Genomic DNA, 57671 nt, shown 5'->3' on the forward strand with positions numbered 1-57671 from the left:
TAGCTTGAATCATGGTTTTCATCGTTAGCTGACTTTTCCGACTAAAATCTTTTTCAGGATGAAGCACAAACTGGTTTGCGGTGGAAACGATGTCGTTAATACTATCAAGTAAATGAGCTTTAATCTGATCTAGCATGACTTTTCCCCTTTTATTTTTAGTGTAACATAAAAACTAACCCACCACAAAATGTGATAGGTTAGTTAACTTAATGACATTGCGCTCTTGCGGGGTTTTATGATATAATGAATATCTAGGAAAGGAGCCGATATGGCACAATCACAAAATACAAGCGTTGAACTCCAAACCACAGGGGTTTCCTACATGGGCTTTGGTGGCAAGGTTGGTAAATTTCTAATTGGTGACAAGGCACTTGAGTTCTACCCAGATAGCAACGTTGAACGCTATATCCAGATTCCTTGGTCAGAAATGACTAGCATTGGCGCAAACGTTTCTGGAAAAACAATCAGTCGTCATTTTGAAATTTATACAGAAAAAAGTCGATTCTTGTTTGCATCTAAAGATTCTGGTAAGATTCTTAAAATTGCCCGTGAGCATATCGGCAATGAAAAAGTTGTGAAATTACCGACTCTTCTGCAAACAATTGGCAGAAAAATTTCGAATCTATTTGCCAAAAAATAAAAAATCAAGTATAATAGTAGAAACGGATAAGTAGCTTCTAGCTCCTTTCAGAAAGTCTGCGGTCGCTGTGAGCAGATAGGAAAAAGTTGTGAAATTCTACCGTTATGAAATTATCAAAATACAATCAAGTGCACAGAATGTGAAGCTGGATGGAACCGCGGTAAATATCGCTCCAGCATCTCTCATTCTGTGTTTTTTTATTCTAAAGGAGACATCTATGCTAGATATCAAACGTATTCGTACAGATTTTGACGGAGTAGCTGCCAAATTAGCTACTCGTGGTGTGGCTGCCGAAACCTTGGCAGACATCAAGGAATTGGATGCAAAACGCCGTGAAATTTTGGTTACTGTAGAAGAATTAAAAGCAGAGCGCAACACTGTTTCTGCAGAGATTGCCCAAGCAAAACGCAACAAGGAAAATGCGGATGACAAAATTGCTGCCATGCAAAAATTGTCTACCGATGTAAAAAACTTGGATGCTGAACTCTTGGAAATTGATGAAAAACTAAATGCCATCCTTGCAGTTCTTCCAAATACACCGCACGATTCTGTCCCTGTTGGTGCAGATGAAGAAGAAAACGTGGAAGTTCGTCGTTGGGGAACACCACGTGAATTCACTTTCGAGCCAAAACCTCACTGGGATTTAGGTGAAGACCTTGATATTCTGGACTGGGAACGTGGTGCAAAAGTAACTGGTACCCGCTTCCTCTTCTACAAGAACTTGGGTGCTCGCTTAGAACGTGCCCTCTACAACTTCATGTTGGACGAGCATATCGCAGAAGGCTACCAAGAAATCATCACACCTTACATGGTCAACCACGACTCTATGTTTGGTACTGGTCAGTATCCAAAGTTCAAGGAAGATACCTTTGAGTTGGCAGACACTAACTTTGTCCTCATCCCAACTGCAGAAGTGCCGTTGACCAACTACTACCGCAACGAAATTTTGGAAGAAAAAGACCTGCCAATCTACTTCACAGCCATGAGCCCGTCTTTCCGTTCTGAAGCTGGTTCTGCTGGTCGTGACACCCGCGGTCTTATCCGCCTCCACCAATTCCACAAGGTTGAAATGGTCAAATTTGCCACACCTGAACAGTCTTATGATGAATTGGAAAAAATGACGGCAAACGCAGAGAATATTCTCCAAAAACTAGGCTTGCCTTACCGCGTTTTGGCCCTCTGTACAGGCGATATGGGCTTCTCAGCTGCTAAGACCTATGACTTGGAAGTCTGGATTCCTGCCCAAAACGCCTACCGTGAAATCTCAAGCTGTTCAAATACCGAGGATTTCCAAGCCCGTCGTGCCCAAATCCGCTACCGTGATGCTGCTGACGGCAAGGTTAAATTGCTCCACACCCTCAACGGATCTGGTCTAGCAGTTGGCCGTACCGTAGCTGCCATCCTTGAAAACTACCAAAACGAAGACGGATCTGTCACCATTCCTGAAGTGCTCCGTCCATACATGGGTGGGGCGGAAGTTATCAAACCTTAAAATAGACATAGCAAAAGACGACTCCGAACGGAATCGTCTTTTCGTTTTGCTTATTGAAAATAGTAGAAAGCTACTACCGACCAGGCATTATTGATAAAAAGTATTGCCCTAGAATCAATCAAAATTAAATTAGAACAAAAGATGTTGCCGTTGTCCATTTGACTAACAGGAATGTCTTTTTATTTCCCTGAAATCCACTTCTCCATATAGACCATATCCATGCCTTCCTGCTCAGGCTCGGTTTTGATAGCCTTATAGCCTAGACTTTCGTAGAAAGCGACCAATCTAGGCTCCTGTAAAACCGTACAGAGTACCCAGCGTCTAACCGTTGGATAAAGTTGTTCTAAGTCTAGCATAGCCTTATGACCATAGCCTTTTCCTCTGTGGTCTGGATCAATGCCAATCAGACCTAGCCAGCCCTGGTCTGCATCTTCAGCGACCGTTGTTCGTACCAGTCCGACTGTCTGACCCTCTTCGACAATCTTATAATAGCTGCAATTTGGTCGTGCAAAGCGTGATTGGAAGTAGTCCATAGTTTCAATGGCAGGGTTGTATTGGTCCTGATAGGTTTCATACAAGGCTGCAAATGCTCGGTGTTGAATGGGCAATAATTCTTCTGCGTTTGATAGATCTGCTTTTACTAACATGGAAAACCTCCTGAAAATTATTTTATCCATTGTATCAAATCTAGCAAAAAAAACTAGGTTTTCCTAGTATTTTCTAAAGCGTTGATAGCGATTTTCGAGTAGTTGATCAAGTGGCAAGGCTTGGAGTTGAGCCAACTGACTGACCAGGTTTTCCTTGATGTCAGACAAGACTTCCTTGGTCGCTCTGCCATTTTCCAAAACAACTCGATCGACCACTTGGAGTTTCTCCAACTCATAAGAAGTGATCTTCATGAGTTCTGCCGCTTCCATGGCCCGACTGCCGTCTTTCCAGAGGATAGAGGCGAAACCTTCAGGGCTGAGGACGGCGTACATGGAGTTTTCTAGCATCCAGACCTGGTCTGCGACTGCTAGGGCAAGTGCTCCACCAGAGCCTCCCTCACCGATGATAATGGCGATAATAGGCACCTTGAGGTCGCTCATCTCCATGAGGTTGCAGGCAATGGCCTCGCCCTGTCCACGCTCCTCGGCACCGACGCCTGGATAGGCTCCAGCGGTATTGATAAAGGTGACAACAGGACGCCCAAACTTTTCCGCCTGCTTCATGAGGCGAAGGGCCTTGCGGTAGCCTTCAGGGTGGGGCTGACCGAAGTTGCGTTTGAGGTTGTCCTGGAGGTTCTTCCCTTTTTGGATACCGATGACTGTCACCGGTTGACCTGCTAGAAAGCCGATGCCACCCACAACTGCTCCGTCATCGCGGAAATTCCGATCGCCGTGCAGTTCGATAAAGTCATCAAAGAGTTGTGTGGCATAGTCCAAAGTCGTCAGGCGAGCTTGGTCACGTGCCAAACGGATCATACGTGCTACATCACTGGTCATCTGACACCTCCATGCATTCTCAACAAGCGACTAATGGTCGCTGGCAAGTCCTGACGCTTCACAATGGCATCGACAAAGCCGTGTTCTTGTAAAAATTCAGCCTTCTGGAAATCGTCTGGCAGATTTTCCCGAACAGTTGACTCAATAACCCTACGGCCTGCAAATCCAACCAGAGTCTGTGGCTCAGCCAGGATAATATCGCCTTCCATAGCAAAACTAGCCGTCACACCTCCTGTTGTCGGGTCTGTCAAGACCGTCAGGTAAAAGAGGCCAGCATTGGAATGGCGTTTCACAGCTGCCGAAATCTTAGCCATTTGCATCAGGCTCATAATGCCTTCCTGCATCCGAGCACCGCCAGATGCGGTAAAGAGGACAACTGGCAGTTGCTCCTCAATAGCCAGTTCAAAGAGGCGGGTGATTTTCTCACCGACCACCGTTCCCATTGAAGCCATGATAAAGTGAGAATCCATGATTCCAAGGGCAACTGGTTGTCCGCCGATTGTCGCCTTTCCTGTCAAAACAGCTTCGTCCAAACCTGTCTTTTGACGGGTGGCTGCCAGTTTTTCCAAATAATTAGGGAAGTCCAAGGGATTTTTGGTTTTAATCCCTGTAAACAATTCCTCAAACGAGCCTTCATCCACTGTCAAAGCCAAGCGTTCCTGTGCTGTAATCCGGAAATTATAGGAACAGTGTTGACAGGTTTTCTCTGGTCCCAGGTCTTTCTTATAAAGGATTTCCTTACAAGCTGGACATTTGGAAAAGAGTTCATCTGGCACCTCTGGCTTTGCTTGAGGTGCTGACTCTATCCGCGAACGATTGGGGTTGATACGGATATATTTGTCCTTTTTGCGAAACAAAGCCATAGCATTCTCCTAGTTTACTTTTTTATCGTCATTTAGTTTTTCTTTTATTACTTCGTTAACTCGCTTTGCCGTACCCCAGTACAGCCTGCAGCTCGTTGCCTAGTACTAAAAGCAAACTAAAAGACTATAATTCTGCTTGATAGCGGGGTAAAAATTCTTCCATAAGGTAGGCGGTGTCGTAATCACCAGCCACCACTCGTTTGTCGGAAATCAAGTCCAGCTGGAAGTCAGTATTGGTCACCACTCCGTCAATTTCCAATTCGTAGAGGGCCCGCTGCATCTTCATCAGGGCTTCAAAACGATTTTCCCCATGCACGATGACCTTAGCAATCATGGAATCATAGTAAGGCGGAATAGTGTAGCCCGGGTAAACTGCAGAATCCACACGCAAGCCAACGCCACCGCTTGGCAGGTAGAGATTGGAAATCTTACCTGGACTTGGGGCGAAGTTGAAGGCTGGATTTTCAGCATTGATACGGCATTCAATGGCATGGCCTGTAATCTGCACATCTTCTTGGCGGACGCTGAGTTCCTGACCAGCCGCAATCTTGATTTGCTCCTTGACAATATCCACACCGGTCACAAATTCGGTAACTGGATGTTCTACCTGCACCCGTGTGTTCATTTCCATGAAGTAAAATTCGCCCTTGGCTTCGTCCAAAAGGAACTCAATCGTTCCTGCATTTTCATAACCAACTGACTGGGCAGCCCGCACCGCTGCTTGACCGATGCGATCCCGCATGGTTTGACCAATGGCGATAGACGGAGCTTCTTCCAAGACCTTCTGGTTGTTGCGTTGAAGGGAACAGTCCCGTTCTCCCAGATGAATGACATGACCATGCTGGTCCGCCAAAATCTGTACTTCGATGTGGCGGGCTGGATAGACGACACGCTCCATATACATGGCACCGTTGCCAAAGGCTGCCTTGGCTTCGCTGGAAGCTGATTCAAAGGCAGGCACTAGGTCTTCGGCTTTTTCCACCTTACGAATCCCCTTACCGCCACCACCTGCCGATGCCTTGAGCATGACAGGGTAGCCAATCTTTTCAGCGATTTCAAGGGCTTCTTGGCTGGTCAAGACCTCACCGTCTGAGCCTGGAATGACAGGCACTTGAGCCTTAATCATCTCTGCCCGAGCATTGATTTTATCCCCCATGGTATCCATGACCGTCCCAGAAGGGCCGATAAACTTGATGCCGACCTCTTCACAGAGGGTGGCGAATTTGGAGTTTTCACTCAAAAATCCAAAGCCGGGATGAATGGCCTGGGCACCTGTCACAACAGCCGCCGAGATGACCGCCTGCATATTGAGATAGGAATCTGTCGAACGAGCTGGTCCGATACAGATAGCCTCATCTGCCAACATGGTGTGGAGGGCTTCCTTGTCAGCCTCTGAATAGACAGCCACCGTCGCAATCCCCAACTCCCTGACCGCACGAATAATCCGCACTGCAATCTCACCACGATTGGCAATCAAAATCTTCTCAAACATGATGAATCCTATCTCCTTTTTAACATAGAATAATTGTTATATCAATCACAGTCCTTAACTAGTTTGAAAAATAAAGGACTGTTTCATACTCAATGAAAATCAAAATCAGGCTAGCTCCAAAGGTTTGGGAAACCTTTGGAGGTTGGAGATAGAGCGAACGAAGTTCGTTTCTCCAAGAGCAGATAGCCCCCTGCTACTTTCTTATTTTATGGTAGCAGGCTGTCAAGCTCCACTGGAGCTTGACACTCATCAAATCAAGTCAACAACGGCTGAGTTTGATTTTCGAAGAGTATTAGTTTCCGATAGCAAAAGTCAACACCCCCGACGCAGCCAGTTTTCCGTCCACTTCTGCCTTTGCCTCAACGACCGCAATGGTTCCACGGCGTTTGACAAATTTAGCGGTCATAATCAACTGGTCACCAGGTACAACTTGCTTCTTAAATTTAACCTTATCCATGCCGGCATAAAAGACCAGCTTGCCCTTGTTTTCTTCCTTGGACAACTCCAAGATACCTGCGGTTTGTGCCAAAGCCTCCATGATGAGAACACCTGGCATAACAGGATAATCTGGGAAATGCCCGTTGAAGAAGGGCTCGTTAATGGTCACATTTTTGAGGGCGACAATCTCATCTTCCGATACTTCAAGGACACGATCGACCAAGAGCATAGGGTAGCGATGAGGAAGAGCCTCTTTAATTTTCAAAATATCAATCATTTGATGCGTACCAATCCTTGTCCAAATTCTACAACGTCCTGGTTGCCCACCAAAATCTCCGTAACCACACCGTCACGGTCAGCAGGCACTTCGTTCATGACCTTCATGGCTTCGATAATCATGAGAGTCTGCCCTTTTTTGACCGTATCGCCAACTGCTACAAAGGCTGGCTTGTCAGGGGCTGGCGATAAATAAGCCACTCCGACCAAGGGACTTTCCACTACCGTACCTTCTGCCACAGGGCTTGCGTTGGCTTCTGCTGGAGCTGGCTCACTGGTTGCAACTGCTGGCATAGGGGCTGGGCTTGTAGGAGCTACTGGAGCAAGCGGAGCTTCTACTGTTGGACTCGGAGCCGCTGTCGCCTGCTGATTTTTACTGAAATGCAAGGTTTCCCCAGCATTGCTATATGAAAATTCTCGCAAACTTGACTGGTCAAACTGACTCATCAAGTCCTTTATTTCTGTAATATTCACTTAAGCCTCCCAACGTTTGAAAGCAATCACCGAGTTGTGACCTCCAAAGCCAAATGTATTTGAAATGGCATGGCGGATTTCCATATCACGCCCTTGTCCATAAATGACATCTGCTTCAATATCTTCAGATAATTCTGTCGTACCAGCTGTCTTTGGCGCGTAAGAATGACGCATAGCCTCAATGACTGCTGCCGCCTCAACTGCACCCGCAGCCCCCAACAAGTGACCTGTGAAGGACTTGGTGGAAGAAACTGGCGTGTTCTTGCCGAAGACGGATACGATAGCTTGACTTTCCCCTTTTTCATTAGCTGGTGTCGAAGTTCCATGGGCATTGATGTAGTCAATGTCAGCTGGCTCTAAACCTGCTTCTGAAATGGCCAACTTCATTGCCTTAATAGCACCCAGACCTTCTGGATGTGGAGAAGTCATGTGGTAAGCATCGCAAGTATTTCCATAACCAACGATTTCAGCCAAAATCGTCGCCCCACGCGCCTCTGCATGTTCCAAACTTTCCAATACTAAAACCGCGGAACCCTCTCCCATGACAAAACCATTGCGGTCCTTGTCAAAGGGAATAGACGCACGTTCTGGATCCTCAGTAGTCGACATAGCTGTCAAAGCTTGGAAACCACCGATTGCAAATGGAGTAATGGCTGCTTCTGCTCCACCTGCCAACATCACATCTTGGAAACCAAACTTGATCTCACGAAAGGCTTCTCCTAAGGCATCATTTGATGAAGCACAGGCTGTGATGATACACTTGCAGACGCCATTTGCACCGACCTGCATAGCAATATTTCCAGCCGCCATGTTTGGCAAGGCTTTTGGAAGAGCCATGGGACGAATGCGTTTTGGACCTTTTTCGTTCATCCGAGCAACTTGCTCTTCAATTTCCAAAATACCACCGATACCTGTTGATAAGATAACGCCAAAACGGTCACTATCCACTGTCTCTGTATCCAGCTGTGCATTAGCAATCGCTTCTTTAGCTGCATAGAGTGCGTAGAGCGAGTAATTATCGTAGCGATTTGTATCTTTTTTAACGAAATATTTGTCAAAAGGAAAATCTTTTAACTCCGCTGCATTCAGTACGCTGTACTCGCTGGTATCAAACTTGGTAATCTTTCCGATCCCAATTTTCCCAGCCTTCAAACTATCCCAGAATTCCTCTGGCGTATTTCCGATTGGAGATGTCAGACCGTAGCCTGTTACTACTACACGATTTAATTTTGTCATTTTCAGTCCTTTCTCATTAGGAAACTTACTGCATGGTCAAGCCGCCGTCAACGGCAATCACCTGTCCTGTTAGATATTCTTGCTTGGCGAGGAATACAGCAACATCAGCTACTTCTTCTGTCGCACCAAAGCGTTTCATAGGAATTTGTGCAGTCATAGCTTCTTTAATCTTGTCAGATAAAACATCTGTCATATCAGACTGGATAAAGCCCGGCGCAATCGCATTGACACGAACATTTCGCCCTGCAACCTCACGGGCAATGGCTTTAGTAAATCCAATCACACCTGCCTTAGAAGCAGAATAGTTGGCCTGTCCAGCATTTCCAATCAAGCCAGATACACTTGATAGATTGATAATAGCACCCTCACGAGCCTTTGTCATTGGTTTCAAAACAGCCTGCGTCATATTAAAAGTTCCAGTAAGATTTACCTTCAGAACCGTATCAAAATCCTCTTCTGTCATACGAAGAGCCATACCGTCTTTGGTGATCCCTGCATTGTTGACCAAAATATCGACGCTACCGAGGGTTTCGATGGCTTCTGCTACCATTCGTTTGGCATCTTCCGCGCTTGAAATATCTCCTGAAATAGCTAGGACTTTCACACCGTAATCTGCAAAGCTATCCAGAATATCTTGCCCTAATTGACCACGACCGTTCAGTACCACATTGGCACCAAGACTGGCAAACTTATGGGCAATGGCCAAGCCGATTCCTCGACTTGAACCTGTTACAAAAACATTTTTATTTGTTAATTCCATGATTCCTCCTCATGATTTATTCAATACTATTTGTAGCCCCTCTATATCTTCAATTGCTACAACATGCGCTGTCTTATCGATTTTCTTGACAAATCCTGATAAGACTTTACCTGGACCGATTTCAATAAAGTTAGTCACGCCAGCTTCCTGCATGGTTGTGATTGACTCGTAGAAACGGACTGGTTCCATCACTTGACGGGTCAAGAGGGACTTGATGTCCTCTTTTTTCATGACCTTGGCTTCCGTATTGCCAACCAACTCTACTTGGAAGTCCGCAAATTCCACCTGCTCCAAGGCCTGAGCCAATTGCTCCGAAGCTGGTCGCAGGAGAGCCGTGTGAAAGGGGCCAGATACATTGAGCGGAATCATCCGTTTGACACCTGCTTCCTTCAGCAATTCAACCGCCTCATCCACAGCAGCCACCTCGCCTCCGATGACGATTTGGGCTGGTGTGTTGTAGTTGGCTGGGGAAACAATCCCAGAGGTAACTGACGAACAGACTTCTTCTATCAAGTTGACATCTGTGTTGAGAACAGCAACCATCTTACCAGTTCCTGCTGGCGCAGCCGTTTCCATATATTCACCACGCTTAGCAATCAGGGCAATCGCATCTTCAAAGGCCAAAGCTCCCGATGCCACCAGAGCTGAATATTCTCCCAAGGATAGACCAGCTACCATGTCGGGTTTAATTCCCTTTTCTGCCAACAAACGATAGATAGCTAGGGAAGTTGTCAAAATAGCAGGCTGGGTATAGCGAGTCTGATGTAATTTATCCTCTTGATTGTCAATTAGGTCGCGAATGTCATACCCCAGAATCTGACTAGCCTGGTCAAACGTTTCTCTAACTATCAGGGAATATTCGTAAAGGTCGCGAGCCATCCCCACTGTCTGAGCCCCTTGACCTGCAAAAAGAAAAGCTGTCTTTGTCATCCTATTCTCCAACCGAAGCCCAACGGCTTGCCTCTTCTCTAATCACTTTGGCTGCTCCATAATAGATGTCTTTCAAAATATCTTCACAAGATTCTTCTTTAGAAACCAGACCAGCAATTTGACCAGCCATCACGGAGCCATTTGTTACATCACCATCAACAACTGCATTGCGGAGTGCTCCCGCACCAAGTTCTTCAATAGCATCTGCCGAAATTTTACCTGCCAAGAAATCTTTCTCTGCAGCTGCATAAGCAGATGACAACTTATTCTTGATAGCTCTCACAGGATGTCCAACAATAGAAGCAGATACAGTTGTATCAATATCCTTAGCTTTTAAAACTTTTTCCTTATAAGCCTGATGGGCATTGGACTCTGTAGCTACTACAAAACGAGTTCCAACTTGCACCGCTTCTGCACCCAACATGAATGCTGCTGCTGCACCTGCACCATCTGCAATACCTCCAGCAGCAATAACAGGAATAGATACGGCTTCAACAACCTGACGAACCAAGGTCATGGTGGTCAATTTACCAATATGACCTCCGGCTTCCATACCTTCAGCAATAACAGCATCTACCCCTAATTTTTCCATGCGTTTCGCAAGGGCTACACTCGGCACAACAGGAATAACTGTAATCCCTGCAGCATGGAGACGCTCCATATACTTCCCTGGATTTCCTGCTCCTGTGGTGACAACTTTCACACCTTCTTCGATGACCAAGTCAACAATGTCATCCGCAAAAGGAGACAAAAGCATGATATTGACACCGAAAGGCTTGTCCGTGATAGATTTAACCTTGTCAATATTTGCCTTGACCACCTCTTTGGGAGCATTTCCTCCACCGATGATTCCTAGACCACCTGCATTAGATACGGCACCAGCCAAATCTCCATCAGCTACCCAAGCCATACCACCTTGAAAAATTGGATACTTAATATCGAGCAATTCTGTTATTTTCGTCTTCATAATTCCCTCATCTTTTTTTCTTGCTTACCTAATCATTTGAATATCAAATCATTAGGTAAACAAGTGAAGGGTTGCTCCCCTCACTCAAAAAATAGTTTGATATTTCAATGTTTTGATTATCAAAGTATTCGACTTAAGAAAAATGCTAAATAGCACTTTTCTTAGCTATCCTCTTCCTTATATTATCTTTGAAATAAGGAGAGGAATACTATAGTCTTTCAGTTTGCTTTTAGTACTAGCTTTACCAGTCTAGGAATAGACTGGTAAAGGTCGGAAATAAAACAAACGAAGTTTGTGTCAATTGCTGTAGATAGCTTCAATAGTCCAGTGGACTATTGAAGGTCGGAAATCGTACTTACGATAGCAAGTAACATTCGTAGAGTACGGCATTGCGAGTTCAAATAAACAAAAGTTTATTTGAAGTTGGAAATAAGGAAACGAAGTTTCCTCATTCGTTGACGTAATAAAAGATAAACTGAATGACTATAATTATTTTGTTTTTTCTTCAACGTAAGCAACCAAATCGCCTACAGTTGTCAAACCTTCTTCAGTATCGATTTGAATATCGAAGGCATCTTCGATTTCAGAGATAACTTGGAAAAGATCCAATGAATCTGCATCCAAATCTTCAAATGTTGTTGTAAGGGTTACTTCTTCAGCATCCTTACCCAATTCTTCAACGATGATTTCCTGTACTTTTTCAAATACTGCCATGATATGTGTCTCCTTTTGGAAAATAAAATATTTTAATCTTGCCTAGGGCAAGGAATTAACTAAAGTTGTAAGAGTAGAGTTCCCCATGTGAGGCCTCCACCGAAACCAGCCATGAGAACAGTCTGGCTTCCATCCAATCGCAACATTCCGCTCTCGACACATTCTGATAAGAGAATAGGAAGACTTGCTGCGCTGGTATTGCCATATTTATCCATATTTGCTGGAAATTTTTCACGCGCCACCCCCAATTTACGAGCCATCTTATCTAGGATCCGTATATTGGCTTGATGGAGCAAGAAATAATCAACGCAATCCACAGTCATATCAGCTTGTTCTAGCAGCTCTGCCATGGTTGCCGTAACATCCCTCGTAGCAAATTCAAATATAGCTCTGCCCTCCATTTGGATAAAGGGTTCCTGACGGCTTTGTGTCGAGAATGGCGTCTCTTTCTGGTCTATCCCTGCTGTCAGACTAGCACCTCGACCGCCATCCGTTCGCAAGATTTCTGCTAAAAAGCTCGGTTGTTCACACGCTTCCAGCAAAACTCCTCCAGCACCATCTCCAAATAAAACAGCCGTTGATCGATCCGACCAGTCGACAGACCTAGATAGGGTCTCAGCTCCAATGACAAGTCCTCTCTTATAGACTCCTGAAGCAAGCAATTTTTCCGCTGTTGATAGCGCAAAAACAAATCCTGAACAAGCTGCAACGAGATCATAGGCAAAAGCCTTTTTCGCACCAATTGCTGCTTGGACCATAGCTGCCGTAGATGGCATTGAAGCATCTGGAGTAATCGTTGCTACGATGATGAAGTCAATTTCACTAGCATCTAGCTGAGACTTTTCCAGTAATTTTCTAGCCACTTGACTAGCTAAATCACTCGTTGTCTCTCCAGTAACAATGTGCCGTTGACCGATACCTGTACGGCTACGAATCCACTCATCACTGGTCTCCATTCGTTGAGCCAAATCATCATTGGTCACAATCTTCTTCGGAAGATAGTGGGCCACCTGACTGATTTTAGCATGGTTTCTCATTTCAAATCCTCCAAGAAGTGATAGAGTTTCATGAGTCCTTTCTTCATTACCTGATACTCTGCATCATCCATACCATCTGTAATCTGCTTAACCATTTCATTGTGAAATCGTTGATGCAAACGATAGACCAGTCGACCTTTTTTGGTCAGGTAGAGATGAACAACTCGCCGATCTTTGGTCGAACGAATACGTTCCACGTATCCTTTTCTTTCCAAATTGTTCAAGCTAGTTGTAACAGTACCTAAGGTTACCATCAAAGTCCGAGCAACATCACTCGGAGTAGCTCCATCAATACTTCCTATCACATCAATCGTGTGCATTTCCTTAATCGAAATATCATTGAATCGGCTACCACGCAGACTTGTTTCTTCAATCACCAACACATTGTTAAAAATGGCCGTTAGATATTCATTTACTTTTGGATCTTCCAAAACAGGCCTCCTTTACTTTGATAGTCAAAGTATAAACCATAAAACTTTGATTGTCAAACATTTTTTACTAATTTAAAAATTAATCTCCCGTAAACACTGGTCTACGTCGTTCTGCATGCGCTCGAACTCCCTCTTTAAAATCCTCTTTATAGGCCAATGTTTCTTGCAAATCCAGCTCTAATCGGCGATAAGACTCCCAGTCTTTAAATTGACTTTCCCATGTCAGTTGTTTGATTGCTGCATAAGAGTTTACTGAGCCTCGCAAGAGTTTTTTTATGACCTGTGCAACCGTCTTTTCTAGTTTTTCTGGCTCTGCCAATTTATAAACAATCCCATATTCTAAAGCCTTATCCGCTGATAAGCCCTCTCCAGTCATCGCCAAGTGACTAGCACGATTAGCCCCAATAGCACGACTCAGTAGAAAGAGCCCCCCCGCATCCGGCGCAAGTCCAACGCCTACAAAGGCTTGGATGAATTTTGTCTTGCTGGAGGCAATAACAAAATCAGCTGCCACTGCCATATTAGCCGCGGCTCCAGCCACTGCCCCATCCGTCACCATAATGACCACTTTAGACAATTTCTTCATCGCAAACGAAATATCATTCACCAGCTCTGCTATTTTTACCAAAGAAGCAATATCATCATCATCAACTGCACGCTTCATCTCAACTAAATCTCCACCCACGGAGAAAATGGAACCCTGTGCTTGAATTTGTAAAATTTTGACGGAGGCATCCCCTTCTGCAAGGCGGATTGCTTCTAAGATTTCTTCACACATAGGAATATTAAAACCATTTGCCACTTCCGGTCTGTTTAAAGTTAGAATCGCTACGGAATCAATTACTTCATAACGAATTGTTTGGTAGGTCATTCCCTTGCTCCTTTCAAAATAGTTTGATTATTAAAAGATTTGAACATCAAACTTCAAATTCTTGTTTTCCATTGTAACACAGTTTTTACAATTGTCACTTTTTTTCTAGCAAGGAAAGTGTGACGTCCGAAAAAGAGGGGGGCTATCCTCGAAATATAAAATCTAGATATGCTAGAAAATAACGTGTCTAAGAACCTATATTCACACGCAAAGCCCTTGGCTTTTTCGCTCATCAAGGCAATTTTTGAGGGAAATACTGACTGTATTTTGAAAAAAACAACCTCAATATGCAAGTCTGAACTGTAAATATAGGCTCTAAGTTTAATTTACAACTTTCATTTTTTCACGTTAATACTTTTGGAAGATTGAACTGGATTCTGAGCTAGAAACACCATTTTTCACCGAGAACTAATACTTGGACTACAATATAATATTTCTTAAAATCGCAGTAAGTCAAAGGCCTCTTCAAGATTGTCTACCAATTTGTCTGCTTTCGACTGATCAATTCCATAATGCTGGTCTCGAATAGCCCAAACTGTCAAACCTGCTTTTTTAGCCGCTTCAATTCCCTTCGCACTATCTTCAAATACTAAAATGTCCGATTTAGCTACTCCTGTTGCACTAGCTGCTTTCACATAAACCGCGGGGTCTGGTTTTGGGGCCTCACAATCCATCGCTGAGAAAACACGACTAAAGTGAGAGCGTATACCAGCATCTAGTAGAGCACGTTCGATTTCTGAACGGTCGGTATTTGAAGCCAAAACTACAGGAATACCTTGGATAGTTAGTCTCTCCAATACCGCTTTAACTTCAGGAAAAATCCTCTCTGCATAAGGGGTTGGTCGCTTTTCTTTATACACACGATATTCTTCTTCCAAGGCAGGGACATCCCAGTTATCATAATCATCCCCTAAAATCCGTTGCCAAATTTGACTAGCCCTTCCACCGACAAATATAGATGGATCCAAATGATCAACCGATAAACCTTTTGTCGCTAAAAAATTCACTCGACGTTGAAAATAGAATGTTTCAGTATCAAAAAGTACACCATCCATGTCGAAAATAATTGCTTTTACCATACTCGCCTCCTATTACTTTAATTGTAACACAGTTGAAAGAAAAAAATGTTTTTCTGAAATTTTCATACTTGTCTCTTGTTCGTTTTTCGATAAAATTCTTGGCAAGATTTGTCTGAACATACTGACAATTTCATATCATTCTGCTATAATAGAAAAAAATATCCAAGGAGATGAGAATGAAAGTTATTAAATTTGGGGGAAGCTCACTTGCTTCAGCTGGACAGTTAGAAAAAGTTTTCAATATTGTTCAATCTGATTCAGAACGTCGCTTTGTTGTTGTGTCTGCACCTGGAAAACGCAATGCCGAGGATACTAAAGTTACTGATGCGTTGATTAAATATTATAAAGAATATGTTAACGGAAAAGATGTGACTGCCAGTCAAGAATGGATCATCAACCGTTATCAGGCAATGGTTGACGAACTTGGTTTCACAGCTAACAGCATGAAGAAAATCGCAGACAGCATCATCTCTTTGGCCAGCCTACCAATTGATGATAACGAATTCCTTTACGACGCATTCTTAGCAGCTGGTGAAGATAATAATGCCAAATTGATTGCCGAATATTTTACCCACAGAGGATTACCTGCACGCTATGTACATCCTAAAAAAGCTGGTATTATTGTCAGCTCCGAACCAGGAAATGCTCGCATTTTGCCTTCAAGTTATGACAAAATCGAAGAGCTTCGTGATACAGATGAAGTACTCATTATTCCAGGATTCTTCGGTGTAACTGTTGATAACCAGATTTGTACCTTCTCACGAGGTGGATCGGACATTACAGGTTCCATCATTGCTGCCGGGGTCAAGGCTGACCTCTATGAAAACTTGACAGATGTCGATGGTATTTTTGCTGCCCATCCTGGCATCATAAAAAATCCACATTCAATCAAAGAATTGACCTATCGTGAAATGCGAGAATTAGCTTATGCAGGTTTCTCCGTCCTCCACGATGAAGCCCTCCTTCCTGCCTATCGCGGGCGGATTCCATTGGTTATCAAAAACACCAATAACCCAACTCACCCTGGTACCCGAATTGTACACAAACATACCGAGCAAACAGTCCCTGTTGTCGGTATTGCTGCAGACGATGGTTTTGTCAGCATTAACTTGTCCAAATACTTGATGAACCGTGAAGTTGGTTTTGGTCGTAAGGTGTTGCAAATTCTCGAAGATCTCAATATTCGCTGGGAGCACATGCCGACCGGGATTGACGATTTATCCATCGTAGTCCGTGAGCGTGAATTGACTCCTATTAAGGAAGAAGAGATCCTTCGTCAACTCAATACGAAAATGGAAGTTGACAAGGCCGAAATCGAACATGGTTTATCTATTATCATGATTGTTGGTGAAAATATGAAGAGCCATGTCGGTGTAACAGCTACCGCTACCACCGCCCTCTCTAAACAAAACGTCAACTTGGCAATGATTTCACAGGGAGCCAGTGAAGTTTCTGTTATGTTCGTTGTCAAAACCGAAGAAAAGAAACGCGCCCTGCACGCACTCTATGAAGCTTTTTTTAACGAGCAATAATCACAACGAGGTCGGTCAGTTCCCTCTTCATACTCTTCGAAAATCAAAATCAGACATTGTTGACTTGATTTGATAAGTGTCAAGCTCCACTAGAGCTTGACAGCCTGCTACCATAAAATAAGAAAGTAGCTGGGTTATATCTGCTCTTGGAGAAACGAACTTCGTTCACTCTATCCCCAAGCTTCAAAGGTTTCCCAAACCTTTGAAGCTAGTCTGATTTTAATTTTCATCGAGTAGCAATTAAAATTTGAATAAACAAAAATAGCTTAGAATCAACGTTTCTGACGATGCAATTCTAAGCTATTTTTTGAGGCTTTTTATACGAAAACTCAAAGTTAGTGTCAACATCTCAGCGCAGTGGTTGATTGGGTTTAACAGTCCAGTGGACTATTTTAGCCCGAGCCAACTGCTTGGAAGTGAGGGGAACTCTTTTTGACCTAGTGGAATCTTTCCCACTCCCCTTACATCGAAGTAATAAAAGTCAACTAAATGACGATATTTGTATTATAGACAATATCTAGGTGACACTTCTCTAATATTTTACCCTTCTATTCTAGCGAAAGAAGCGTATTATCGTCACTTTCACTATCGCTGTTACTCAAAAATTCGAGGTAGGCGATCTGTCAAAAGACAAACCACCTCGTAATTTATGGTTCCGATGCGATCAGCCCACTCCTGAACAGAGATCGTTTTATCTCCATCTTGACCGATTAGGGTGACTTTTTGACCAAGTGGATAAGCATGAGGTAAACGAATGGTAATCTGGTCCATCGAAATACGCCCTACAATTTCACAGGTCTGCCCATCAACTAAGACTGATAAGCCTTGTAAGCTTCGTACGAGACCATCTGCATATCCTATCGGAACGGTCGCAATCCATTCTGAGTCGGGGCTGTGATAAGTAGCTCCGTAGCCAATTGTTGTGCCAGCTTCAACCTGCTTTACATGAACAATTTCAGATACGAGAGATAAGGCTGGTTGAACCTCAAACGGGAGTTCTAGTACTCGTCCACTTGGATTAAGTCCATAAAGAATATTTCCCAAACGAACCAGGTTAAATACTGTATCAGCATGCCAAATGCTTGTTGCTGAATTGCTGGCATGAATCCAGCGCGGAGTAATTGGTAGAACATCCAAAAATTCTTTAAAAACAGACAGTTGACTCTCGAAGTGCGCCTGATCAACCTCATCCGCAGTAGCAAAATGAGTATAGACTCCTTCGATGTCATACTCTAATTCTTCAAGGATAGCAATCGCTTGTAGCAAATCGGCTATTTTTCTAAAACCAATCCGCCCCATACCAGTATCTAGCTTAAGATGGACAGTTAGACCAGATAAATCCGCCTCTAAGTCTTTTGCATCTTGCAACCAGTCCAGACTGGCAACTGTCACACTGATATTGAGTTGATGAGCTACTGGTAAAAAACGTACAGGAACCACTCCTAAAATCAAGATAGGATGCTCGATACCTGCTTTACGTAGCTCTAATGCTTCATCCAAATTCGAAACACAAAAACCAGCTGCTTGACTGGATAACTTTTTCGCTACCGCAACAGCTCCATGACCATAAGCATTCGCTTTAACAACAGCAAACGCTTCGGTCTTCGGGGGCAAGTTGGTCATTACTTGCTCGAAATTTTCCGCAATCGCATCTAAGTTAACCCGAATTTGCGTGGGTCGATGTTCACTTTCAATCATCTTTCTCCTCCAAAATCACACTAGCTTGTACAAAATTTCCTGAATGGCTAATGCTGAGCCAAATATTCCCATCAAAGGGACTCTTCGTCACATAGGGAACTCCTTTGCTGGTATTCAGAATTTCAATATCATGAAATCCTATCTTACCAATACCTGTTCCCAAGGCCTTGGTCAGCGCTTCTTTGGCTGACCAACGTCCAGCTAAATATTCTAACTGACGGCGACCAGACAGACTTTGATACCGTTCAAATTCTTTCTCTGTGAGAATCTTTTTGGGAAACCCTTGGTGTTTGATTCTGGCACTTTCAATCGCCTCCATCTCCTGAAGGTCAATGCCATGTCCTACTATCATTAATCGGTCTCCTTTTGCATAGTCATTTCATTTATTAAAATAAACGAACTGACTCTAGTGACTTGTCTAAAAATTGCAAAAGGACTGGACAGCCGTCCAGTCCACGCGTCATTCCTATTTACGGCCGTGACAATTTTTAAATTTCTTGCCCGACTGGCATGGGCATGGATCGTTACGATCAACACCTTCAAAAGATACATTCTCCTGAATTGCATGCGATTGGTTCGCCATAATATTCTTAACAGCTGTCGTATGTGCTTCTTGACTTGTACGCTCACGCTCAATATTGTCATGAATTTGCGCCTTCATCATCAAGCGGGTTACTTCAAACTCGATAGCCCCAATCATATCGTTGAACATAGTAAATGCTTCTGATTGATATTCAACGATTGGATTATTTTGAGCGTATCCACGAAGACTGACTGCATTGCGCAATTGATCCAAGGCATCAATATGGTCTGTCCATTTGTTATCCACAACACGAAGGATAAGAACTTTCTGGAATTCGCGTACACGTTCTTCATCGCGTAATTTTTTCACTTGCGAATCATAGACTCTCAAAGCACGTTCATAGAGCTCTTCGACAATCTCTTTCTGATTCATTGCTTCAAAAGTAGCTTTACTCAAGGTATCATCTTCAACGAGATTTGCATGCGCAAATTTGATAATTCCATCAATAGCTTCATCTTTCGAACTAAGGAAGTGACCAGCAACTTGGCGTTCAATCGTCCGTTTCATCATCGCTTTTATTTCAGGAGCCAAATCACGGTCAGCAGTAATAACATCCTGGCGTTGGCGATAGATGATTTCACGTTGCTCACGCATCACATCGTCATATTGAAGGACTTGTTTACGTGAATCGTAGTTGTTCCCTTCCACACGCTTCTGAGCAGATTCAACTTGACGTGTCAACATTTTAGACTTGATAACAGACTCTTCTTCTGTTAGATTCATACGCTCCATAAATACTTTGATGCGTTCTGAACCAAAGCGTTTCATCAAGTCATCTTCGAGAGATAGATAGAATTGTGATTCACCTGGGTCACCTTGACGACCTGAACGTCCACGAAGCTGGTTATCAATACGACGACTTTCATGGCGCTCAGTACCAATAACACATAGCCCACCAAGTTCACGTACACCTGGACCTAACTTAATATCGGTACCGCGTCCCGCCATGTTGGTCGCAATAGTGACCGCACCACGCTGACCAGCATTCATAATAATCTGCGCTTCACGATAGTGGTTTTTAGCATTCAATACTTCGTGAGGGACACCTGCAGCTACCAATTTTTGAGAAATCAAATCAGAAGTTTCAACCGCAACTGTACCGACCAAGACAGGTTGCCCTTTCTCATAGCGTCTCTTCACATCAGCAATAACGGCATTGAATTTGTATTCTAGACTTGGATAGAGTAAATCTTCGTGGTCAACACGCGCGATTGGGCGGTTAGTTGGGATTGGTACAACACGGATGTTGTAGATTTCACGGAATTCTTCCTCTTCTGTTTTACCAGTACCCGTCATCCCTGATAATTTTTTATACATACGGAAAAGGTTTTGGTAGGTAATAGAGGCACTTGTCTTAGACTCGTTTTGAACCGGTACACCTTCCTTAGCTTCGATGGCTTGGTGAAGTCCATCAGAATAGCGACGACCTTCCATCGTACGACCTGTAAATGGATCGATAATCATGACCTCTTGGTCTTCATTGACCAGATAGTCAATATCATAGGTCATGATGTAGTTGGCACGAAGTGCATTATCCAAGAAATGGGTAATGGCTACATTTTCAATATCGTAGAGGTTATCTAACTTGAAGAATTTCTCTGCTTTGTCAATACCTGAATCAGACAGACCAATCGTTTTAGATGGAATGTCAATGATGTAATCTTCTGTTGTCAAAGATTTAACAAGATTATCTGCCAAGAAATACAACTGGTTTGTTTCAGAACCTTGTGCACCAGATACAATCAACGGCGTACGAGCTTCGTCAATCAAGATTGAGTCAACTTCATCGACCAAGGCGTAATTGAGAGGACGTTGAACCATGTCCTCTGCGCGCACAACCATATTATCTCGGAGGTAGTCAAAACCAATCTCTGAGTTGGTCGAATAAGTAATATCGCAGTTATAGGCCTCACGTTTTTCCAAGGGTGATTTAGCAGCTAAGTTGATACCAACTGATAGACCAAGCCATGAGTACAATTCACCCATTTCAGTCGCATCACGAGTAGAAAGATACTCGTTAACCGTCACTACGTGAACACCTTGACCAGACAAGGCATTCAAATAAACAGGCATCGTTGCAGTCAGAGTTTTACCTTCTCCTGTACGCATTTCCGGAACGTCACCGTTGTGAAGAACGATTCCTCCCATAACTTGAACCTTGTAGGGATAGAGACCCAATACGCGACGAGCTCCTTCACGGACTACCGCATAAGCTTCGTACAAAAGATCGTCGAGGGATTCACCGTTATTGTATCGCTCCTTAAATTCTGCTGTCTTAGCTTGCAACTGTTCATCAGTCAGCGCTTCCATTTCATCGGCATACGAGAAGACCTTGTCTGCCATTTTCTCAAGTTTTCTTAGCTCTCCCTTATCATTTTCAATGAGAGAACGAAGTACATTTGTTACCATATCATTCATCCTATTTCAGTTTTAGTCAATAATATATTGTAGCAGAAAACTAGGCAATTTTCAAGGTTTGGCACTAGGATACAGCCTAAATAAATGAAAATGCTAGCTTAATATTACTATTTTTACCACAAAACACCTCCTAGTCACAATAACTCCTAGGAGGTGAAAAATTTATGAAATTTTAAATGAGGAATCTGCGATATATCGGAGATTTAGAAATTCATTAAAAGCTCAGTTATCATATTATTCAGTTAATAAAAGCTCACATGAATAATTTTCTACACAAAGATAAACGTTATCTTTAATCCGTGTTAATATATTATTTTCCTCGAGAAAAATATCTCATGAAGAAACTGGTAGATAAAGCTACCCAAATTGTTACTAAGCTGTTAAGTACATTTTCCGAAGTAAAGACCTCTTTTTTCTCTGGCTCTCGATTCTCAATTGTTGCATTCGAATCAACCACTTTTTCTTCCTCAATAGAATTGTTACTACGTTCAAGAGCGGCAGGCACTTTCACCTCACTAGCTACTGCACTTCTCTCTTGAGGAGAAGTTGCAACGCCTACAGGCTCAACTGTTGAAATTGCTTCTTCAAACAATGTCGCAGATAAAGACTGAGGTTGAGGCACCGCGGCTAAACCAGCATCTTGAACATGAATATCTGATGTCGGAACAGAACCTGCCTCATGAGTATTTGCTCCAACTCCATTTGGCATAGTTACATCCGCTTTCTCGTCTAAATGTTCATTTTTAGGAACCTCTAAAGTAAGCGAGGCAGAACTTGTTTGTGGGGCAGAAACCGAAGGTTCAGCTATTTCTTGACTAGCTGTTATCGTCTCTGTAGGAGTTGTTTCCGGTGAAGGTTGAGATGCTGAACTACTCTCAGCTACACTTTGTTCTGTTACTTCTGTTGCCACTTTTGCAGGAGTTGTTTCCGGTGAAGGTTGAGATGCTGAACTACTCTCAGCTACACTTTGTTCTGTTACTTCTGTTGCCACTTTTGCAGGAGCTGTTTCTGATGAAGTTTGGATTTCAGAACTTACTTGTGGAGCAGAAACCGAAGTTCCAGCCATTTCTTGACTAGTTGTTACTGCCTCTGTAGAATTTGTTTCCGGTGAAGTTGGGGATGCTGAATCACTCTCAACTACACTTGGTTCTGTTACTTCTGTTGCTACATCTGTAGGTGTTGTTTCTGATGAAGTTTGGATTTCAGAACTTACTTGTGGAGCAGAAACTGATGATTCAGCCATTTCTTGACTAGTTGTTACCACCTCGGCAGAATTAGTTTCCGGTGAAGGTTGAGATGCTGAATTACTCTCAGCTACACTTGGTTCTGTTACCGCCTCTACAGAAATAGTTTCTGATGAAGTTGGGGATGCTGAATCACTCTCAACTACACTTGGTTCTGTTACTTCTGTTGCTACATCTGTAGGTGTTGTTTCTGATGAAGTTTGGATTTCAGAACTTACTTGTGGAGAGGAATCTGTAGATGCAGCCATTTCTTGACTAGCTACTACCGCCTCTGTAGAATTAGTTTCCGACGGAGTTTGGGATGTTGAATCACTCTCAACTACACTTGGTTCTGTTACTTCTGTTGCTACATCTGTAGGTGTTGTTTCTGATGAAGTTGGGATTTCAGAACTTACTTGTGGAGCAGAAACCGAAGTTCCAGCCATTTCTTGACTAGTTGTTACTGCCTCTGTAGAATTTGTTTCCGGTGAAGTTTGGGATGCTGAACTTACTTGAGGAGAGGAAACTGTATTAACCTGCGCTTCACTCGATTCTTTGGATGCAACCTCAACATGTGGTAATTTAGCATCACTTTCTTCCTTAGAATCAACTGTATTCTGAGCTATTTCTGAACTCGGTGAAACCATCTCTGTATTTCCTAAAGATGAAGGCTCTGTTTTATCCTCTAACTCAGTTTTGGCTTGTAGTGCCTTAGAAGCTGGTGTTTGTTGAGAAGGAGTAACTGAGATTGTCTCCTGTGTGGAAGGAGTTCCTTCAAGCTCCTCTGATTGCTGTGCAGAATTAACACTTGGAGCTGAAGCATCCTTGGAATTTGGGGTGACTTCATCAGAATTAGCTTGGTTTTCTTGCAATTCATTTCGGTTTCTATCATCAGAATTTGTGTTATTTTTCTGACGATTCTTTAGATAACTTTGATAAGTTTCTCCTTCCGAAAATTCTTTTCCAGCCTTCGCATTCATTTGCCCCAAGAACATTCGAGCTAAATCCATTGAATTTTCGAGTGCTTTAAATTCTTCTTCTGTAATCTTGGAGAGAGTACTCAATTTATCAATATCAGAATTGACAAATTGTAAAACACGATCATACCCCTCTTGTTTATCATCTTTATCCGTTGCTTTCGTTTCTTCTACTTTACGTTTCAAAGCTTTATAGATGTCTAGCAAATGATTTTTCTTATTTTCTGTTATATAAGTTGGCTCAACATATGCAATATGATCCAAACCAACCAAGGACTTTTCTTTGTTGAACAACAGTAAATCTGCTGTTTTTTGTTTCATAGCCCAACTCTCATAATTACTATCAATAATCATGTAGTTACGCTCCGCCTTAGGCTCCTGTCCTGCCTCAACAACATCATAACTATCTTCACCGATAGTAGAAAAGTGTTTCTCACTATATTTAGCTGAGCGCTGATGCTTATTCCCTGTAATAAAACCTGTACCGTCAATGGTGTGCCACTTTTTATCATAATAAACACGCGCTGTAGCATGTGGGACACCTTCCGCATTTTTCCCAACAACAACATAAGCAGGAAGCCCTAACATATTAAATGCACGGGCCGCAGTAGTACTGAAACCTACACACATCGCTTTCTGACGTTCAGTAACCGCGAACAAATCTGATCCTAAGTAGTAATTGATGTCTGCATAATTTTGGACAGCCTTATTAGCAGCTTCCCAATCATATGTTGTATGATTAGCAACATACTGAACAAATGCCTTAACTTTATCGCGTTCACTTGATTGCTTCATAGCTTCTGAGGACTCTATCAACTTATGAATCAAGTCATCATTTGCTATAAAACGCTCTTTGGTAACGTTTATATTTTTAACTGCATTATTATACTTGCTATAATTCTCATAATATTTATTATCAACAGTAAGACCATGCGAGTAAATAGTTATTCCGTTAATATTTTTCAAACTATTCTCAGCAGTTCCTAGACCCGCAGCATTTAATAACTGCCGTTTATTGGAGTCAAGTTCAATCTTAAATAGTGCATGAATCCGTTTTGGCTCCATACTATTATGTAAGTCGCCATTGCCCGAAAACCTCAACTCTCTCATCTGATTATGATACTCTTCCTCATTATGAGCGATAACATCACCCTTGTTCATAACAAGGATATGTGGAAAGTCATGAATATTTTGAGTAACTTTACCATTGATTACTAAAAAATTGTTGTTTTTACCAAATTCTTCCAATTCTTCCCGAGTCGATAATGTCCCAAGACGATTTTCAAATCCCAATTTCAAAACATGAAACTGTCGTTGGTTCGAGGAGTATTCGTTTAATTTTTCAGAAAATGTTTTCCAGTCCAGAACCTCTATTTTATTGGTATTTTTTTGTGATTGTAAATGTGAGTTTTCATCTGCAAAAACAACCGGTTGTGATGCTCCGATAGATGCAAGCGCAAGAACCGAAGTAGAAAGGGTAAGTGTCAAAATAAGCCAGCGCTTACCATGCTGTTGAATTGGAATCATAAGTCCTCCATATAAATACTTCTGAGAATAATTTCCCAGCCTAAAATTTGCATTCCAATTGTAACACTTTTAACTATCTTTTTTCTGCCATCTATCTGTGCTTTTCCTGTTTTTATAGACTTTAGTGTCTCTGCATCATTACTTTAGATATAGCGTTTTCATACAATTGGGAAACAACAACTTTCCTCTGGTTAAAAAACATCACTGCACTATCGCTAATAAAAAGATTTTCAACCTTGCTTATGAATAAGCATCAAGAATTGTGGAACTTGTTTTTCTTTTTCATACCCGATGAACTCCAACAATGGCCAACTCTAATCTTTTATAGTCATCATTGGTTTTTGAGGCACTGTTTCGACCCAACAACTTAAATTGAAGAGTTGTTGACGAACTCTTTTTAAGCTGGTCTGATTCTTTCCTACTCCCAAAGATTGCCTTGATTAACGAACGGCTATCTCTTATGAATACAGTTTTTTAGATAAAAATAGGCGAGAGTTACATAAAAACTCTCACCTCACCGTCAAGTTATTGTGATAATAAAACAACTTCACCCAATATTCTTCTTCAATATATATCTATCGCAAAAGTACAAATGAATCTGTTCTCATAGATAATTATGAATTTCTTGACACCTGTTTTGCCAAAGCAAAGTTTCCAAGAGTTGCAGAACCATTTTCAGCAACAGCTGGCGTTACGATATATTCTTTGACATCTGGTGTTGGGAGATAATTGTTCATCAAACCGACAAACTTCTCACGTACACGATTAAGCATGTGCTCTTGAGCCATAACTCCTCCACCAAATACAATTACTTGTGGACGATAAAGCAAGGTTGCCTGTACTGCTGCTTGAGCAATGTAGTAAGCCTGCACATCCCAAACGTCTGAATTTAACTCGATCAATTCACCACGAATACCTGTACGGCCTTCAAGAGAAGGACCCGCAGCTAAGCCTTCCAAACACCCATTGTGGAACGGACACGTCCCTTTAAATTCATGTTTTACATCGTAAGGGTGTAGGGCAACGTAAGTATGACCCGCTTCGGTATGACCCAAACCACCGATAAACTCACCATTCTGAATAGCACCTGCACCAATACCCGTACCGATTGTATAGTAAACTAAACTCTTTACTCCTTTACGAACCAGGGTTTCACCAAATGCCGATGAATTCACATCTGTCGTGAAATAAAATGGAATGTTAAATTCCTTAGCAATCAGACCAAGTAAATCAATATTTGACCAGTGTGGTTTTGGTGTCGAAGTGATGTAACCATAAGTCTGTGAGTTTTGATCAATATCGATTGGACCGAAAGAACCTATCGCAATACCTGCCAAACGATCTTCATAGCGCTTGAAGAATTCAACCGTTCTCTCAATCGTTTCATAAGGAGTTGTCGTAGGAAATTGTGTTTTTTCAACAACTTGGAATTGTTCATCACCTACGGCACAAACAAACTTTGTACCACCCGCTTCCAAGCTACCATATAATTTTGTCATTTGATTGTCTCCAAAAATTTTATCACTAGCATTATACCATAGAAACAAACAGAGGAAAAAGGCTATTCCACCTTTTTCCTACTCCTTGTTCAATAAAATTAAGATTCCTTAAAATCGGATTATGATTCTTATTTAGCTACTTTCAAGAAGTTTGCTCCGTGAGCAATTGTTCCTTCAGCAAGCGTAGAAACTTCAGCAAAATCAGCTGTGTTGGTCACGATGATCATGGTTGTATCATCAAGACCGGCTTCAGCAATTTTCGCAGCATCGAATTTAGCGATTGGAGTACCAGCTTTTACTTTATCACCAGCTGCTACTAATTTTTCAAATCCGTTACCGTTCATTGATACAGTGTCAATACCGATGTGAATTAAAAGTTCAGCACCAGACGCTGTTTTCAATCCGTAAGCATGGCCTGTTTCAAAAGCAATTGTTACTTCTGCATCTGCTGGAGCGTAAACAACACCCTCAGATGGTTTAACAGCCAAACCTTTACCCATAGCTCCTGATGAGAAGACTGGGTCATTAACATTTTCAAGGGCAACAACGTCACCTGAAAGTGGAGATACAAGAGTTTCTTCAGGAAGCAAAGCTGTTGTAGCTTCGTCAGCTAAAGTCGCTGTTTCCTTTGCTACAGCTGATATTTTACCAGCAACCGGCTCCTCATCTTCATACCCGAAGAGATATGTCAAAGCGAAACCTGCCGCGAATGATACAGCAACCATAAGGATGTATGGAAGAATTTGACCATTACCTGCGTAAAGTGTCAAACCTGGAATGATAGTAACACCCATACCTGTACCGGCAAGACCTAGAAGAGATGCTACAGCACCACCGATGGCACCAGCAACCAATGAAAGAAGGAATGGTTTGCGGAAACGCAAGTTAACACCGAAGATAGCTGGCTCAGTAATACCGAGGAAGGCAGAAAGAGCTGCTGGGAAAGCAAGAGCTTTCAATTTAGGATTTTTAGTTTTCACACCAACCGCTACTGTAGCAGCACCTTGTGCTGTCATAGCTGCAGTGATGATAGCGTTGAATGGGTTCGCACCAGTGTTTGCTACCAATTGAGCTTCCAAGAAGTTGAAGATATGGTGAACACCTGATACAACGATAACTTGGTGAACACCACCGATAAGGAGACCACCAAGACCCATTGGCAAGTTCAAGATAGCTTGTGTACCAGCCAAGATGTAGTTTTCAACTACGTGGAAGACTGGACCGATGACAAACAAGCCAAGAATAGACATTACAAACAAGGTCACGAATGGCGTTACCAAGAGGTCAAGAACTTCTGGAACAACCTTGCGGACAGCCTTTTCAAATTTAGCACCAATCAAACCGATGATGAAGGCTGGCAATACTGAACCTTGCAAACCTACAACTGGGATGAAACCGAAGAAGATAGTTGGTTTCACATCGCCACCTGATGCTACAACCCAAGCGTTTGGCAACTGACCCGCAATGAGCATCATACCAAGAACGATACCGATTGTTTGGTTACCACCGAATACACGGAAGGTTGACCATACTACCAAGGCTGGCAATACGATGAATGCTGTATCTGTCAAGATTTGTGAGTAAACGTTCAAATCTTCTGGAAGAGTATAACCAAGAGCTCCAAGAAGACCACGAAGACCCATGAAAAGACCAGTTGCTACGATAGCAGGAATGATTGGAACGAATACGTCACCGAAAGTACGGATAGCACGTTGGAAAGCATTACCTTGCTTAGCAGCTTCAGCTTTTTGCTCACCAGTAGTCGCTGTTGGCAAACCAAGGGCAACCACTTCATCGTAGATTTTGTTTACTGTACCAGTACCAAAGATGATTTGGTATTGACCAGAGTTGAAGAAAGCACCTTGTACTTTTTCGATGTCTTCGACTGTATCCTTGTCGATTTTTCCTTCATCAACAACCATGACACGAAGGCGAGTCGCACAGTGGGCAACACTGCGTACGTTCTCACGTCCGCCAAGGGCATCAATGACTTTTTTTGCAATTTCTGTATTATTCATCTTGCAAAAATCTCCTTATTAAATATTTTTTAATTTTTTTGAAAGTGTTTTCAAACTTTCGATGGTTTTATTATATCACTTTTATAAAATATGTCAAACGTTTATCACATTTTGTTTCAATTTTATCCAAAAACATTGTTAAAACTTGATTTTTTGCAAGAAAACGTTTACTATATTAATGAAAAACTAGAAAATTTGGAGAAAATTATGGTATTTACAACAGAGGAGCGTTACAGGGCTTATGCTGACTGGACATCCGAATATATTGAAAAAATAAAGAAGAATACAGAGAGTTCTCCTTGGAGGACAAATTTCCATATTGAAACACCACATGGACTGTTAAATGACCCAAATGGATTTTCTTATTTTAATGGAAAGTGGACGCTTTTTTACCAATACTTCCCATTCGGTGCTGCGCACGGATTAAAATCTTGGGTCCATACAGAGTCAACAGATTTGGTCCATTTTGAAGAAACTGGTACGGTTATGTACCCAGATACACCACTTGATAGCCACGGTGCCTACTCTGGATCTGCCATGGAATTTGGCGACAAGCTCTTCCTCTTCTATACTGGAAATGTCCGCGATGAAAATTGGGTCCGCCACCCTTACCAAATCGGTGCTTTGATGGATAAAGATGGTAAGATTGAAAAGATTGATAAAGTCTTGATTGAGCAACCAGAAGATACCACGGACCATTTCCGTGATCCACAAATTTTCAACTATAAAGGGCAATATTACGCTATCGTCGGTGGACAAAATCTGGATAAAAAGGGAATTGTCAAACTTTATAAAGCTGAAAATAACGACTACCTCAACTGGTCCTATGTTGGTGACCTAGATTTTGCCAATGATATGACCGCTTATATGATGGAATGCCCAAATATAGCGTTCGTCGGTGAGCAACCCATCCTTCTCTACTGTCCACAAGGCTTGGACAAAGAGGTATTGGACTATGGCAATATCTATCCAAATATGTACAAGATTGGTCAGAGTTTCAATCCTGAAACAGCAAGCATTGTCGAACCGAGTGAATTGATCAATCTGGACTATGGTTTTGAGTGCTATGCAACTCAGGCCTTTAATGCACCGGACGGTCGAACTCTATCTGTTAGCTGGTTGGCTCTTCCAGATGTGGAATACCCAACCGATGCTTATGACTACCAAGGCTGTCTGTCATTGGTTAAAGAATTAACCATCAAGGACGGTAAGCTCTACCAATATCCAGTCGATGCTATTACCAGTCTTCGTAAAGAAGCTCAGCCATTTTCAGCTCAAAAAGAAACCAATAATGTTTACGAATTGGAACTTGATTTTTCAGCGGGCACGAAGCATGAAATCGTATTGTTCGCAAATGAAGAAGAAAAAGGCTTGGTCTTGTCTGTAGACACTGAACAAGGCCAGATTACATTAGACCGTGGCAACTGTGGTCAGCCATTCGCACTCGATTTCGGTACAAGTCGCTCTTGCGAGATTTCTCCAGGAGCTCTTACAGCCAATATCTTCATCGACAAATCTGTCTTTGAAATCTTTATCAATAAAGGAGAGAAAGTATTTTCTGGTCGTGTCTTCCCTGATGCGGATCAGTCTGGTATCGTCATTACGACTGGTAATCCGACCGGAACCTACTACCATTTAGATTATGGTCGCAAAACTAACTGATGTCGCACAGTTAGCTGGGGTCAGCCCAACAACTGTCTCGCGCGTTATCAATAAAAAAGGATACCTATCTGAAAAAACTATTCGCAATGTCGAAGAAGCTATGCGTGAACTAGGCTACAAACCGAATAATTTAGCTCGTAGTTTGCAAGGCAAATCTACAAAATTAGTTGGTCTCATCTTCCCAACAATAAACAATATTTTTTATTCTGAATTGATTAGCCATTTAGAAAAAGAGCTTTTTGATCGAGGCTATAAAACCATTATTTGCAATAGCCAGCACGAGTCCGATAAGGAACGTGAGTATCTGGAAATGTTGGCAGCTAACCAAGTAGATGGGATTATCTCGGGCAGTCACAATCTCGGTATCCAAGACTACGACCGTGTCGTAGCTCCAATTATCGCTTTTGACCGCAACCTCTCTCCTTCCATTCCCATTGTCTCTTCCGATAATTTTGCTGGCGGGGTATTAGCTGCCCAAACCTTACAAAAAGCGGGATGTCACAATCCATTAATGATTACCGGAAACGATGATTCCAATTCACCTACCGGCCTTCGCCAAGTAGGTTTCACATCTATTTTGAACAAAGCCGAAGTTTTTCATATCTCCAGTGATTTCTCACCTGTGCGCAAGGAGATGGAAATCCGAGCCATTCTTGAAAAGCAAAAACCAGATGGTATCTTTGTATCTGGAGATGCAACGGCTATGCTGGTATGGAACGTCATTCGTTCATTGAAACTGTCTATTCCAGAAGATATTAAATTGATTGGTTATGATGGAACAAGTTTCATCGAAAACTACTATCCTCAACTGACAACCATCAAGCAACCATTAACCGAAATAGCTCGCCTGCTGGTTGAACTATTAGTTGATAAAATCGAAGGAAAAAAACTGACAAAAACAGACTATATCCTGCCGATTAGCCTACTAGCAGGAGCTAGTATATAAAAAAACTGTGCCTAATAAATTAGGTACAGCTTTTTTGTGATACATTCTTTTGTTTCTCAAGTAAAAAAGAAGCTCATCAGGCTTCTTCTTTAATAAACTGGCTCAAAACTCCATTGACAAACTTAGCTGAAGATTCATCAGAAAATTCTTTAGCCAATTCAATAGCCTCGTTAACAGCAACACGGGCTGGCGTTTCTTCGAAATGTAAGATTTCAAATAGGCCTAGTCGCATGATATTCTTGTCAATCAAGGTTAAACGATCTAAGGTCCATCCTGCTTTTAATCGGCTAGATAACTCCTTATCCAAGTCATCACGATAGTCTGCTACACCATTGACAAGGTTAAGGAGAAAGAGCGGAATTTCAACTCCTTCTTGCTCTTCCTCTCTATCATAAAGATAAGAAAACTGAGCTGCCTGAACAGGTTCTTGACCAAATTCAAGTGATACGATTGCCTGCAAAGCACACTTACGCAGGGCATGTCTGTTATTCTTCATCAAGGAAATCCTCTCCGAATAAATCTTTCAATGCTGGTTTTGGTGTTTTATCAGGAACAATGCCGCTGACATGGATATTAACCGCAGCCACTTGAACTTCTGCATAGTTGTAAACTGCTGTCTTGACTGCACGCTGAATGTCCATTGATACGGCAGGAACATTTACACCATATTCTAGATAGACGTAAATATCCGCAGTCACTCGACCTTCCTCGTCAGTTTCAAGATAAACACCTTTATTTAACGATGTTTTTGACCAACTGTCTGCTACACGCTTATTTTGAAGGGAATGTACTCCATCAACTTTCGCTGCAGCAATGCCTGTAATTACTTCAAGGACGCGAGGTGCGATAACAATCTCGCCTTGATATTCTGTTGTCATAGGCTCTCCTTTCTTAAGAGGAAACGATTAAGCACGTGATACGTAAGTTCCTTCAGCTGTGTTGATAACGAGTTTTTGACCTGCTTCGATAAAGTCTGGTACGTTGACTACAAGACCTGTTTCCATCGTAGCTGGTTTACCTGAACCTGTAACAGTCGCACCTTTGATAGATGGTTGTGTTTCTGCAACGACCAATTCAACAGTTGTTGGTACAGTAACACCGATCACTTCTGTTCCGTAGAACTGGATCTTCACATCGGAATTCTCCAAGATATAGAGCAATTCTTCTTTGATGGTCGCTACTGGAATTTCATACTGATCGTAAGTCTCAGTATTCATGAAATAAGCTGTGTCATCCATTTGGTAAAGGTATTGTGCTGGAACTGTTTCGATAATAGCTTGTTCAAATTTTTCATCTGGACGGTAAGTTGTATCGAAGGTTGAACCTGTACGTACATCACGCAATTTCATACGCATGATGGTGTTTCCTTTACCTGGTTTGTGGTGGCTTGCATCCAAAACTTTAATCAATTTACCTTCAGCTTCAAAGGTCATACCTGCTCTAAGTTTACTTGCTTCAATCATTGTATTGAATACCTCTTCAAATTTTATTTATTCGTTTTATTCTACCACAAACTGTCAAATTTCTCAAATGACAATCAATTCCTTGGGTGCTAATGTCAAGACTTCACAACCGTTTTCCGTAATCAATAGGTCATCTTCGATACGGACACCATATTTGTCATCCAAATAGATACCAGGCTCATCCGTCAAGACCATACCTGCCTTGATAGTCTCGTCAGATTTTCCAAAATACGGATATTCATGAATATCCAAGCCGATACCGTGACCGATGCCGTGTGTAAAGTTGGCTCCGTAACCCGCCGCATTGATAATCTCACGAGGAATAGCGTCAAACTCGCGGTAGGTGACGCCTTCTTTGGCCTGCTCAATTAAAGCCTTATTGGCACGCAAAACCACATCGTAAATCTCACGCTCTTGATCTGTCACATGACCGATATGGATGGTCCGTGTCATATCGCTAACATAATGCTGGTAATAGCAACCAAAATCTAGCGTCAAGGTCTCACCAGTTTGGATAACCTTTTCAGACGCTCTTCCATGAGGCATAGCAGAGCGGTAGCCAGATGCCACGATGAACTCAAATGATGCCCCTTCTGCACCGAGTTGACGCATGCGGTGGTCAAGGAAATGATTGACGTCCATCTCAGTCGTCTGACCTGGTTTGATAAAGTCAAGAACATCAATAAAAGCCTGATCCGAAATTTGACATGCACGGCGAATGGTCGCAATTTCTTTCTCATCCTTAATCATGCGCAAGTCTTCGATAAAGTTTGACATAGCAACCAGTTGATAACCCTCAAAAATGCTGGTCAGACTTTGATAGAAGCCATAGGTCACCTCGCTATCAAAACCAATGGTTTCAAGCCCATCTTCCTTAATCACCTTAGCAATCTCTTCAAGGGCAAAACGGCTCTCGATAATATCAAAACCTTTTACTGATGCCTTGGCTATCAAGGTATAACGCGAATCAGTCACAAACAAGCGACGCTTGCCACTGATGAAGACTGTCGCCTCTGTTCCCCAAAAACCAGTTAGGTAGTAAATATTGTTTTGACCAGTCACCAAGATTCCATCAACAGTTGATTGAGCTAATTTTACTTCGAATTTTTCAAGTCTTTTTTGCATCCTATTCCTCCAATGATTTTTTAACTATTATAGCAGAAATACAGACAAATACCAATTCTTTCTAGCAGATAGAGAAAAAGCCGCCAGAGCGACTTTTTACTTCAACTTCGTTTTCAAATACTGGCCTGTAAAGCTGGCTGGGTTATCCGCCACTTCTTCTGGTGTTCCTGTCGCGACAACGGTACCGCCACCGACACCGCCTTCTGGTCCCATGTCGATAATGTGGTCTGCTGTCTTAATCACATCCAGATTGTGCTCAATGACAAGGACAGTGTTGCCGTCATCAACAAAACGAGCTAAAACTTTTAACAATTGAGCAATGTCTTCGGTATGCAGCCCTGTCGTTGGCTCATCCAAGATATACAAAGACTTACCAGTTGACCGCTTGTGGAGTTCAGAAGCCAATTTCATCCGTTGGGCTTCCCCACCTGATAGGGTTGTCGCAGGTTGTCCCAAAGTCACATAGCCCAAGCCCACATCTTGAATGGTGCGGAGCTTGCGTTCGATTTTTGGAATGTGTTTGAAGAACTCGACCGCATCATTGACCGTCATATCAAGGACCTGAGCGATATTTTTCTCCTTGTAGTGTACTTCCAAGGTTTCAGAATTGTAGCGGTGGCCATGACAGACTTCACAAGGCACAAAGACATCTGGCAGGAAGTGCATTTCAATCTTGATAATCCCGTCACCAGAGCAGGCTTCGCAACGACCACCTTTGACGTTAAAAGAGAAACGCCCCTTCTTGTAGCCACGAATTTTGGCTTCATTGGTCTGGGCAAAGAGGTCACGAATATCGTCAAAGACACCTGTGTAGGTGGCTGGGTTGGAACGCGGTGTCCGTCCAATCGGGCTTTGGTCAATATCAATCAGGCGGTCCAAGTGTTCAATTCCTGAAATGGTTTTGAACTTGCCTGGCTTGTCCGAATTGCGATTGAGCTTCTGAGCAATGGCTTTTTTCAAAATGGAGTTGACCAGAGTTGACTTACCAGAGCCAGATACCCCTGTCACCGCAACAAATTTTCCGAGTGGAAAACGGACCGTTACATCTTGCAGGTTGTTTTCCTTGGCACCTGTTACCTCCAGGAAACGACCATTTCCAACACGGCGGTCTAGAGGAACAGGAATTTCACGTTTGCCAGACAGGTATTGACCTGTAATGGATTTCTTGTTTTTGGCTACTTGGGCAGGCGTTCCAGAAGCTACGATTTCTCCACCAAAGACACCCGCACCTGGACCGATATCAATCAACCAGTCCGCCTCCCGCATGGTATCCTCATCATGCTCCACCACAATCAAGGTATTGCCCAAATCACGCATTTTCTTAAGACTGGCAATCAGGCGGTCATTGTCCCGCTGGTGCAAACCAATCGATGGCTCATCCAAGATGTAAAGAACACCAGACAGGTTAGAGCCAATCTGAGTCGCCAGACGAATCCGCTGACTCTCACCACCAGAAAGGGTTCCTGCAGCTCGTGAAAGAGTCAGATAGTTGAGACCAACGTTGTTGAGGAAGGACAGACGGTCCCTGATTTCCTTGACAATCGGTGTCGCAATGGTGGCTTCATTTTCAGACAAGGTCAGATTTTCAATGACTTCCAGATGATCCGCTACGGACAAGTCAGACAACTGCCCGATATGAAGTCCCTTCTCACCACCGACCTTGACAGATAAGGCTTGGTCATTGAGGCGATAGCCGTGGCAGGTTCCACAGGTCAATTCATTCATGTAAGTCTTCATGACCGTCCGCGTGTAATCACTATTGGTTTCACGGTAGCGGCGGTTAATGTTAGTAATCAAGCCTTCAAATGGAATGTCAATATCACGCACTCCACCGAACTCATTTTCATAATGGAAATGGAATTCTTGTCCGTCAGAACCATTGAAAATCAGGTTCTTCTCCTCTTCTGTCAATTCCTCGAAAGGCTTGTCCATGTCCACACCAAAATGGTTCATAGCTTGCTCCAGCATCTGAGGATAATAGTTGGAAGAGATTGGATTCCAAGGAGCCAAAGCACCCTCACGCAAGGTCTTGCTGGCATCTGGGACAATCAAATCTGTATCCACTTCTAGCTTCATGCCCAAACCGTCACAGTCGCTACAAGACCCAAAAGGAGCATTGAATGAGAAAAGACGAGGCTCCAACTCAGGCACCGTAAAGCCACAAACTGGACAGGCATAGTACTCAGAGAAAAGCAGTTCCTTATCATCCATGGTATCGATGATGACATAGCCATCCGCAATCCGCAAGGCCGCCTCAATGGAGTCAAAAAGCCGCGAGCGAATGCCTTCTTTGATGACAATCCGATCGACCACGACTTCAATGTTGTGAGCCTTACTCTTGGACAACTCAGGCACTTCCGACACATCATAGACATCACCATTGACCCGGACCCGAACATAGCCATCCTTCTGAATTTTTTCAAAAATCGTCTTATGTTGCCCTTTTTTCTTACGTACAATCGGCGCCAAGATTTGTAACCGCTGACGTTCAGGCAATTCCAAAACCTCATCAACGATTTGTTCCACCGAAGAAGCCGCAATTGCACCATGACCATTGATACAGTAAGGCACCCCGACCCGAGCATAAAGCAGGCGGAGATAGTCATTGATTTCCGTTGCCGTTCCAACCGTCGAACGCGGGTTACGCGAGGTTGTTTTTTGGTCTATGGAAATAGCAGGGCTGAGACCCTCTATGGAATCTACATCAGGTTTGTCCATGTTGCCCAAGAACTGACGAGCATAGGCAGACAAAGACTCTACGTAACGGCGTTGACCTTCGGCATACAAGGTATCAAAAGCCAAACTCGACTTACCAGACCCCGACAAACCAGTCACCACCACCAACTTCTCACGCGGAATGGTCACATCAATATTTTTTAAATTATGGGCACGAGCCCCATGAATCACAATATTTTCTTGCATAACATGATATAAGTGCGTTAAGAAAGCGAGAAGAAAATAGGAAAATGTGACGTCACTTCGTGACAAAACATTTTGTCTTTTTCTCGACGCTTTTAGCACGCATTCAAATCCTTTCTAAAGATACAAAGCCCGTAAAACGCAAAGTGAAAATAGGCGGTAAGTCCGAAATCTGTGATTTCGAAGACGCACCCCCGTCAAGACAACTAGTGCTTTCACAGGTTGAAAACCGAAGAAAGCACAGATGTCTACGACGCAGAAGCCGGTCTCCATGCTGAAACATGAGGCAACTAGTACTTTTTCACACAGCGTTTAGGGCGTGTTCAATTCCTTTCTAATATAAGTGCGTTCACAAGATAACTGGTGACGGTCGATTAACTCCGCGACACCAGACGAAACTGCCTATGGGCAATTCCTATATCTTGTATTAGCTCGATTTTCAAAAAATATCGTTTTGAAAATCTCACGTTAAGAAAACTATACAAAAATAGGAAATCTGCAAAGTGTGCCAAACACACAAGAAGATTTGCACTTTACAGCATCCACATCCGTAATCAGCTGAAGCTGAAACGACTGCGTATCTTTTTTGCTAGGCTTTTAGCACGCATTCAATTCCTTTCTTAAGAGGCTCTAAGCTATGGTATACGGAATAAGGAAAAGTCCGTACAACTTATTCGCTTAAATGTCTACATATTATAACACATTTCTATATAAAACCTTTCCGAAACTGCACATTTTTTGGTATAATAGAGGTTGCGTTAACGCAACAAAGATAAAAGGAGGGCAAAGATATGAAACAAATTTTTCTATCAACCATGACTGATTTAGAAGAAATCCAAACCTTTGAACCAGGGGCTTGGATTAATTTGGTCAACCCCTCCCAGAGCGAGTCTATGGAAGTGGCTGAGCACTATAAAATTGACATCGCTGACCTGCGAGCACCGCTCGATGCGGAAGAATCCTCTCGTATCACTGTCGAAGATGACTATACGCTCATCCTGGTCGACGTCCCAATTCTTGAAGAACGAAACAACAAGACATATTATATTACTATTCCTTTGGGAATTATTCTAACAGATGATGCGATTATCACGACTTGTTTGGAACCGTTGCCACTGTTTGAGCAGTTTATCCATCGTCGTCTACGAAATTTCTTCACTTTCATGAAGTCTCGTTTCGTTTTCCAAATTCTCTACCGCAATGCTCAACTCTACTTGTCAGCCCTACGGACCATTGACAGAAAGAGCGAAGAGATTGAGAAGCAACTCCATGAGGCTACTCGAAATGAAGAATTAATTGTACTCATGGAATTGGAAAAAACCATCGTCTACTTCAAGGCTTCCCTCAAAACCAATGAGCGTTTGGTCAAAAAACTTGCTAGTTCCTCACGTCTACTCCGTAAGTATGAAGAGGATGAGGATTTGCTTGAAGATACCTTGGTCGAAACCCAACAGGCCATTGAGATGGCAGACATCTATGGTTCCATCCTGAACTCTATGACCCATGCCTTTGCTTCTATCATTTCTAACAACCAGAATACCATCATGAAAACCTTGGCATTAGTGACAATCGTTCTCTCTATCCCAACCATGGTCTTCTCTGCATACGGTATGAACTTTAAGGACAACATCATTCCTTTTAACGATATTCCCTATGCTTTTTGGTGGATTATCCTCTTCGCATTTGCAATCAGCCTATCACTCACCTTCTACTTCATCCGTAAGAGATGGTTTTAACCTAAGGAGATTAACATGTCATTTACAGAAATCAACGGATTAACAAAAAAGAACCAAGAATTTATCCATATTGCGACCAACCAACTGATTAAAGATGGAAAGTCTGATAGCGAAATCAAAGAACTCTTGGAAGAAATTTTACCAACTATCATTGAAAAGCAAAAAACTGGCGTGACTGCCCGTAATCTCTATGGAGCACCAAGTGAGTGGGCTGCTAGTAAGACAATTTCTGAACAGGAAAAGAAAGACCAAGTGGAATACAATGAAAATCCATGGTTGATGTGGCTAGATTCTAGTCTTTTCATGCTTGCAATTATTGCTGGTATCAATGGTTTGATGAATCTTTTTGGCCAAGGTGCACAGTATGGGCTATTGACCTTATTTGTCATCGGTTTCGGTGTTGGTGCAGGGATGTACTTGATGTACCATTTCGTTTATAGAGAACAAATTAAAACTGGGCAACGTCCTAAATTGCTGAAAGCTATCGCTTTTCTCGGACTTGCTACGCTGGCTTGGTCAGTCGTTTTCATTCTAGCAGCACTGATTCCAGCCGCATTTAATCCAGTTCTCCCTCCGCTTGTTACTATTCTTATCGGAGCTGCTGCTTTCGGTGCACGCTACCTCTTGAAAAAGAAATATAACATTCGCAACGCCATGTCCCCAGTTCAATAATAAAACAAAGCGATTGGAATATTCCAGTCGCTTTTGTTTATCTATACAGTCCAGCTATCAAATCACCCGAGAACTTTATCCGCTATCACTTATCTATGTACTCTGCTAAAATAGTCTATCCCCAGACCGTGCCTCGCTTTCTAACTTCTTGGCTCGGGTTGAAACAGTCCATTCAAGAACTTAATTCATTTTCTTAATTTCGAGCTCATGAAAAATGAACCATTCTGTTATTGCACTTTTCGCATTTCTAGAGCGCAAGAAAAAATCGCCACACAGGGCGATTGCGCCTTTCCAGTTTCTAGGGCACAAGCTAAAAAGACCCGTCAGGGTCTCAATTCGCCTTCTAATTTCCGAGCTCATGAAAAAACAACCCGTCGGGGTTGTTTTTTTAATCTTCGTTTACGAATGGTAAAAGAGCCATAACGCGAGCACGTTTGATAGCTGTTGTTACTTTACGTTGGTTTTTAGCTGAAGTTCCAGTTACACGGCGTGGAAGGATTTTTCCACGTTCAGAAATGAAACGGCTAAGAAGCTCAGTATCTTTGTAATCAACATATTCAATTTTGTTAGCTGCGATATAGTCAACTTTTTTACGGCGTTTGAAACCGCCACGACGTTGTTGAGCCATGTGTGTTCTCCTTTATATTATTAATTTTTGACCTAGAATGGTAGGTCATCGTCTGATATGTCCATTGGATTGCTTGCTCCAAATGGACTTTCTTCTCGAGCGAAGTTTGGTGTAGATTGTGCAGGTGCTTGATAAGGTGAGTTATAGTCATTTCCTCCAGCAAACGAGTTGCCAGCTGAATAGCCTCCACCTTGACCTTCACGGGCAGTACGGCTTTCCAAGAGTTGGAAACTTTCTGCAACTACCTCAGTAACGTAGACACGTTGTCCTTGCTGATTGTCATAGCTACGAGTCTGGATACGACCTGTAACACCAATCAGAGCACCTTTCTTAGCCCAATTCGCCAAATTCTCAGCTTGTTGACGCCAAATGACTACGTTGATAAAGTCCGCTTCACGCTCACCGTTTTGATTTTTAAAATTGCGGTTAACCGCCAAAGTAAAAGTCGCAACAGCTTGATTAGACGGAGTATAACGAAGTTCTGCATCACGGGTCATACGACCAACCAATACTACATTATTAATCATACAACACCTTCTTACGCGTCAAGTTTGACAATCATGTGACGAAGAATGTCGCCGTTGATTTTTGACAAACGGTCAAACTCTTTAAGAGCTTCATCGTTGTTAGCTTCAACGTTAACGATGTGGTACAAACCTTCGCGGAAATCTTTGATTTCGTATGCAAGGCGACGTTTTTCCCATGCTTTTGATTCAACGATAGTTGCACCGTTGTCAGTCAAGATAGAGTCAAAGCGTGCTACCAAAGCGTTTTTAGCTTCTTCTTCAATGTTTGGACGAATAATATAAAGAATTTCGTATTTAGCCATTGATATGTTCCTCCTTTTGGTCTAATGACTCATGGTCTAGCCACGAGTAAGTGAGGGATACTCACAGAAAATAATTATACCATAATATAGAAAATGTGCAAGCGAAAACAGTTTTCCGAAAACATTTTCACAAAAAATAAAGACTGCCCAAACAAAGGGCAGCCCTATGGATTAAGCTACAATCGCTTTTGCTACTTCTTCTGTTGTCACGCGTGAGAAATAGTGTGTTGTGTCGATTTCTTGGAGTTTCGCTAGGACATCTGCGTATTCGTAGCGAGTGCCTACCAGCAAATCTTCAATATCTGATACATCACCGATACCGAAGAAGTCTCCGTAAATCTTGATGGATTCGATGACGGATTTTTCAGCCTTGATGTAGGTTGTGATTTTACCAGCTGGATAACGAACGCTACGCTCAACCGTGTATTCTGGTGTTTGACCGTAGGTCCAATCCCATGTCGCAAACTGGGTATCACGGATTTCTTGGATACGGGCCAAGTCATCTTCTGACAAGACATACTCGTCCATATCTGGATATTCTAGCTTCATCTGGTTGAGGATAGCATCTTTGAAGTCCAAGACCGTCATCTTCTCTGGCAGTTCGTTGTTGATGTTGGTCACACGGGCACGGACTGACTTGACTCCCTTAGACTCAATCTTGTCCTTGCTGACCTTGAGGGCGCTTGCGAGGACTGACATATCCACATCAAAGAGCAAGCAACCGTGGTGCATCATGCGACCTTTAGCATAGGCTTGGGCATTACCACAGATTTTCTTGCCGTCAATTTCCAGGTCATTACGGCCGGTGAAATTCGCCTCAACACCTAGTGTCGCAAGGGTATCAATCACAGGCTTGGAGAAGGTTTTGAAATCAAAAGCTCCCTCGTCTGCCTTGTTAGAGATAATGGTGTAGTTAAGGTTGTTGAGGTCATGATAGACAGCGCCACCACCTGACAGACGGCGAACAACATGGATGCCCTTTTCGTCTGTGAATTCCTTGTTGATTTCTTCAATAGCATTCTGATGCTTACCGATAATGATGGCAGGCTCATTGATCCAGAGAATAAAAATTTCGTCAATATCTGTTAATTCCTTGAAGGCATAGGCTTCGAGGGCAATATTATAGGCTGGGTCATTGCTGTTGTTTACGATGTATTTCATGCAAAACTCCTTTATTGTTAACTAATTTTTATTATAGTGGAAACGATAACAAAAGACAAGTCCGAAGACCTGTCTCTCTACTGTATTTTAGAGGCTCTTATTATTTACGTTTTGGTGGATTGTGGATCGCAACACCAAGCACATCAAGGAAGGCTTCGTACATCACTTCTGAGAAGGTTGGGTGACCGTGGATAGATGCTGCCACGTCGTCAACTGTCAATTCAGATTCCATGATGGTTGCTGCTTCGTTGATCATTTCAGCTGCAACTGGACCGATGATGTGGACACCAAGGATTTCATGGTATTTCTTATCAGCGATAACTTTTACGAAACCGTGTGCTTCGTTAGAAGCGATTGCACGACCGTTACCAGTGAAGCTGTTGCGACCGATAAGGATGTTTTCTTTACCGTATTTCTCGATTGCTTGGTCTTCAGTCAAACCAACCATAGCGATTTCTGGGTGTGTGTACACCGCTGCTGGTGTGAAGTCCAATTTAGCTTTGTGGTGGTTACCGTGGATCGCATTTTCAGCTGCCACTTCACCCATACGGTAAGCAGCGTGTGCCAACATCTTAGTACCGTTGACATCACCTGGTGCGTAGATGCCTGGGATAGAAGTTTCTTGGTATGCATTAACCTTGATACGACCGCGATCCAACTCAAGATTAAGATTTTCAAGACCAGCCAATTGTGGTACACGTCCGATTGAAAGAAGGGCTTTTTCAGAAACGATTTCTGAACCGTCGTTCAATTTGATTGTCAATTGGTTGTTAGCTTCAACGATTTCAGATACACCAACGGATGTCAAGAATTTCATACCTTTCTTAGAAAGGACTTTTTGCAATTCAACAGACACTTCGCGGTCCATACCTGGAATGATACGGTCAGCCATTTCAACAACGGTTACTTCTGTTCCGTATGATGCGTAAACCAGACCAAGTTCCACACCGACTACGCCACCACCCATAACAGTGAGTGACTTAGGAATTTCACGCAAATCAAGAATATCATCAGAAGTCAATACCAACTTAGAATCAATACCTGGGATGTTGATACGTGATACTTTAGAACCTGTTGCAAGAATGATGCTACGACCTTTGATAACCTTGTCGCCAATAACAACAGTCTTATCAGGATTTACTTGACCAAGACCGTTGAAGATAGTCACTTTATTAGCTTTCAAGAGACCTTGAACGCCACCAGTCAATGTCTTCACAACCTTGTTCTTGAAGTCAACTGTCTTGTCCATATCAACGGTGTAGTTTGTTGAAGCAAGGTTGATACCACGCTCAGCCGCAATCTTCAAGCCGTCAAGGATTTCAGCGTTCTTAAGGTAGGTCTTAGTTGGGATACAACCCTTGTTCAAACAAGTACCACCAAATTCTGATTTCTCAACGATAGCGATTTTACCGCCCAATTGAGCACCACGAATAGCTGCGTAGTAACCAGCAGGACCACCACCGACAACAACCATGTCGTACTCGTCAGCAGCCAATTCAGCCTTAGGAGCTTGTGGAGCTGCTGCAGGAGCTGCAGGTACTTCCAAACCAGCTGCTTTCAAATCGGCAGTTGCTTGAGCAACCTCAGCTGGAGCAGGTGCAGCACCCAATTCAACTGTTTCACCTTCTGCACCAAGGTAAGCAATGACTTCAGTTACAGGAACTGTTGCACCGTTACCGTGAACGATTTTCAAAAGAACACCTGATTCTTCCGCTTCCAATTCCATGCTTGTCTTGTCTGACATCATCTCCAAGATAACATCACCTTCGTTGACAAAATCACCTTCTTGTTTTTTCCACTCGATGATTTCGCCTTCTTGCATATCTACACCAAGTTTCGGCATAATAATTTCAATTGCCATGTTTAAGATACCAAGAGCGAAGAGAAAGCGACTGAAAAATAGGAAATCGTAGAAAATCCTGATTTTCTAAACGATTTATCTTTTTTCCGAGCTTTCCGCTCGGGTTCAATTGCTAAAACTCTCTCGCTCTTATTCCCTTTCTTTATTTTTTCTCTTTACCAAATTGAGCACAGGCTAAAAACCTATTGAAAAAGATAAATCGCCTCGTGCCTCAAGGCACATCGTTGATTTCCTATTTTCATACGGTTTTCTTAACGCCTTTTGCATCTTATCTCAGATCAACAATTCCAATGGGTTTTCCAGCAAGTTCTTCAAGTCAACCATGAACTTAGCACCATTCATACCATCAATGATACGGTGGTCGATGGTCAAGCAGAGTGCCATGATTGGACGGATTTTGATTTCGCCGTCGATAACAACTGGTGTTTGAACAGTTGATGCTACACCAAGGATTGCTGAGTTTGGTTGGTTGATGATTGGGTTAAAGGTTTTAGTACCAAACATACCCAAGTTGGTGATAGAGAAGGTCGAACCTGACATTTCAGCCCCCTTCAACTTACCAGATTGAGCCTTCTTGATGACATCTTTCGAAGCCACCACAAAGTCAGACAAGCTCATCTTATCTGCGCCGTGAACAACTGGCACCACCAAGCCATCATCTAGACCTACTGCGATACCAAGGTTGACGAACTTGTGTAATTCGATTTCTTGTGCATCGTTAATCAAAGATGCGTTCATGTAACGGTGTTCTTCTTTCATCAAAGTACGAACAACCGCAAGACCGATCAAGTCTGTAAAGGTTACTTTCAAACCAGTCTTGTTCATGATTGGCTCAAGGACTTGCTTACGAAGTGCCATGAGGTTGGTCATGTCAATATCGTAGTTAAGTGTAAATGTCGGAGCAGTCAAGTAAGAGTTGACCATACCTTTTGAAATCGCCTTACGCATTGGGCTCATCTTGATGATTTCAACGCCCTCTGGCAATTCTTTAGCTGGTTTTTCTTCTGCTTTTGGTGCTGGAGCAGCAGTTTCTACAGCTGCAGGAGCAAGTACTGCAAGAACGTCGTTCTTGACAATCTTACCGTTGACACCTGAACCAGTAAGGGTTGACAAGTCAACACCTTGGTCTGCTGCAATACGGGCTGCAAGCGGAGTTGCTTTGGGAGCTGCTCCCTTGAAGTCTTCGACGTCAACCTTGTGGACACGACCGTTAGCACCTGTTCCTGGAACAAGACCCAAATCGATTCCAAGCTCACGCGCCAATTTACGTGCTGCTGGAGTCGCACGAACCTTGCCACCACCTTGTGGTTTGGCAGCAGTTGCAGGAGCAACGATTGCTGGTGTACGACCTGCAGGTACTTCTTCAATAGCCGCTGCTGGTTCAACAGCAGGTGCAGATGAAGCGCCGGCTTCAACCGTCTCACCTTCAGCACCCAAGTAAGCAATGACTTCTGTAACAGGGACAGTAGCACCATTACCATGAACAATTTTCAATAGGACGCCTGACTCTTCTGCTTCCAGCTCCATGCTGGTCTTGTCAGACATCATTTCCAAGATGACATCGCCTTCATTGACGAAATCACCCTCTTGTTTTTTCCACTCGATGATTTCACCTTCTTGCATGTCCACACCGAGCTTAGGCATAATGATTTCAATAGCCATTATTAAGATACCAAGTCCGAACAGAAAACGATTGAAAAATAGAAAATCCTCATTTTCGTAACGATTTATCTTTTTCCAAGTTTTCCGGACGGGTTCAATTCCTTTCTTTCAATTTCTTACGTTATCTAAGAATCGACTCCAATGATATTCATTGAACCAGGTCAATTCTTTTCATACATTCCTTCAAACAGGGTTAGGACGGTTGCCCGTCCTTCCATTTTGTCTTTAGCCCTTGTTTACTTGCTTATAAATTGCCGCTTTGATTTTCTCTACGTTTGGCAATACTGCATTTTCAAGAATGTTAGCGTAAGGAACTGGTACATCGTCTGAAGCGATACGGATGATTGGTGCATCCAAGTAGTCAAAAGCTTCGCTTTCTGTGATGATTGATGCGATTTCACCGATGAAACCACCTGTTTTGTAAGCATCGTTAACCAAGATAACCTTACCAGTTTTCTTCACAGATTCGATGATCAATTCTTTATCCAATGGGATAAGGGTACGTGGGTCAACCACTTCTACGCTGATGCCTTCTGCAGCTACTTCTTCAGCTGCTTTCAAAGCACGTTCCAACATACGACCGTATGAAATAATAGTTACATCCGTACCTTCACGTTTGATTTCACCCTTACCAAGTGGGATGTAGAAATCTGGGTCCAAGTTAACTTCTTCTTTTTTACCGTAAAGTGCTTTTGGCTCCAAGAAGATAACTGGGTTGTTGTCAAGGATAGATGATTTCAAGAGACCTTTTGCATCGTTAGCTGTACCAGGTGCAACAACTTTGATACCTGGGATGTGAGTCAACCAAGCTTCAAGAGATTGTGAGTGCTGTGCCGCTGAACCGATACCTGAACCAGATGCCACACGGAAGGTTACAGGTGTTTTCAAGCCACCACCAAACATGTAGTTGGTTTTAGCCGCTTGGTTAACAATCGCATCAAGGGCAATTGTGATGAAGTCCATGAAAGTCAAGTCAACGATTGGACGAAGACCTGTTTGAGCCGCACCAACCGCAGAACCAGCGATTGCTGCCTCAGAGATAGGCGTGTCGCGAACGCGTTTTGGACCAAATTCATCCAACATACCAACAGATGTACCGAAGTCACCGCCGTAGATACCGACGTCTTCACCCATCAAGAATACTTTTTCATCCTTACGCATTTCTTCGCTCTGAGCCAAGTTAATCGCTTCACGCAAGGCCATTACTTTTGTTTCAGCCATTTTTTACTCCTAATTTATATCAATTTATCTATACTGTACTAAGGAAAATCAAACAATTACCACTATGTAGCGTCATTTAGTTTTTCTTCTATTACTTCGACGTAAGAGGAAACTCTGTTTCCTTATTTTCAACTTCAAACACTCCACTGGATTGTTTGAACTCGCCTTGCCTAACTTCAGTTATGCCTACGGCTCGTTGCCTAGTACTAAAAGCAAACTAAAAGACTATAATTGTTTATAGCCCCAGCTTGAGGCACCTTAGAATTGTACTCGAACTAAGGTGGTAGTCCACCTTGGTGAGCTACCCTAGTTTGACTTGCTCTTTAGAGCTTAGTCAAACTTCTTACGTCACAATCGTGTTCGGTCTAAAAACTCGGAAAAAAGAGACGCAACCGTTTCAGCTTCAGCTGAATTACGGATGTGGCTACCTTTAGGTGCGAACTTCCTTGTGTGCAAGCACACTGTGTCAGTTCCCTATTTTTCAGTCGTTTTTTAGACGACCTCACAACTTAGTTAGAATTGTACTCGAACTAAGGACTGTGCGAATTTCATGTTTAACTATTGCAGTTACTGCGTCGTAGACAACTGTACTTTCTTCGGTTTCACCTGTGAAAATACTAGTTGTCTTGACGAGGGTGCGTCTACGAAATCAAAGATTTCGGACTTACCGCTTATTTTCGCTGTGTCCTTTTAACGTTCTCGTTACTTACGACACGGAGACTATTCAGCCGATATTGCTGAATAGGCGAAGTTAGTGAGGTAAGTAGGTAGTCCACCATAGTGGCTACCGTAGTTTGACTTGCTCTTTAGAGCTTAGTCAAACTTCTTACGTTAGTCTACGAAAACATCTTCGTAAGCTACTGAGATGTCTGGATCTGGGCTTTCTTGTGCGAATTTTACAGATGCTTCTACTTGTTCTGCAACTTGTGCTTCGATGGCATCCAATTCTTCGTCAGTCGCAATCTTGTTTTCTGTCAAGTATTTGCGGTATTTCTTAAGTGGGTCTTTTGCTTTCCACTCGTTAACTTCTTCTTTTGTACGGTACACACCTGCATCTGCAGTTGAGTGACCAAACCAGCGGTATGACTCAACTTCGACCATGGCAGGACCATTTCCTGCACGAACGTACTCGATGACTTCTTGCATTTTTTCATAAACAGCAATGACGTCGTTACCATCCTCAACATAGTGACCTGGAATACCGTATGCTGCTGCACGTTGGTAGAGATGAGGAATCTTAGTTGAGTAAGAAATATCTGTTGAGATACCGTAGCGGTTGTTTGTAATGAAGAAGATAACTGGCAAGTTCCAAACTGCCGCCAAGTTCATTGATTCATGGAAGGAACCTTCGTTAGTAGCTGAATCACCTGAGAAGGCAATAACAATGTTATCTGTACCAAGGTATTGTTGCGTAAGGGCTGCACCAACTGCAAGGGCATAACCACCACCTACGATACCGTTTGAACCAAAGTTTCCTTTTTCAACGTTTGCCAAGTGCATAGAACCACCACGGCCTTTTGATATACCAGTTGCCTTACCAGCAAGCTCAGCCATCATGCCATTGATGTCAATACCTTTTGCAATAACGTGACCGTGACCACGGTGATGTGAGAAGATGATGTCCTCATCTGTCAATCCAGCAATAGGTCCAACAGCTGCAGCTTCTTCACCGACTGAGAAGTGAGTCATACCTTGTACGAAACCGCGACGCACTAATTTATTTAATTTCATATCAACATCACGGATTTGTTGCATTTTCAAGAACATGTCCAAATGTTGTTCTTTTGTGATAGATACCATAATTTCCTCCAAAGGTTTTTCTCTTTCTGTATTATGATAGACCAATATTTCACAAATGGCAAGTAATTGAACCGTTTTCTTTTTACAGAAATTTTCGTGAAAACCTTGATTTAGTGCGTTTTTTCACAAATTCCAAAAAGATTTATTTTCCTTGTTTGAAACTTTTTTCACAAACTTTAAAATGAGCTTGCACGCCGTCTTTCTTTCTGTTAATATAGGTACGGAGGTTCATATGGAATTCGATTTATTTCTTATGATTTGTAACTACGTGGGCACTATCGCATTTGCTGTTTCGGGGGCCGTAAAAGGATTTAAGAAAAAGTTAGATATTTTTGGAATTAGCTTGCTCGGCATCATTACCGCCGTTGGTGGGGGAATTATTCGAGATACGATGGCCAATCGCATTCCTACTGCTCTGACTGATCCTACAGCCATCTATTTATCTCTCGGAGTAGCGATTAGCATGTACTTGATTGTTATCAATCTAAAGCAGGACAAACCACTTGATAAGAAGATGATTCATTTCCTTTCCCAGACAAACCTTATCTTTGATGCAATCGGTCTAGCCATCTTTGCCCTCATTGGAGCCAGTACTGGCATCTCTCTCCAGCTAAACGCTCTAACCAGTGGTATTCTGGCAGCTTTGACAGGTGTCGGAGGCGGAATCGCCCGTGATTTACTCGTCAATGAAACACCTATTGTTCTTAAAGAAGATGTCTATGCTGTCCTTGCATTTTTCTCAGGAGTCCTCTATCATCTTTGCGTTGTAAATTGGAAATTACCACAAATTCCAACCTTCATCACTATTTTCACCATTTCTTTAATCATTCGATTATTGGTAATTAAATACAAAATCAATCTTCCCAATATGGAAAGCAAACGAAAGGTCTGAGTTCGTCAACTCAGACCTTTTTGTATTACTATTGATTACCAGCCACCGTGACCACCTGCACCTGGTCCTGTTGCGGTGATTTGAGTAATCTGCTCACCGTTAACGGTTACTGTACCTCCTGTCAATTCAGCAGTTCCATCGAAGTCAAAAGCAGATTGAGCCGTTACATCGATTGTACCACCGGAGATATAAATGTCTCCATTAGCATCAAAGGCATCCGTATCTCCACTACCTACAGCCACTTTCAAGTCACCGCCAGTTACCTTGATAAAGATATCTGATGACGTTGTACTTGCCGCATTAATAGCATCATCTGAACCGTAAACATCTAATGTACCACCATTAATCGTGATGTTAGTACCTTCAAGTGCCTCAGCAGATTCTGATACTGTAATGGTACCTCCGTCAATTGTCAAAGCCGTCTCCGCTTTAATACCATCATCACCTGCTTTTACAGTAATTTCACCGCCTGTGATAGTTGTATAACCTTTGGTAGTATCTGTATCATTTGTAGACTTGATACCATCACCACCTGCTGTTACATTGATTGTACCACCATTGATTGTCAATGAATCCTTACCACGGATACCATCATCCACTGCAGTGACGGTAATGTTTCCTGAATTCACGACAAGGTCGTCCGTCGATACAATACCATCTTGGAAGTTCCCCTCAACTGTCAAGCTACCATTACCAGTGATGGTCAAATCTGCTTCAACATGGATAGCCCCCTCAATATTGGTGTCTGTATGATTGCTGGTATCTTTCACTGTATTCGTCGTACCATCTTTGATTTCCAATTCAACATTATCAGCATTAATAACATTGATTGCTGCAGTATCTGAACTTGAAATCTCAACACCTGCTAGAATGATGCGAACATTGGCATCTGTTTCAACCGTTACACCAGCTGTTGTTGAACCAGTCAAAATATAGGTTCCTCCCTCAGTAATTTTCAAGCCATCGTTTGAAAGCGTCACTTCTGTCGTTGGAAGGGCTGACCAGTCAATAGATGACGAGCTCAAATCTGATGAAGCGCTATTATTTGAAGTTGTCGCTACACTTGTCTGACTAATTGCTGCTGAGCTTGAAGTCGTCGTTGAACTTGAAGTAGATGAACATGCTGCTAGGACACCAAGACTCATAAGAGTAACACCAGAGTAAAGTAATTTTTTAAGATTTGTTTCCATAATATAGATTCCTTTTCTTTCTTCAGGAAGTCGTATCCCTTCCTGATATGCTCCTAGTTTACCTTTCCTCCCTAAAAGAAAGATTAACGATTGCCAAAAGAAAACTTAAAGTTCTTAGGAACTACAAAAGGCCGGGAAACCCAGCCTAGGAATAATCATTGATAAAATCTATAGCTTAACCCAATGCAAGCTTTTCAACTCAAGCAAGGGAGAAGTTTCAGGATTGGTATCTGATTCAGAAATGCGTTTTAAACCTGGAATCATCGCATTGTATTGATAAATGCGAAAAACACCATCTCCTTCAAATAAGTATGTTCCATCCTGTAAAGGACGAAGTAGGGCGTCCGGTCCAATTTCAAATCCAAGATTGCGGAAATTATCCACCAAACGTAGACTCTCATCGGCAAGCTGAGTATAGAGGTCAATTAAGACATATTCTCCCGACTTGTCCAAAGCTAGAAGCAGCTCCTCTGTACCATCATGGTTGACATCATACAAACTATAAAATATTCCACTATATTCTTGCCCCTGGCTAGTTAATAAGCTCAGATAGCTACTGACCTCATCCTGATTGATTGCCTCAGCAGGCTGCCTCATATTCGCTTGATAACGATCAATAACTGATTGGTATACCTCACTTAGCTCAGGAGTGGTCACTGATGATGCTTGCGTCTCGGAGCTAGATGCTATTGTTGACGCTTGCTGCAAACTAGAACTATCTGAAACTTGGCTTGAAGCACTAGAACTAGAACTCTCACCACCTTTTACCTGATTAGACTGACAAGCAGCTAATAGTACAACCGTGGACACTAACATCAGTTTACTAATAAATGTTTTCATAACTTCCTCCTGTGCTCTATCTTTGGTCTTATACTCTTCGAAAATCAACATTATCCGTTGTCAAGAGCCTTGATGAGTGAAAAGCTCCAGTGGAGGTTTTCAGCCTGTTACCTTGAAATAAGATAGTAACAGAGTTCTATCTTCGACTTCGTTTCCTAGGCTACTTTTGATTTTCATTGAGTATTAGTATAACATCTTTCCGAGGGCTTGTAAACGCCACCATATATGGACAAAGCATCCGAGCCAGAAAAAGCCGAATGTTCCCATCCGACTTTTGTTGTTAATCTTTCTGATCAAGAGCACGCAACATTTGATCAATTTTATTACCGTACTCAATTGATCGGTCTTTTTCAAAGACCAAATCCGGAATTTTATAAAGAGTTAACTTACGACCAAGTTCTCTCTTAATGGTTCCCGTCGCTTTTTCAAGACCCGTTTGTGCTTTTTGATTATCGGATGCCAAATTACTCATGATTGTGTAGTAAACCTTGGCCATTGACAAATCGCCGACCATCTGAACATCTGTAATAGTCACTCCCTGCACACGTGGATCACGAACTTTCTTTTGCAAAATCTCATTGACTTCGCGCTTGATTTCCATCCCGACACGGTCTGTACGAAAATGATTCGCCATATTCTTTCCTTTCTTAGATGATAGAAAAGCTGAGTTTCCCCAGCTTGAATAATCCAAGTAGATTAAAAACTATTGCTTTAAAACCTACTAAAATCTATTAAATTATCACTTCCTCGACAAAATCACTTGTCTATGATTTTGACAGTGAGAAAATATTATTTTTTGATTTCTTCCATGATGTAAGCTTCAATGGTATCATCAACTTTCAAGTCGTTGTAGTTCTCAATCATCAAACCACCCTCTTGGGCATTACCAACTTCTTTCACGTCATCTTTATAGCGTTTCAAACTAGCTAGTTTGCCATCAAATACTACAACACCATCACGGATAACTCGAACACTTGAATCACGGGTAACTTTACCACGAACAACCATGAAACCACCGATCGTTCCAACTTTGGATACCTTGAAGGTTTCACGAATGATTGCCTCACCAATGATTTTTTCTTCATATTCTGGGTCAAGCATACCTTTCATGGCGTCTTCCATCTCTTCGATAACCTTGTAAATGATGCTGTGAAGACGTACTTCAACATCATCTGCTTCAGCTTGGTTACGTGCTTCAGCTGTTGGACGAACGTTGAAACCAATCACAAGAGCATTTGAAGCTTCCGCAAGAGTAATATCTGATTCGTTGATAGCTCCGACTGCAGAGTGGACGATATTGACACGTACTCCCTCTACTTCAATCTTTTGAAGCGATGATGCAAGTGCTTCAACGGAACCTTGTACGTCGGCCTTGATAATCACATTAACTGACTTAACCTCGCCTGCTTTAAGGGTATCAAAGAGGTTTTCAAGACTAACTCGTTGCGTTGCTTGACGCTGTTTAAGAAGAGCACGTTTAGCACGTTCTTCACCTGCTGCACGAGCTGATTTCTCATCCTCGTAAACTGCAAAGTGATCGCCTGCCATAGGAGCTTCGTTCAAACCAGTAATAGATACCGGTGTAGATGGACCAGCAGTTTTAACACGACGACCAAGGTCGTTTGTCATGGCACGAACACGTCCGAAGGTATTTCCGACAACGATTGGGTCTTGAACATTAAGTGTCCCTTGTTGAACGAGGAGGGTTGCAACCGCACCTTTCCCTTTATCCAAATGCGCTTCGATAACTGTACCAATCGCACGAACAGTTGGGTCTGCCTTCAGTTCTTGAATTTCAGCAACCAAAAGAACAGTTTCCAACAATTCATCAATGTTTTGGTTAAACTTAGCTGAGATTTCTACAAATTCAGATTCTCCACCCCAAGCAGTTGAGATAACACCGTGCTCAGCCAATTCACCGATGACACGCTCTGGGTTTGCACCTGGCTTGTCAATCTTGTTGATAGCTACAATGATTGGTACATTAGCTGCTTTTGAGTGGTTGATAGCCTCAATTGTTTGTGGCATGACACCATCATCTGCTGCAACGACTAGGATGGTCAAGTCGGTAACAGATGCACCACGTGCACGCATAGAAGTAAAGGCCGCGTGTCCTGGAGTATCCAAGAAGGTAATTTTCTTACCAGCTTCCTCAATTTGGTAGGCACCGATATGCTGTGTGATACCACCAGCTTCCCCAGTAGCAACACGAGAATTACGTAGGGTATCCAACAAGGTTGTTTTACCATGGTCAACGTGTCCCATGATAGTCACAACAGGTGGGCGTTCTGTCATCTCTTCTTCATTGAGGTAGCCCTCTTCTACGAAGAAACGCTCAATATCTGCGTTATCGACCTCTACCTTTTCTTTCGCTTCAATACCATAATCAACCATGAGGAGTTCGATAGTATCTCCATCCAAAGATTGGTTTTGAGTCGCCATAACTCCCATAAGGAAGAGTTTTTTCACAATTTCAGCAGGTTCACGTTTGATCCGTTTTGCAATTTCTGCGACGGTCATGCCAGCAGTATATTCAAATTCAGTTGGCAATTCGTGGAACTTGCGTTCTGTGACAGGTTTGGCAGGTTGGTTAGCCTTGCCTTTTTTATTTTTCTTGTTGTTATTCCAGTTACTTGTTCTTTGATTTCTCACTTGATTTTGACTATTTCGATTTCTTTGTTGTTTCCGTGGACCATCTTCTTCGTCACTATTAAAGTCACGTTTTTTATCTGGTCGAGCTTGTTTCTTACGACGGGTATCTACAGTAGTTTCTGCAACTTGCTCTGGTACCGATGCAACAGGTGCAGGCTTCACAAATGGTTTGCTTTCCACAACCGGTTCTTCAAACTTAATTTCTTTTGGCTTCTTAGGTTGCTTTTTAGCTTCCTGAGCCTGACGAAAACGTTCTTCACTAGTACGAGCATACTCCGCATTTTGTTCTGCTTTCAAAGCAGCAGCACGCGCTTTGAAGTCAATTTTAGGTCCTGCTGGTTTTGCAGCCTCTCTTTGTTCAAAGCGAGCTGACTGACCTGGACGGTTGTCCTGACGACGGCTGGCACGATTATCGCGTCGTTCACCAAATCGGTTGTCTTTCCGCTCTTCTGGACGCTGGTCACGACGATTGTCGCGGCGATCATTTCGCTCATTGTTTGAACGTCCCTGACCTTGTTGACGGTTGTCACGACGGTCCTGACCAGATTTAGCTTGACCACCTTTTCCTTGACCCTGAGCTCGCTTAGCAGCCTGCTCTTTGGCCCGTGCTTCACGCTCTGCCTTAAAGTTTCGACTCTGTGGACGATGTGGAGCTGATTGTACTGCACTTGCCGCAACTTCTTCTTTTACTACTGGCTGAGTTTCCTTAGCTTTTTCTACCTTAGCTGTTTCCACCTTTGGAGTTTCATCAACCTTCTCAGGCTTGCTAACTTTTGCCGCAACTTTAGTTGCCTCTGATTTTTGTCCCCCAAAGCTTTCTGCAAGGCGTTTAGCACTTGCTTCATCTACGCTTGAAGCATGGCTTTTGACTTCAAAGCCCAATTCTTGAGCCTTAGCAACAACTTCCTTACTGCTTACGCCTAATTCACGGGCTATTTCATTCAATCTCTTCTTAGACAATGCCTTGTCCTCCTGTTCTATTCCATAATAGACCTCATCTTCTTTGTAAATCCAGCGTCTGTCACTGCAAGAACTTTTCTAGCCTTGCCGACAGCTGCACTCAATTCCAGTGTTGAAAACACTGTTACAACTTCTACTTGATAGGTATGACTTTTATCTGTTACTTTTTTACTTAAATTTCCAGCAGCATCTTCGGCTAAAAATACCAACTTTGCCTGCCCTTTTTGAATAGCTTCAACAACCAGGTCCTCACCCGAAACCAGGCGACCAGCTCGCTGGGCCAAACCTAATAAATTTAAGATTTTCTGTCTCTTATTCGAGTCCAAGTTCTCTCCTCTTGATCTTATGATCAACATAGGCAATTAATTCATCGTAAAATTCTTCGGTCACTTCCATACTAAAGGAACGATCGAAGACACGACGTTTCTTAGCTTGGATTGCCTCATCATTATCAAGCTTGATGTAAGCCCCACGACCATTTGCCTTGCCTGTTGGATCGATAAATACTTGACCTTCTTTATTTTTTACAATACGGAGCAAATCCCGTTTGTCGATGATTTCACCGGACACCACAGACTTGCGCAAGGGTATTTTTCTAGCTTTTGCCATGGTTGCTCCTTTTGCCTTATTCTTGTTCTTCTTCGACTTCTTCTACAACTTCGTCTGTTGCATATTGAGTTGCTTCAAAAGCTTCATACTCCGATGCTGACTTGATGTCGATACGGAATCCTGTCAAATGCGCTGCCAAACGAACGTTTTGACCACGACGACCAATTGCCAATGACAACTTATCATCTGGTACAACGACTGTAGCATGTTTCCCATCTTCCGTGTCAAACAATACTTGGTCAACTTCAGCAGGTGCAAGGGCATTGTAGATAAATTCCGCTTCATCAGCTACCCACTCGATAACGTCAATATTTTCCTCAGTAGGAATCATACGGTCATTCTTAGCATCATAACGAGCTGGATGGAATTTGCTAGTGATTTTCTTGATATTTGAACCACCACGACCAACGATCGTACCGATGGCATCCACGTTTGGATTATGGCTACGAACAGCCACTTTCGTACGGTCTCCAGCTTCACGGGCAACACTCATGATTTCAACTGTTCCATCGTATACTTCTGGAATTTCCTGCTCCATGAGACGTTTAATCATTTCTGGATGGCTACGGCTAACAAATACATTAACCCCACGACCATTGTCTTCTACCTTGTAGACATAGACTTCGATGCGATCATGAGATTGGAAAACCTCACCAGGAATTTGATCCTGTTTTGACAACTGTGCTTCAATCGTACCAAGGTTGACATAGATAAAGCGATTATCAAAACGCTCTACCGTACCTGACATAATCTCATTTTCATGTTGCTTGTAGGTATTGAAGGTAATGGCACGCTTTTGTTTGCGCATCTTTTCCATGATGGTCTGTTTAGCTGATTGAGCAGCTACACGTCCAAATTCCGCTGGGTCTTCTTGGAATTTAATTTTGTCACCCATTTCATAAGCTGATGAAATAGCCAAGGCATCTTTTAGACTAATTTCTAGTCGGCTATCAAATACTTCATCTACTACTTCACGAACAGTAAATACATGGAAATCGCCTTTTTTCTCGTCAAATTCAATCACTGCTGATTCTGATTGACCATAACGGCGTTTATAAGCTGAACGAAGCGACTCTGTAACTGCATCAATGATATCCGCTTTGTTAATACCCATGTCTTCCTCTAAAATACGGAAGGCTTCTAGCATTTCTTTACTCATGTTGTTTTCCTTTTGCGCTCAAAAGGTCCTTTCTTAAAGTCTAATATCTTTTAAATTACTCATGAAAGAGCATTATAACTTAACAGCCAAACGAGCCTTAGCCACCGTCTGGTAAGGAATAGTCACTTCCTTCTTACGAGTTTTATCCATATATTCCATGATCAGGTCTGTTCCATCAAAGGAGAGCAAAGTTCCTTCGAAAACCTTGATTTTATCAATTGCCTGATAGAGCTTGACATGGATGTACTTTCCAACTGCCTTTTCAACAGCATCTGCCGTTTTTAAAGGACGTTCCAAACCTGGACTTGTTACCTCCAGCATGTATTGGTCTGGAAATGGGTCTGGTTTGATAGTGTCCAAAATCGGACTGATCTTTTCGGATAAATCTGCCGTATCTTGAAGGGAAATTCCACCCTCCTTATCGACAAAAATCGATAGGACATAGTCACCGCCCATTTTACCATATTCCACATCTACCAACTCGTAAGGAGTTTGAATAGCGGGGGTAATTGCTGCTGTGACCAATTCAATAATTGATGACATAAACACCTCCTACTTTTACAGTCGCTAGAAATACATTACTCAAATAGTTCGCACTATCCAGGACTCTCTATTTCCTTTGACAGGAAACTCCCTTGTACTATCATTCATTCTATATACAGAAATCCGTGTACAGGGAAAGGGTTGACTGACGCCAACCCCTTTTCTCATTATTCACTTCCATTATTCTATCATATCTATCCCTATTTGTAAAGGAAAACGATGGATTATAGTCATTTAGTTTATTCGACAAAGGAAAAAGGTCTCTGCTAGACCTCTCCTCATTTTCCACTAAGGGAATTATTAAAAATGTGCTTCCACACGATAGATGACTTGACCCTTGTTTGAGAATTTCTCCTCATACTCTGTCATAACGTTGCCTTCCAAACCATCAGCATGCAAATCTAGCCAAACTTGCTTCAAGACCATGCCATATTGAGAAAAACTAGCCAGGCTATACTCAAACAGACCACGATTATCTGTTT

Annotated in this window: 51 protein-coding genes and 1 pseudogene (1 of these 52 running past the window's edge); 8 read left to right on the top strand and 44 right to left on the bottom strand. The window is 42.5% G+C overall.

The window, feature by feature from the left end; translation table 11 throughout:
- Nucleotides 1-136 (bottom strand): annotated as a pseudogene (locus ODU39_RS04410) (IS4 family transposase); the annotation flags it as partial.
- Between the two features lie 132 nt (nt 137-268).
- On the opposite strand from ODU39_RS04410, the gene ODU39_RS04415 reads away from it, so the two are divergent.
- Together ODU39_RS04415 and serS are read left to right on the top strand one after the other, a co-directional pair.
- Complete coding sequence (locus tag ODU39_RS04415) at nt 269-640, top strand: DUF956 family protein (RefSeq protein ID WP_024388464.1); 372 nt, start codon at nt 269-271, stop codon at nt 638-640.
- Between the two features lie 217 nt (nt 641-857).
- A complete protein-coding gene (serS, locus tag ODU39_RS04420; RefSeq protein WP_398580006.1) occupies nt 858-2132 on the top strand; it encodes a serine--tRNA ligase in 1275 nt (424 codons plus the stop codon).
- 179 nt (nt 2133-2311) lie between these two features.
- Here serS and ODU39_RS04425 read toward each other — a convergent pair whose 3' ends face one another.
- From ODU39_RS04425 to ODU39_RS04495, 15 genes are all read right to left on the bottom strand, one after another.
- Entirely contained in the window at nt 2312-2779 is a 468-nt protein-coding gene (locus ODU39_RS04425) for a GNAT family N-acetyltransferase (protein ID WP_398580005.1), read from the bottom strand.
- 63 nt (nt 2780-2842) lie between these two features.
- The gene (locus ODU39_RS04430) at nt 2843-3616 is read right to left on the bottom strand and encodes an acetyl-CoA carboxylase carboxyl transferase subunit alpha (RefSeq protein ID WP_398580004.1); all 774 of its coding nucleotides are present in this window, start codon (nt 3614-3616) and stop codon (nt 2843-2845) included.
- On the bottom strand, nt 3613-4479 hold the full coding sequence (gene accD, locus ODU39_RS04435) for an acetyl-CoA carboxylase, carboxyltransferase subunit beta (protein WP_136670208.1): 867 nt from the start codon (nt 4477-4479) through the stop codon (nt 3613-3615). Before accD ends, ODU39_RS04430 begins: the two co-directional genes overlap by 4 nt.
- A gap of 124 nt (nt 4480-4603) precedes the next feature.
- Entirely contained in the window at nt 4604-5971 is a 1368-nt protein-coding gene (locus ODU39_RS04440; RefSeq protein WP_398580003.1) for an acetyl-CoA carboxylase biotin carboxylase subunit, read from the bottom strand.
- A 292-nt stretch (nt 5972-6263) separates the two neighbouring features.
- Nucleotides 6264-6686, bottom strand: a complete 423-nt coding sequence (gene fabZ / locus ODU39_RS04445) for a 3-hydroxyacyl-ACP dehydratase FabZ (RefSeq protein ID WP_398580002.1) — start codon at nt 6684-6686, stop codon at nt 6264-6266.
- Nucleotides 6683-7159 carry an acetyl-CoA carboxylase biotin carboxyl carrier protein gene (gene accB / locus ODU39_RS04450; RefSeq protein WP_398580001.1) on the bottom strand — a complete coding sequence of 159 codons (477 nt, stop codon included), beginning with the start codon at nt 7157-7159 and terminating at the stop codon, nt 6683-6685. Before accB ends, fabZ begins: the two co-directional genes overlap by 4 nt.
- Nucleotides 7160-8395: a beta-ketoacyl-ACP synthase II gene (gene fabF, locus ODU39_RS04455; protein WP_105138990.1), complete on the bottom strand. Its 1236-nt coding sequence runs from the start codon at nt 8393-8395 to the stop codon at nt 7160-7162.
- Between the two features lie 25 nt (nt 8396-8420).
- On the bottom strand, nt 8421-9155 hold the full coding sequence (gene fabG, locus ODU39_RS04460) for a 3-oxoacyl-[acyl-carrier-protein] reductase (RefSeq protein WP_105140052.1): 735 nt from the start codon (nt 9153-9155) through the stop codon (nt 8421-8423).
- Between the two features lie 9 nt (nt 9156-9164).
- Complete coding sequence (fabD, locus tag ODU39_RS04465; RefSeq protein ID WP_398580000.1) at nt 9165-10085, bottom strand: ACP S-malonyltransferase; 921 nt, start codon at nt 10083-10085, stop codon at nt 9165-9167.
- A gap of 1 nt (nt 10086) precedes the next feature.
- A complete protein-coding gene (fabK, locus tag ODU39_RS04470; protein ID WP_002938889.1) occupies nt 10087-11052 on the bottom strand; it encodes an enoyl-[acyl-carrier-protein] reductase FabK in 966 nt (321 codons plus the stop codon).
- Nucleotides 11053-11541: 489 nt separating this feature from the next.
- On the bottom strand, nt 11542-11766 hold the full coding sequence (locus tag ODU39_RS04475) for an acyl carrier protein (RefSeq protein ID WP_002938891.1): 225 nt from the start codon (nt 11764-11766) through the stop codon (nt 11542-11544).
- Nucleotides 11767-11825: 59 nt separating this feature from the next.
- Nucleotides 11826-12803 (bottom strand): beta-ketoacyl-ACP synthase III, encoded by a 978-nt coding sequence (locus tag ODU39_RS04480; protein WP_099832534.1) that lies wholly within the window; start codon nt 12801-12803, stop codon nt 11826-11828.
- The gene (locus ODU39_RS04485) at nt 12800-13234 is read right to left on the bottom strand and encodes a MarR family winged helix-turn-helix transcriptional regulator (RefSeq protein WP_012775319.1); all 435 of its coding nucleotides are present in this window, start codon (nt 13232-13234) and stop codon (nt 12800-12802) included. Before ODU39_RS04485 ends, ODU39_RS04480 begins: the two co-directional genes overlap by 4 nt.
- A gap of 79 nt (nt 13235-13313) precedes the next feature.
- Nucleotides 13314-14105: an enoyl-CoA hydratase gene (locus ODU39_RS04490; RefSeq protein ID WP_024380416.1), complete on the bottom strand. Its 792-nt coding sequence runs from the start codon at nt 14103-14105 to the stop codon at nt 13314-13316.
- 437 nt (nt 14106-14542) lie between these two features.
- Nucleotides 14543-15184 (bottom strand): HAD family hydrolase, encoded by a 642-nt coding sequence (locus ODU39_RS04495; protein WP_398579999.1) that lies wholly within the window; start codon nt 15182-15184, stop codon nt 14543-14545.
- Nucleotides 15185-15360: 176 nt separating this feature from the next.
- Here ODU39_RS04495 and ODU39_RS04500 point away from each other — a divergent pair, with 176 nt between their 5' ends.
- Complete coding sequence (locus tag ODU39_RS04500) at nt 15361-16716, top strand: aspartate kinase (protein WP_398579998.1); 1356 nt, start codon at nt 15361-15363, stop codon at nt 16714-16716.
- A gap of 594 nt (nt 16717-17310) precedes the next feature.
- On the opposite strand, the gene alr is transcribed toward ODU39_RS04500, so the two are convergent.
- From alr to ODU39_RS04530, 6 genes are all read right to left on the bottom strand, one after another.
- Nucleotides 17311-18414 (bottom strand): alanine racemase, encoded by a 1104-nt coding sequence (alr, locus tag ODU39_RS04505; protein ID WP_398579997.1) that lies wholly within the window; start codon nt 18412-18414, stop codon nt 17311-17313.
- The gene (gene acpS, locus ODU39_RS04510; protein ID WP_012027718.1) at nt 18407-18766 is read right to left on the bottom strand and encodes a holo-ACP synthase; all 360 of its coding nucleotides are present in this window, start codon (nt 18764-18766) and stop codon (nt 18407-18409) included. Before acpS ends, alr begins: the two co-directional genes overlap by 8 nt.
- 114 nt (nt 18767-18880) lie before the next feature.
- Nucleotides 18881-21406, bottom strand: coding sequence for a preprotein translocase subunit SecA (gene secA / locus ODU39_RS04515; RefSeq protein WP_398579996.1), 2526 nt, complete (start codon nt 21404-21406; stop codon nt 18881-18883).
- Nucleotides 21407-21725: 319 nt separating this feature from the next.
- Nucleotides 21726-25142, bottom strand: coding sequence for a transglutaminase domain-containing protein (locus tag ODU39_RS04520; RefSeq protein ID WP_398579995.1), 3417 nt, complete (start codon nt 25140-25142; stop codon nt 21726-21728).
- Nucleotides 25143-25756: 614 nt separating this feature from the next.
- Nucleotides 25757-26641 (bottom strand): fructokinase ScrK, encoded by an 885-nt coding sequence (scrK, locus tag ODU39_RS04525; protein ID WP_253213181.1) that lies wholly within the window; start codon nt 26639-26641, stop codon nt 25757-25759.
- Between the two features lie 128 nt (nt 26642-26769).
- On the bottom strand, nt 26770-28659 hold the full coding sequence (locus ODU39_RS04530) for a sucrose-specific PTS transporter subunit IIBC (RefSeq protein ID WP_398579994.1): 1890 nt from the start codon (nt 28657-28659) through the stop codon (nt 26770-26772).
- Between the two features lie 207 nt (nt 28660-28866).
- On the opposite strand from ODU39_RS04530, the gene ODU39_RS04535 reads away from it, so the two are divergent.
- Both ODU39_RS04535 and ODU39_RS04540 read left to right on the top strand, forming a co-directional pair.
- Nucleotides 28867-30321 carry a sucrose-6-phosphate hydrolase gene (locus ODU39_RS04535; protein ID WP_398579993.1) on the top strand — a complete coding sequence of 485 codons (1455 nt, stop codon included), beginning with the start codon at nt 28867-28869 and terminating at the stop codon, nt 30319-30321.
- Complete coding sequence (locus tag ODU39_RS04540) at nt 30302-31267, top strand: LacI family DNA-binding transcriptional regulator (protein WP_136670218.1); 966 nt, start codon at nt 30302-30304, stop codon at nt 31265-31267. Before ODU39_RS04535 ends, ODU39_RS04540 begins: the two co-directional genes overlap by 20 nt.
- A 76-nt stretch (nt 31268-31343) precedes the next feature.
- Here the strand turns inward: ODU39_RS04540 and nusB are convergent, their stop codons facing one another.
- From nusB to uvrA, 5 genes are all read right to left on the bottom strand, one after another.
- Nucleotides 31344-31763: a transcription antitermination factor NusB gene (nusB, locus tag ODU39_RS04545; protein ID WP_105139080.1), complete on the bottom strand. Its 420-nt coding sequence runs from the start codon at nt 31761-31763 to the stop codon at nt 31344-31346.
- On the bottom strand, nt 31753-32145 hold the full coding sequence (locus ODU39_RS04550) for an Asp23/Gls24 family envelope stress response protein (RefSeq protein ID WP_002942446.1): 393 nt from the start codon (nt 32143-32145) through the stop codon (nt 31753-31755). Before ODU39_RS04550 ends, nusB begins: the two co-directional genes overlap by 11 nt.
- A 27-nt stretch (nt 32146-32172) precedes the next feature.
- Nucleotides 32173-32730 (bottom strand): elongation factor P, encoded by a 558-nt coding sequence (efp, locus tag ODU39_RS04555; RefSeq protein WP_002942436.1) that lies wholly within the window; start codon nt 32728-32730, stop codon nt 32173-32175.
- A 63-nt stretch (nt 32731-32793) separates the two neighbouring features.
- A complete protein-coding gene (locus ODU39_RS04560; protein WP_398579992.1) occupies nt 32794-33855 on the bottom strand; it encodes a M24 family metallopeptidase in 1062 nt (353 codons plus the stop codon).
- Nucleotides 33856-33951: 96 nt separating this feature from the next.
- On the bottom strand, nt 33952-36777 hold the full coding sequence (uvrA, locus tag ODU39_RS04565; protein WP_208498129.1) for an excinuclease ABC subunit UvrA: 2826 nt from the start codon (nt 36775-36777) through the stop codon (nt 33952-33954).
- A gap of 788 nt (nt 36778-37565) precedes the next feature.
- On the opposite strand from uvrA, the gene ODU39_RS04570 reads away from it, so the two are divergent.
- Both ODU39_RS04570 and ODU39_RS04575 read left to right on the top strand, forming a co-directional pair.
- Nucleotides 37566-38510 (top strand): magnesium transporter CorA family protein, encoded by a 945-nt coding sequence (locus tag ODU39_RS04570; protein WP_002939248.1) that lies wholly within the window; start codon nt 37566-37568, stop codon nt 38508-38510.
- 15 nt (nt 38511-38525) lie between these two features.
- Entirely contained in the window at nt 38526-39182 is a 657-nt protein-coding gene (locus ODU39_RS04575) for a DUF1129 domain-containing protein (RefSeq protein WP_012027735.1), read from the top strand.
- 388 nt (nt 39183-39570) lie between these two features.
- Here the strand turns inward: ODU39_RS04575 and rpsR are convergent, their stop codons facing one another.
- The 8 genes from rpsR to ODU39_RS04615 all read right to left on the bottom strand — a co-directional run bounded on the left by rpsR (nt 39571) and on the right by ODU39_RS04615 (nt 48344).
- Complete coding sequence (rpsR, locus tag ODU39_RS04580; protein WP_002939250.1) at nt 39571-39810, bottom strand: 30S ribosomal protein S18; 240 nt, start codon at nt 39808-39810, stop codon at nt 39571-39573.
- 32 nt (nt 39811-39842) lie between these two features.
- The gene (locus ODU39_RS04585; RefSeq protein WP_002942409.1) at nt 39843-40337 is read right to left on the bottom strand and encodes a single-stranded DNA-binding protein; all 495 of its coding nucleotides are present in this window, start codon (nt 40335-40337) and stop codon (nt 39843-39845) included.
- Nucleotides 40338-40348: 11 nt separating this feature from the next.
- Entirely contained in the window at nt 40349-40639 is a 291-nt protein-coding gene (gene rpsF / locus ODU39_RS04590; protein WP_002942403.1) for a 30S ribosomal protein S6, read from the bottom strand.
- Between the two features lie 171 nt (nt 40640-40810).
- Nucleotides 40811-41800 carry a lipoate--protein ligase gene (locus tag ODU39_RS04595; RefSeq protein ID WP_398579991.1) on the bottom strand — a complete coding sequence of 330 codons (990 nt, stop codon included), beginning with the start codon at nt 41798-41800 and terminating at the stop codon, nt 40811-40813.
- 100 nt (nt 41801-41900) lie between these two features.
- Nucleotides 41901-43661 carry a dihydrolipoyl dehydrogenase gene (lpdA, locus tag ODU39_RS04600; protein ID WP_044758889.1) on the bottom strand — a complete coding sequence of 587 codons (1761 nt, stop codon included), beginning with the start codon at nt 43659-43661 and terminating at the stop codon, nt 41901-41903.
- A gap of 273 nt (nt 43662-43934) precedes the next feature.
- Entirely contained in the window at nt 43935-45323 is a 1389-nt protein-coding gene (locus ODU39_RS04605) for a dihydrolipoamide acetyltransferase (RefSeq protein WP_105257408.1), read from the bottom strand.
- 225 nt (nt 45324-45548) lie between these two features.
- A complete protein-coding gene (locus tag ODU39_RS04610; RefSeq protein WP_002942393.1) occupies nt 45549-46544 on the bottom strand; it encodes an alpha-ketoacid dehydrogenase subunit beta in 996 nt (331 codons plus the stop codon).
- An 831-nt stretch (nt 46545-47375) separates the two neighbouring features.
- Nucleotides 47376-48344, bottom strand: coding sequence for a thiamine pyrophosphate-dependent dehydrogenase E1 component subunit alpha (locus ODU39_RS04615; protein WP_398579990.1), 969 nt, complete (start codon nt 48342-48344; stop codon nt 47376-47378).
- 232 nt (nt 48345-48576) lie between these two features.
- Between ODU39_RS04615 and ODU39_RS04620 the strand changes: the two genes are divergently transcribed.
- Nucleotides 48577-49236, top strand: coding sequence for a trimeric intracellular cation channel family protein (locus ODU39_RS04620; protein WP_024385176.1), 660 nt, complete (start codon nt 48577-48579; stop codon nt 49234-49236).
- A 35-nt stretch (nt 49237-49271) separates the two neighbouring features.
- On the opposite strand, the gene ODU39_RS04625 is transcribed toward ODU39_RS04620, so the two are convergent.
- The 9 genes from ODU39_RS04625 to trmB all read right to left on the bottom strand — a co-directional run.
- Complete coding sequence (locus ODU39_RS04625) at nt 49272-50426, bottom strand: carbohydrate-binding domain-containing protein (RefSeq protein ID WP_398579989.1); 1155 nt, start codon at nt 50424-50426, stop codon at nt 49272-49274.
- 168 nt (nt 50427-50594) lie between these two features.
- A complete protein-coding gene (locus ODU39_RS04630; RefSeq protein WP_398579988.1) occupies nt 50595-51266 on the bottom strand; it encodes a colicin lysis protein in 672 nt (223 codons plus the stop codon).
- Between the two features lie 280 nt (nt 51267-51546).
- On the bottom strand, nt 51547-51900 hold the full coding sequence (rbfA, locus tag ODU39_RS04635) for a 30S ribosome-binding factor RbfA (protein WP_398579987.1): 354 nt from the start codon (nt 51898-51900) through the stop codon (nt 51547-51549).
- A 155-nt stretch (nt 51901-52055) separates the two neighbouring features.
- A complete protein-coding gene (gene infB, locus ODU39_RS04640; RefSeq protein ID WP_398579986.1) occupies nt 52056-54878 on the bottom strand; it encodes a translation initiation factor IF-2 in 2823 nt (940 codons plus the stop codon).
- 17 nt (nt 54879-54895) lie between these two features.
- On the bottom strand, nt 54896-55204 hold the full coding sequence (locus ODU39_RS04645) for a YlxQ-related RNA-binding protein (RefSeq protein WP_002942377.1): 309 nt from the start codon (nt 55202-55204) through the stop codon (nt 54896-54898).
- A complete protein-coding gene (gene rnpM, locus ODU39_RS04650; protein ID WP_398579985.1) occupies nt 55191-55487 on the bottom strand; it encodes an RNase P modulator RnpM in 297 nt (98 codons plus the stop codon). The genes ODU39_RS04645 and rnpM overlap by 14 nt, the downstream gene beginning before the upstream one ends.
- Before the next feature lie 16 nt (nt 55488-55503).
- Nucleotides 55504-56646: a transcription termination factor NusA gene (gene nusA / locus ODU39_RS04655; protein ID WP_014638606.1), complete on the bottom strand. Its 1143-nt coding sequence runs from the start codon at nt 56644-56646 to the stop codon at nt 55504-55506.
- 72 nt (nt 56647-56718) lie between these two features.
- Nucleotides 56719-57189, bottom strand: coding sequence for a ribosome maturation factor RimP (gene rimP / locus ODU39_RS04660; protein WP_002942369.1), 471 nt, complete (start codon nt 57187-57189; stop codon nt 56719-56721).
- A gap of 300 nt (nt 57190-57489) precedes the next feature.
- A protein-coding gene (gene trmB, locus ODU39_RS04665; RefSeq protein ID WP_398579984.1) for a tRNA (guanosine(46)-N7)-methyltransferase TrmB crosses the window boundary here: on the bottom strand, nt 57490-57671 show its 3' portion. It continues 454 nt past the right edge of the window; the window shows 182 of its 636 coding nt (coding positions 455-636); its start codon lies off the right edge, out of view; the stop codon is at nt 57490-57492.

The organism is Streptococcus sp. 2021WUSS126 (assembly GCF_044427255.1).
GTDB lineage: Bacteria > Bacillota > Bacilli > Lactobacillales > Streptococcaceae > Streptococcus > Streptococcus hashimotonensis.

Excerpts from the sequence above, each read along its gene's own strand:
- ODU39_RS04415 (WP_024388464.1), top strand. The coding sequence starts at position 269 with ATGGCACAATCACAAAATACAAGCGTTGAACTCCAAACCACAGGGGTT.
- serS (WP_398580006.1), top strand. The coding sequence starts at position 858 with ATGCTAGATATCAAACGTATTCGTACAGATTTTGACGGAGTAGCTGCC.
- ODU39_RS04425 (WP_398580005.1), bottom strand. The coding sequence starts at position 2,779 with ATGTTAGTAAAAGCAGATCTATCAAACGCAGAAGAATTATTGCCCATT.
- ODU39_RS04430 (WP_398580004.1), bottom strand. The coding sequence starts at position 3,616 with ATGACCAGTGATGTAGCACGTATGATCCGTTTGGCACGTGACCAAGCT.
- accD (WP_136670208.1), bottom strand. The coding sequence starts at position 4,479 with ATGGCTTTGTTTCGCAAAAAGGACAAATATATCCGTATCAACCCCAAT.
- ODU39_RS04440 (WP_398580003.1), bottom strand. The coding sequence starts at position 5,971 with ATGTTTGAGAAGATTTTGATTGCCAATCGTGGTGAGATTGCAGTGCGG.
- fabZ (WP_398580002.1), bottom strand. The coding sequence starts at position 6,686 with ATGATTGATATTTTGAAAATTAAAGAGGCTCTTCCTCATCGCTACCCT.
- fabF (WP_105138990.1), bottom strand. The coding sequence starts at position 8,395 with ATGACAAAATTAAATCGTGTAGTAGTAACAGGCTACGGTCTGACATCT.
- fabG (WP_105140052.1), bottom strand. The coding sequence starts at position 9,155 with ATGGAATTAACAAATAAAAATGTTTTTGTAACAGGTTCAAGTCGAGGA.
- fabD (WP_398580000.1), bottom strand. The coding sequence starts at position 10,085 with ATGACAAAGACAGCTTTTCTTTTTGCAGGTCAAGGGGCTCAGACAGTG.
- fabK (WP_002938889.1), bottom strand. The coding sequence starts at position 11,052 with ATGAAGACGAAAATAACAGAATTGCTCGATATTAAGTATCCAATTTTT.
- ODU39_RS04475 (WP_002938891.1), bottom strand. The coding sequence starts at position 11,766 with ATGGCAGTATTTGAAAAAGTACAGGAAATCATCGTTGAAGAATTGGGT.
- ODU39_RS04480 (WP_099832534.1), bottom strand. The coding sequence starts at position 12,803 with ATGAGAAACCATGCTAAAATCAGTCAGGTGGCCCACTATCTTCCGAAG.
- ODU39_RS04490 (WP_024380416.1), bottom strand. The coding sequence starts at position 14,105 with ATGACCTACCAAACAATTCGTTATGAAGTAATTGATTCCGTAGCGATT.
- ODU39_RS04495 (WP_398579999.1), bottom strand. The coding sequence starts at position 15,184 with ATGGTAAAAGCAATTATTTTCGACATGGATGGTGTACTTTTTGATACT.
- ODU39_RS04500 (WP_398579998.1), top strand. The coding sequence starts at position 15,361 with ATGAAAGTTATTAAATTTGGGGGAAGCTCACTTGCTTCAGCTGGACAG.
- alr (WP_398579997.1), bottom strand. The coding sequence starts at position 18,414 with ATGATTGAAAGTGAACATCGACCCACGCAAATTCGGGTTAACTTAGAT.
- acpS (WP_012027718.1), bottom strand. The coding sequence starts at position 18,766 with ATGATAGTAGGACATGGCATTGACCTTCAGGAGATGGAGGCGATTGAA.
- secA (WP_398579996.1), bottom strand. The coding sequence starts at position 21,406 with ATGGTAACAAATGTACTTCGTTCTCTCATTGAAAATGATAAGGGAGAG.
- ODU39_RS04520 (WP_398579995.1), bottom strand. The coding sequence starts at position 25,142 with ATGATTCCAATTCAACAGCATGGTAAGCGCTGGCTTATTTTGACACTT.
- scrK (WP_253213181.1), bottom strand. The coding sequence starts at position 26,641 with ATGACAAAATTATATGGTAGCTTGGAAGCGGGTGGTACAAAGTTTGTT.
- ODU39_RS04530 (WP_398579994.1), bottom strand. The coding sequence starts at position 28,659 with ATGAATAATACAGAAATTGCAAAAAAAGTCATTGATGCCCTTGGCGGA.
- ODU39_RS04535 (WP_398579993.1), top strand. The coding sequence starts at position 28,867 with ATGGTATTTACAACAGAGGAGCGTTACAGGGCTTATGCTGACTGGACA.
- ODU39_RS04540 (WP_136670218.1), top strand. The coding sequence starts at position 30,302 with ATGGTCGCAAAACTAACTGATGTCGCACAGTTAGCTGGGGTCAGCCCA.
- nusB (WP_105139080.1), bottom strand. The coding sequence starts at position 31,763 with ATGAAGAATAACAGACATGCCCTGCGTAAGTGTGCTTTGCAGGCAATC.
- ODU39_RS04550 (WP_002942446.1), bottom strand. The coding sequence starts at position 32,145 with ATGACAACAGAATATCAAGGCGAGATTGTTATCGCACCTCGCGTCCTT.
- efp (WP_002942436.1), bottom strand. The coding sequence starts at position 32,730 with ATGATTGAAGCAAGTAAACTTAGAGCAGGTATGACCTTTGAAGCTGAA.
- ODU39_RS04560 (WP_398579992.1), bottom strand. The coding sequence starts at position 33,855 with ATGCAAAAAAGACTTGAAAAATTCGAAGTAAAATTAGCTCAATCAACT.
- uvrA (WP_208498129.1), bottom strand. The coding sequence starts at position 36,777 with ATGCAAGAAAATATTGTGATTCATGGGGCTCGTGCCCATAATTTAAAA.
- ODU39_RS04570 (WP_002939248.1), top strand. The coding sequence starts at position 37,566 with ATGAAACAAATTTTTCTATCAACCATGACTGATTTAGAAGAAATCCAA.
- ODU39_RS04575 (WP_012027735.1), top strand. The coding sequence starts at position 38,526 with ATGTCATTTACAGAAATCAACGGATTAACAAAAAAGAACCAAGAATTT.
- rpsR (WP_002939250.1), bottom strand. The coding sequence starts at position 39,810 with ATGGCTCAACAACGTCGTGGCGGTTTCAAACGCCGTAAAAAAGTTGAC.
- ODU39_RS04585 (WP_002942409.1), bottom strand. The coding sequence starts at position 40,337 with ATGATTAATAATGTAGTATTGGTTGGTCGTATGACCCGTGATGCAGAA.
- rpsF (WP_002942403.1), bottom strand. The coding sequence starts at position 40,639 with ATGGCTAAATACGAAATTCTTTATATTATTCGTCCAAACATTGAAGAA.
- ODU39_RS04595 (WP_398579991.1), bottom strand. The coding sequence starts at position 41,800 with ATGAAATACATCGTAAACAACAGCAATGACCCAGCCTATAATATTGCC.
- lpdA (WP_044758889.1), bottom strand. The coding sequence starts at position 43,661 with ATGGCAATTGAAATTATTATGCCGAAACTTGGTGTAGATATGCAAGAA.
- ODU39_RS04605 (WP_105257408.1), bottom strand. The coding sequence starts at position 45,323 with ATGGCTATTGAAATCATTATGCCTAAGCTCGGTGTGGACATGCAAGAA.
- ODU39_RS04610 (WP_002942393.1), bottom strand. The coding sequence starts at position 46,544 with ATGGCTGAAACAAAAGTAATGGCCTTGCGTGAAGCGATTAACTTGGCT.
- ODU39_RS04615 (WP_398579990.1), bottom strand. The coding sequence starts at position 48,344 with ATGGTATCTATCACAAAAGAACAACATTTGGACATGTTCTTGAAAATG.
- ODU39_RS04620 (WP_024385176.1), top strand. The coding sequence starts at position 48,577 with ATGGAATTCGATTTATTTCTTATGATTTGTAACTACGTGGGCACTATC.
- ODU39_RS04625 (WP_398579989.1), bottom strand. The coding sequence starts at position 50,426 with ATGGAAACAAATCTTAAAAAATTACTTTACTCTGGTGTTACTCTTATG.
- ODU39_RS04630 (WP_398579988.1), bottom strand. The coding sequence starts at position 51,266 with ATGAAAACATTTATTAGTAAACTGATGTTAGTGTCCACGGTTGTACTA.
- rbfA (WP_398579987.1), bottom strand. The coding sequence starts at position 51,900 with ATGGCGAATCATTTTCGTACAGACCGTGTCGGGATGGAAATCAAGCGC.
- rnpM (WP_398579985.1), bottom strand. The coding sequence starts at position 55,487 with ATGGCAAAAGCTAGAAAAATACCCTTGCGCAAGTCTGTGGTGTCCGGT.
- nusA (WP_014638606.1), bottom strand. The coding sequence starts at position 56,646 with ATGAGTAAAGAAATGCTAGAAGCCTTCCGTATTTTAGAGGAAGACATG.
- rimP (WP_002942369.1), bottom strand. The coding sequence starts at position 57,189 with ATGTCATCAATTATTGAATTGGTCACAGCAGCAATTACCCCCGCTATT.